Raw genomic sequence first — 57,671 nt, 5'->3', positions numbered from 1 at the left:
GAAATCGAGAGCTTCGGCGTATCCGTGATTCCTTACCCGATGGAAGAAGTGGATGAGGCGGCCCAGTTAAGACTGTTAGCACAGGCGGGGGAAGACCGGGTGAATGGTCTGGTCATCAAGCCGGTCAATAGTCCTGCCATCCAGCGGGCCATTGATAAACTGGTGGATGAGGGGATTTCGATTATCACCTGCACCTCGGATGTGGTGGATTCCAAACGGCTCTGTTTTGTGGGGCATAACCATCAGCATGAGGGGCGGATGCTGGGCAGTCTGCTGAGTAAGGTGGTGGGAGCGGAAGCCAGAATCGCCATCATTACCGGCTCGATGCATGTGCTGGGACACAAGAGAAAGACGGAAGGGTTCAGTTCCGCTTTGATGTCCCGCAGACCGGACGCAAAGATACTGGGCGTCTTTGAGACGAACCATAACATTGCCGTGGCGGTATCCATTGTGGAGGCGCTTTGCAAGGATGGCGCCGTGGATGCGCTCTGCGTGCAGTCCATGGATAAAAAGGGGCTTGAAAGTATCTGCAAGCTGTTCCCGGAAGGAGAGAAGCCGCTTATCTGCTCCTTCGGAACGGGGGAAGAGCTTTCCGATTTAATCGTGGGGGGACTGGTGGATTTTGCGATAGAGGAGAATCCTTATCAGCAGGGTTATTCTGCGATCAGGATGATGTTCGATGTGCTGTTTAATCAGTTGAAGCCGGAATTTTCCTTCTATGAGGTGGATGCCCACATTGTGATAGATGAGAGTTACACGCGGGGGTAAGCGGTTTATGGCCGGTAGAAAGGAGTTTTTGATGGGCAGACCCAATATTATCTTTTATTTTTCGGACCAGCAGAGGTTCGACACCTGCGGAGTGTATGGACAGCCGCTTCCGATTACACCGAATCTGGACGCCTTGGCGGCAGACGGAGTGGTCTTTGAGGAGGCGTACAGCCCGCAGCCGGTGTGCGGCCCCTGCCGGGCATTGTTTCAGACGGGACGGTATCCCACGGAAACCGGATGTTTCCGGAACAATATCGCGCTTCCTGACGGGTGTAAGACGCTGGCAGATTATTTTAACGAGGCAGGGTATGAGACCGCCTATATCGGGAAATGGCATTTGGCAAGTACCGGTAATCTGGAGGAAAAGCCGGAGGTGGATTATACCGTCACAGCGGTTCCACCGGAGCGCAGAGGCGGCTATAAGGGCTTTTGGAGAGCGGCGGATGTGCTGGAATTTACCAGCCACGGCTACGACGGATATGTGTTTGATGAAAATATGAACAAGTGCGGGTTTAAGGGGTACCGGGTAGACTGTATCACGGATTTTGCGCTGGAATATCTGGATGGGTATGGGGGAGAACGGCCGTTTTTTATGACGATTTCCCATATTGAACCGCATCATCAGAATGACCACAAGTGCTATGAGGGGCCTGTGGGCTCCAAAGAGCGTTTCTCTGATTATGTGCTGCCCGGGGATTTGGCGGCGCTTAAGGGAAATGCGGATGAGATGTACCCGGATTATCTGGGGTGTTGTAAGAGCCTGGATGACAATCTGGGGCGCCTGATAGAGAAATTGAAGGAAAAGGGGCTGTTTGAGAATACGGTGATTGTCTATGCCTCCGATCATGGAAGCCATTTCATGACGAGAAACCAGGATGAGCATTTGAACGGATATGATGATTATAAACGCACCTGCCACTCGGCGGCGCTGCATGTTCCGCTGGTGATAGCCGGCCCCGGATATGGCGGCGGCAAGCGGGTGAAGGAGCTGGTGAGCACGGCCAGCCTTCCAAAGACATTTCTGGCGATGGCAGGAGTGGATGTGGGAGATGCCATGATTGGAGAGAATCTTCACAAGGTGGCGGAGGGAGAAGTCCAGGGACGCGACAATGTGATATTTGCCCAGATCAGTGAGAGCCGTGTGGGGCGCTGCGTCAGAACGGAGCATTATCTGTACAGTGTCTATGCGCCAGGGATATCCGGCGGGGCGCAGGCGGACAGCGATGTCTATGTGGATGATTTTCTGTATGATGTGAAAAAAGACCCCTATGAGCTTCATAATCTGATTGGAGAGCCGGGATATGAGGAAGTGCGGGAGGAAATGGCGAAGCTGCTTGTAAAAGAGATGGAGAAGGCAGGGGAGAAGATTCCTGAGATTCGGAAGAGTTAAATTACTATCTGGAACAGATTGAGACTGCCCTTATGTAAAGGCAGTCTCAATTTTTTTCATGGGAAGTTATCTCACGGACTTTTTCCCCCACAATACTGTTGTTTGAGTCGTCTAAATACAAAACGCTGCATACAGTGGAATATACTTTACCTTCTCTCCCATGCCAAAATTTTTCAAAGAAAAGCGGATGCAGTATGCTGGTTCATAAGCTTGGGCAAACACATTTAAGCTTCTGGAGCGCACATGCTCTCCTGCTTTGACCTCGATTCCTATGACTTTGTTCCCTTTCTGCAGCACGAAATCCAGCTCTGCTTTGCCACCGCTTTCCCAGTAATACAAATCATAGCCCCGCGCCGCTAACTGCTGTGCCACATAATTTTCCGCAACCGCTCCCATAAACAGATTCCCGGCTCCCGTCAGGATTGTCTCCTGGGATATTCCGGACTTCATTGTGAGCAGGCCCACATCTCCCATGTAAAGCTTAAATGCCGACAAATCTGCATAAACCGCTATCGGTTCATATGCGTGTTGCAGCCGCTGGCATTTCAGCACAACGCCAGCCAGCCCAAGCCATTCAATGGATGTTCCAAAGATCGTCGCGCTTCCGCCTCTCTGCACCACCTTATACTGGAACTTTTTGTTCTCTTTGGCAAGCTGAGCTGGAATCGACTGATAGCAGGCGCGAATCTTGACACTGTCCGAGTTGGAAGCATATTTTGCCATATCCGCCGTATAATTATCAAGAATCTCACTCTGAATCAACGGCACATCCAGAAAACTCCTGGTTTTCAGAAAGGCATTGATACAGGCTGGCATTCCGCCAATAATGAGATATTCCCGATAAAGCTCCACAGCTTCTTCATGCAGAGCCTCCGGCAATGGCTCCATCTGTTCATATGCGGACCGAATCTCTTCACACAGCAGTACTTTCCCCCTTGCCCACAGGTATTCTTCAAAATCCAGTGGGTACATGGTTAATGTCTCCACTTTTCCCACTGGGAAAGAATATTGCTGTCGATTAATCGCTACCCCCAGCAGGCTTCCCGCCGCCGCAATATGGAATTCCGGCGTCTCCTCACAAAAATACTTTAGGGAAGTCAACGCCCGCTCGCAGGATTGAATTTCATCAAAAATAACCAGCGTTTCCCCGGCAATAATTTTCTCCCCCGCGGAGGTTTCCAGATAGCGCAGCAACTTTTCCGGTGAAATATTGCTGTTAAAAAAAGATGCCACTGCAAGGTTTGTCTCCAGATTGATATACACGACATTTTTAAAATGTTTCTCGCCAAACCGGCGCAGCAAATAGGTCTTTCCCACCTGTCTCGCACCGTTGACGATCAGTGGCATCCTGTCTGCCCGTTTCTCTTTCCACGCAATAAGATCAGTTTCGATTCTTCTTTTCATACACTTCAACTCACTTTCTATTACTGTCAGTATACTGTGCTTTTGACAGTTAAGTCAAGAAAAATCAAGAATTTCTGATTTTTCTTGACTTAACTGCCAAAATAACTATGGATTTTTAGATAAAAAAGCCTATTATAACGACTTTATGTATTCAGAAGAAGCAAAAAAATACCCTGCCTCTTACTCTTAAGGGGCAGGGTATTTGAATAGATGAAGGTTATTTTTTTGGGCTGAAAACAGCCGCACTATGACAAATCTGTCTTCGCTAAATTCTTCTGCGCCGTGGCCAGCATCAGTTTGATTCGGTTTAGCTGGTTTACTTCGCTGGCGCCGGGGTCGTAGTCTACGGCGATGACGTTGGAAGTGGGATAGGCATTCCGGATTTCCTTGATCACGCCTTTGCCCACGATGTGGTTGGGCAGGCAGCCGAAGGGCTGGGTGCAGACGATGTTGTTGACACCGCTATGTATCAGCTCCAGCATTTCCCCGGTGAGGAACCAGCCTTCGCCGGTCTGGTTGCCCAGGGATACGAAGTCCTCGGCCATGCTGGCTAAATCATGGATTCTGGCCGGCGGGGTGAAGTGGGTGCTGGCGGACAATTCTTTTCTGGCTACCTTTCGGAAGTATTCCAGTAAGGAGATGCCCATGTTGCACAGTCTGGCGGTGGAACTCTTGCCGCCTAAGTTATCCCGCTTGAAATTGCTGTTGTAGAAGCAGTACAGCAGGAAATCCATCAAGTCCGGCATTACCGCCTCGGCGCCCTCGGCTTCCAAAAGCTCCACGATGTTGTTGTTGGCCAGCGGGGAGAATTTCACCAGGATTTCTCCTACGATTCCCACTTTTGGCTTTTTGATATCCAGTCTTGGAAGGACGTCAAAGTCGTGGATGATGCCGCGGACATTCCGGTTGAATTCCAGCATGGACGGCGTCCGCTTGGAGAGGGATGCGATGCATCTGGCTTTCCATTTCCCGTGAAGGGCGTTGGCGGAGCCTGGCTCCTTCTCGTAGGGCCTTGTGGCGTAGAGAACCCGCATGAAAATGTCTCCGTATACCACGGCCTGCATGGCTTTGGTCAGCAGGGCCGGGGTGAAGGTGAAGCCCGGGTTGGTCTCCATGCCGTTGGCGTTGATGGAGATGACCGGAATCTGAGGCATGCCGGCTTTCTCCAGGGCACGGCGGATGAAGCCGATGTAGTTGGAGGCGCGGCAGCCGCCGCCGGTCTGGCTCATGAGAACGGCCGTGTGGTCTAAGTCATATTTGCCGGACAGCAGCGCATCCATAATCTGGCCGATGACGATGAGAGACGGGTAACAGGCGTCGTTGTTCACATACTGAAGTCCCACGTCGACGGCGTTGCGGTTGTGGTTCTGCAATACCTCGATGTTGTAACCGAAGGAGCGGATAGCCGGCTCCAGCAGATCAAAGTGGATGGGCGACATCTGCGGGCACAGCAGGGTGTAGTTCTTCTTCATTTCCTTGGTGAAGACCACCCGGTTGTAGGCGCTGGATACCACCCGGTTTTTGTGATGGTTCTTTTCACGCACCCGGAGGGCGGCGATGAGGGAGCGGACACGGATTCTGGCGGCTCCTAAGTTGTTGACCTCATCTATCTTTAATACGGTATAGATCTTGCCTGCGCTTGTCAGGATATCGTGAACCTGGTCCGTGGTGACGGCGTCAAGGCCGCAGCCGAAGGAATTTAGCTGAATCAAATCCAGGCAGTCGCTGGTCCTGACATAGGAGGCCGCCGCGTAGAGGCGGGAGTGGTACATCCACTGGTCGGTCACCACTAAAGGCCGCTCCACCTTTCCCAGATGGGAGATGGAGTCCTCCGTCAGTACGGCCAGGCCGTAGGAGGTAATCAACTCAGGAATCCCGTGGTGAATCTCCGGGTCCACATGGTAGGGGCGTCCGGCCAGCACGATGCCGTGTTTTCCGGTTGTCTTTAAGTACTGGAGGGTCTCCTCTCCCTTTTGTTCCATATCCCGGCGGGAAGCCAGCAGCTCCTCCCATGCCTTGTGAGCCGCCGCCTGTACCTCGGATGCGGGTATGTGAAACTCCTTCTGGAATTCCTGCACCAGCTGCCTGGTGAGAATGTCCTCGTTGGTAAATGCCATGAAGGGATTGAGGAAACGAATATGTTTCTCAGTCAGCTCCTCCACGTTGTTTTTGATATTCTCCGCGTAGGAAGTCACCATGGGGCAGTTGTAGTGGTTGCCGGATTCCGGTGACTCGTTGCGCTCGTAGGGAATGCAGGGGTAGAAAATGGTCTGGATTCCCTGGGCAATGAGCCAGGAGATATGTCCATGGACCAGCTTCGCCGGGTAACACTCGGATTCGCTGGGGATGGAGTCAATGCCAAGCTCATAGATGTTTTTGGTGGACTGGGGCGACAGCACGGTACGGAAGCCCAGCTCCTTGAAAAAGACTGCCCAGTACGGGTAGTTCTCGTACATGTTGAGAACCCTTGGAATTCCCACGGTTCCCCGCGGCGCCTGGTCCGGCGTCAGGGCCTCGTAGTCAAACATTCGGTGATATTTGTAATCAAACAGGTTCGGCACGTCGTGTTTGACCTTCTCTTTGCCAAGACCACGCTCACAGCGGTTGCCGCTGATAAACTGGCGGCCGCCCCCGAACCGGTTGACGGTCAGGACACAGTTGTTGGTACAGCCCTTGCAGCGGGTCATGCGGGTCTCGTATTTTAAGTTGATAATCTTGTCTAAGGGCAGCATGGTGGTGGTCTTGGTGCCGTCATACCGCTCTCTGGCGATTAAGGCGGCGCCGAAGGCGCCCATGATTCCGGCGATGTTGGGGCGCACGGCCTGACAGCCGGATATCTTCTCAAAGCTTCTCAGCACGGCATCGTTGTAGAAGGTGCCGCCCTGAACGACCACATGGCTGCCCAAGTCCGCCGGACTTGTAATCTTGATAACTTTGTATAGGGCGTTCTTGATGACGGAGTAGGCTAAGCCGGCGGAGATATCCGCCACGCTGGCGCCCTCTTTCTGGGCCTGCTTGACGTTGGAGTTCATAAATACGGTACAGCGGGTGCCCAGGTCCGTGGGATTCTTGGCAAACAGCGCCTCCTTTGCGAAATCCTCCACGGAATAGTTCAGGGATTTGGCAAAGGTCTCGATAAAGGAACCACAGCCGGAGGAGCAGGCCTCGTTCAACTGGACGCTGTCCACGGTGTTATCCTTGATTTTGATGCATTTCATATCCTGGCCGCCGATGTCCAGAATACAGTCCACGTCGGGCTCGAAAAAGGCCGCGGCGTAGTAGTGGGAGATGGTTTCCACCTCTCCCTCATCCAGCATCAGAGCCGCTTTCAAGAGGGCTTCCCCATAGCCGGTCGAGCAGGACCAGGCAATGTGAGCCTTCTCCGGCAGCAGCGCCCGAATCTCCCTCATGGAGCGGATGGTAGTTGCCAGGGGGCTTCCGTTGTTGTTGCTGTAAAAGTCGTAGAGCAGGGAGCCGTCCTCGCCCACCAGCGCAATCTTGGTGGTGGTGGAGCCGGCGTCGATGCCTAAAAAGCAGTTGCCCTCATATGCAGCCAGGTGGGAAGTCTTCACATGGTTGTTGCTGTGGCTGTCTAAAAAGGCCGCGTAATCGTCCTCATCCACAAACAGCGGTTCCATTCTCTTGACCTCAAAATCCATCTGAATGCCATGAGACAGTTTGTCAATCAGGGTCTCCAGGTCGATAGCTGTCTTCTCCTGACTGTTCATAGCGGCTCCCAAAGCGGCAAACAGATGGGAGTGGTCCGGGGCAATGATGGCGTCCCCGGTCAGATGGAGGGTGCGGATAAATGCCTGGCGAAGCTCCGACAAAAAGTGGAGCGGACCGCCCAGGAAGGCAACATTTCCACGAATGGGTTTGCCACAGGCCAGTCCGCTGATGGTCTGGTTCACAACCGCCTGGAAGATGGAGGCGGATAAATCTTCTTTGGTTGCCCCCTCGTTGATCAGCGGCTGGATGTCGGATTTGGCAAAGACGCCGCACCGGGCCGCGATGGGGTAAATCGCCTGATAGTTCTTGGCATATTCGTTTAAGCCGGTGGCATCCGTCTGAAGAAGGGTTGCCATCTGGTCGATAAACGAGCCGGTGCCTCCGGCACAGATACCGTTCATCCGCTGGTCAATACCGTTGGTGAAATAGATAATCTTTGCGTCCTCGCCGCCCAGCTCAATGGCCACGTCGGTCTGGGGCGCGTAGTCCTGAAGGGCTGTGGCCACCGCCACTACCTCCTGGACGAATGGTACTTCCAGATGTCTTGATAAGGTCAGTCCGCCGGAACCGGTAATCATGGGATGCACTTCCATGGGGCCCAGCTTCTCGAAGCCGCGTCGCAGAAGTTCTGCCAGCGTCTCCTGAATGTTGGCGAAATGTCTCTCGTAGTCTGAAAATATCATATTCTGACTGCCATCGGTGATGGCAATCTTCACGGTTGTAGAACCGATATCGATTCCTAAAGAGTAATAGTTGTTTGTATTATTCATAAATGCGGGGAAATCCCTGCCTCCTTTGTGTTCAAGATATGCATAAAACGTCAGAAATAGCATACCGCCCATAGTTTAACACAAAATATGAAAGAATACAATTGTTGAACGGTGTTAAAAAACCGTTAAGAGTGTAACGCTTTCTGGTGAAAATACCCATATGGAGCCTGGATAAACGGGGGGTTAAAACCGTGTAAAAATTGGAGTTTCTCTCCTGTTATGTTTGACAAACGGACTGTCAGAAACTATAATGTATAAGTCGAAGATTGCTTTGATGAAAAAGAAAGAGATGAGGAATATGACAATATGATTCAAATCTTTATGACAGAAGATGGTACCATCCATCAAAAAGAAGAGTCCGGGCAGGGCGCATGGATTGCGCTGACGAACCCGACGGCTACGGAGATTCTGGAAATTTCAGAGCGCTACGGCATTGACCCGGACCATTTGAAGGCGCCTCTGGATGAGGAGGAGCGCTCCCGTATTGAGGTGGAGGAGCATTATTCCTTAATTTTGGTGGATATTCCGGCTATTGAGGAGAGAAACGGGAAAGACTGGTATGTAACCATCCCTCTCGGCATCATTACCACGGACGAGGTGATGATAACCGTGTGTCTGGAGGAGACGCCGATTCTGGCGGCATTTATGGACGGGCGGGTGAAGGACTTCTATACGTATATGAAGACCCGGTTTATTCTGCAGATTCTTTACAAGAATGCGTCCCTGTTTTTGCAGTATCTGAGGATTATTGATAAGAAGAGCGATGTGGTGGAGCGGAAACTTCATGTGTCGCAGAAGAATCAGGAACTGATTGAGCTTTTGGAGCTGGAAAAGAGTCTGGTGTATTTTACCACGTCCCTGCGCTCCAACGAAGTGGTGTTTGAGAAGCTTTTGAAAAATGAGAAGATTAAGAAGTACCCGGAGGACACGGAGCTTCTGGAAGATGTCATCATTGAGAACAAGCAGGCGATTGAGATGGCCAACATTTACAGCGGCATCCTGAGCGGGACGATGGATGCGTTTGCGTCCGTTATTTCCAACAACTTAAATATCGTGATGAAATTCCTGGCGACAATCACCATTGTGCTGTCCATCCCGACGATGGTGGCCAGTTTTTATGGAATGAATGTGAACCCGGCGGGGATGCCATTTGCGGGAAGCGTCTATGGATTCTGGATTGTGCTGGCGTGCGCGGCGCTGATTTCACTGATTGTTGCGTTGATTTTTTCTAAGAAGGACTTGTTTTAGGCATTTAGCCGTAAGAAAAGGATGATGGAATGAAATTTTTTAATCGTTTAGAGACGAAGTACCGGAAGTATGCGATTCATAACCTGATGTACTATATTGTGATTCTGTATGCGGTAGGTTTGGTTATACAATTGCCCGGTATTGGGAATCCTATGTTTTACTGGAAGTATTTGAGTCTGGATGCGGGAGCGATTCTGCATGGACAGATTTGGCGGATTGTGACGTTTATTGTTTACCCGCCGTCCTTTGGATTGTTTCTGTTTGACAGCCTGTTTTTTGGTATTATTGCGCTGTTTATGTATTACAGCCTGGGGCGGACGCTGGAGAGTATCTGGGGGGCATTCCGGTTTAATGTGTTCTTCTTTGTGGGAATGTTCGGCCAGGTGGTGGCGTCGCTGGTCTGCTATCTGGTGTTCCATCAGTTTACCTTGATGACCACCGGATATTTGAATCTGTCGATTTTCCTGGCATTTGCCATGTGTTTTCCGGATGCGCAGTTCTATCTGTTCTTTGTGCTGCCGGTGAAGGCAAAATGGCTGGCAGTGGCAGAGGTGGCAGTCTGCGTTTACGGATTTATCGTTGGAAACTTAAGCAGCCGGGTAGAGATTGTGATTGCCCTTGCCAACATCATTTTCTTCTTTATGATGACGAGGAATGTGGCAAAGTTTAATCCGCAGCAGATGAAGCGGAAAAAAGAATTTAAGAAGCAGATGAAGATTATGCCTCAGGGGAAGAGCCGTCATAAATGCGCGGTCTGTGGAAGGACCGAGGAGGACGGCGCCAATTTGGAATTCCGGTATTGCTCCAAATGTGAGGGCAATTATGAGTACTGCCAGGATCATCTGTATACCCATCAGCATGTGACGGGGAATGGCGGCAGGCCAGAGGATAATAATTAGGAGGAATTATGAAAAAGACAAAGATTATATGTACAATGGGACCGAATACGGACAACCGGGAATTGATGACCGCGCTGGCGGTGAATGGCATGGATATTGCCAGATTTAACTTTTCCCACGGAGATTATGAGGAGCAGAGAAACCGTCTGAACCTTCTCAAAAGTGTGAGGGAAGAGGTGGGACTGCCGATTGCGGCTCTGCTTGACACCAAGGGGCCGGAGATTCGTACCGGGCTTTTGAAGGATGACAAGAAGGTGATTCTGGAGACGGGACAGACGTATACGCTGACCACCAGAGAGATTATTGGAGACGATACCATCGGCCATATCAATTACAGCGGACTCAATGAGGATGTATCTGCCGGGAACCGGATTCTGATTGATGACGGTTTGATTGAACTGCGGGTGGAAAAGGTGGACGACACGGATATCGTGTGCACCGTGGTAAATGGCGGCGAGCTGGGCGCGAGAAAAGGCGTCAATGTGCCGAATGTGAAGATTAAACTGCCGGCATTGACAGACAAGGACAAGGCGGATATCCAGTTTGGCATTGAGGAAGGCTTTGATTTTATCGCGGCTTCCTTTGTGAGAACCGCGGATGCCGTTCTTGAGATTAAGCAGATGCTTCATGACGCGGGCGCCAACATGAGCGTCATTGCCAAGATTGAGAATGCGGAAGGCATTGAGAATATTGACGCGATTATCGAGGCCAGCGACGGTATCATGGTTGCCCGTGGCGATATGGGCGTGGAGATTCCGGCGGAGCAGGTGCCTTATATTCAGAAAATGATTATCCGCAAGTGTAACGAGGCGTGCAAGCCGGTTATCACGGCCACCCAGATGCTGGATTCCATGATTCGCAATCCGAGACCTACCAGAGCGGAGGTGACGGATGTGGCCAACGCGGTGTATGACGGAACGGATGTTGTCATGCTGTCAGGTGAGACGGCCATGGGAAAATATCCGGTTGACGCTCTGAAGATGATGGCACAGATTGTGGAGGAGACGGAGTCTCATCTGGATTACTCGGCTTACCGGGAGAGAAAGGTGTCCGCGGCCAACGTACACAATATCTCCAACGCAGTGTGCTATTCTTCTGTTTCCACGGCACATGATTTGGGGGCACAGGTGATTGTAGCGCCAAGTATCAGCGGATTTACGACAAGGATGCTGTCAAAATGGAGACCGGCGGCCAACATTATCGGGCTGTCACCCAGCATCGCTTCTGTGAGACAGATGCAGATTTACTGGGGCGTGACACCGTTCCATGCAAGACGTGCGGAGTCCACCGACCTTTTGATTGAGTCCTCTCTGGAGCTGTTGAAGGAGAAGGGTGTTGTGAAGGAAGGGGATTTGGCGGTTGTGACGGCAGGAGTAGTCACCCATGCCAAACGCCATGAGCCGGCGGCCCATACCAACATTATGAGAGTTGTAACGATTTAAATCGTGTGATAGATTAGAAAAAACTGGACAAAGAAGTCCGCCTTAGAGTACAATGGTGCGTAACAGCCTTGTGCTCTTAGACGGGCTTTTTGCGTTTTTAAGATTTGTAGGAGAAAGGGGATTAAAGAACGTGGAGAAGAAGACATTTGTGACGCTGGAGCAGCTTTCGGAGATAACGAAGACGTATCCGACGCCATTTCATCTGTATGATGAGAAGGGGATTCGGGAAAATGCGAAGCGGCTGCAGGAAGCATTTTCGTGGAATCAAGGGTTTCGGGAATATTTCGCGGTGAAGGCGACGCCGAATCCGTTTCTGTTACAGATACTGAGAGAGTACGGGTGCGGGGCTGACTGTTCTTCCATGACGGAGCTGATGATGTCGGAGGCCAGCGGGTTTCATGGGGAGGAGATCATGTTCTCGTCCAATGATACGCCGATGGAGGAATTCCAGTACGCCCACAAGCTGGGGGCGATTATCAACCTGGATGACATTACCCATATTGCATGTCTGGAGGAAGCGATTGGGGAGATTCCGGAGACCATCAGCTGCCGGTATAATCCGGGTGGACTGTTTAAAATCAGCAATGATATCATGGACAATCCGGGGGATGCCAAGTACGGGATGACGACGGAGCAGCTGTTTGAGGCGTTCCGGATTTTGAAGGATAAAGGGGCGAAACGGTTTGGTATTCACGCGTTCCTGGCCAGCAATACGGTGACGAATGAGTATTATCCGATGCTTGCGAAGGTGCTGTTTGAGGTGGCGGTGAAGCTGAAGGAGGAGACCGGGGCGGATATTCGGTTTATCAATCTGTCAGGTGGAATCGGAATTCCTTACCGGCCGGACCAGGAGCCCAATGATATCCGGGTGATTGGGGAAGGCGTGAGACAGGTGTATGAGGAAGTGCTGGTGCCGGCTGGGCTGGGCGATGTAGCGCTCTACACGGAGCTGGGCCGGTTTATGATGGGCCCTTATGGGTGTCTGGTGACGAAGGCGATTCATGAGAAGCACACCCACAAAGAGTATGTGGGGGTGGACGCCTGTGCGGTGAATCTGATGCGGCCGGCCATGTATGGGGCTTACCATCATATCACAGTGATGGGGAAGGAGCAGCAGCCCTGTGACCATAAGTATGATGTGGTGGGCTCACTTTGTGAAAATAATGACAAATTCGCCATTGACCGGATGCTGCCGGAGATTGAGAAGGGCGATTTGCTGGTGATTCATGATACCGGGGCCCATGGATTTTCGATGGGGTATAATTATAATGGAAAGCTGAAGTCGGCGGAACTGCTGCTGAAGGAAGACGGCTCCGTGCAGATGATCCGGCGGGCGGAGACGGCGAAGGATTATTTTGCTACCTTTGATTTTTGTGATATGTTGAAGGAGTATGAGTGATAGGAGCCTGGAAGTCAGGAGTTTGAGAAAAAGATGAGGGAACCCGGATGGGCGGCCTCATCTTTTTTGGACTTGCAATTTTGGGCATTTCCATATATGGTTATAGCAGAGGTTGAATCGAACAGAAGAGGGAGGATTTTTTTTAACATGAGAGTGCGTAAAAATGTGAATATCACGGAACAGACGTTGAAGGAATATGAAGAATATCTCCGGGATGAGGAGCGGAGCGGGGCTACTGTGGAGAAATATGTGCGGGACGTGAGGAAGTTTTTGGCATTTCTTCCGGAGGATAAAGGGATTGAGAAGGAAATGGTCCGGGAATATAAGGAGTGGCTGCGGGAGCGGTATAAGATTACCAGCGCCAATTCCATGCTGGCGGCTGTCAATAACTTTTTTGTTTTTCTGGGGAGGGAGGAGCTTAAGGTGAAGCTGTATAAGATTCAGAGAATGACTTACAGCAGGCCAGAGCGGGAGATAACGGAGAAGGATTATGTGGGGCTTGTCAAGGCCGCGAGAGCGGACGGGGATGAGCGGATGAGTATGCTGCTTCAGACGATCGGGAGTACGGGGATTCGGATTAGTGAGTTGAAGTTCATCACGGTGGATGCGGTAAATGCGGGAAGAGCGGAGATTTATAATAAGGGAAAGTCGCGGGTGGTGCTGCTGCCGGCGGAACTGACACGGCTGTTGAAGACTTACTGCCGGAAGGCGGGAATTGGGACGGGGAGCATTTTTGTCACGAGAAACGGGAAGCCCATGGACAGGAGCAATATCAGCAAGCGGATGAAACAGCTGGGGATAGAAGCGGGAGTGGATGTGGCGAAGGTATTTCCCCATAATCTGCGGCATCTGTTTGCGAGAATCTTTTACAGCATTGAGAAGGATGTGGTGCGGTTGATGGATTTGCTGGGGCATTCGAATATCAGCACGACCAGGATATATACGGCGGCGACGGAGGAACAGCCGAGGCGGCAGATGGCGCGAATGCATTTGGTGCTTGGGTGATTGGGAAATTATCCGGAATAAAAAAATACCCCATAATGTTAATTATGCGGTAACGTAAATCATGATGTGAGGGTTTCTGCCCTCATGATATAGTCTATTATACCCATTTTCGTAAAATTTGCAAGGTTTGAGTTGGAAAAAAATGCAAGTTTCTGAAAATAATTCGCAGATTTATGCTGATGTGGGTGGGAAATCGGGCGGTTTGGCCTTTTGGGGCAAAATGGCCTGTTTGTTGTGCCATTTTATTTTTTTGAGAGTGTTAGATTCTATCGTATTTCTGAAACGGTTCGGACATGGAGGCCCAATATGGGGGGCGGATGGCCGGACGCGGTCTATTTTTTCTGTTGAAATTCCAATAGAACACTACGTAATTAACATTAGAGGGTAAAATCCGGAAGAGAGGTGCCAATCCGTGGAAATGGCTGAGATACGAGGAAAATCCCGCCGGCAGAAGCGGAAAGGGCAGAGGAAAAAAGAGAGCCGGGAGACTCATTTTCAGACGGCAGGATGGGGCGGATATGAGGAGAGCCAGATTATCTGCTATCTGTGGGAGATTGTGAAAGCGATTGAGACAGTGGGGAATGAGGCCGGGAAGGAAATTGGGCCTGGTGCGGCTGACAGGGATGAAGCGAAGAGCGGGCCGGAGACGGCTGACAGGGATGGAGCGAAAAAAGGGCCGGAGTTGCCTGGTGCGCTGGGGGCGCTGGATCGGCAGATGCGTAGACGGATACGGGTGGAGATGCGGCGGTATTTCTTGAGAAAAAGGCGCAGAAATATGAAGCTGGTGTTCGGGTCTGTTGTGACGGTGCTGTGTGTGGCGCTTCTGTTTGGATGTCTGATTGGAATCGACAGGGTGTCCGGCAGTTCCATGTATCCGTATTTGAATCACGGGGACTGGATTGTGTATGGGCGGCTGAACCGGGGGTATCAGAGGGATGAGGTTGTGGTGTTTGAGAAAGACGGAGAGAATCTGGTGAAGCGGATTGCGGGGATTCCCGGGGACACGGTGGAAATCAGTGCGGCCGGGGACCGGGTGATCATCAACGGGGTCCAGGTAAAAGAGGACTACGTGACATTGGCGGACACGGTGATGGAGGGACATGGAAGCCGGATGGGGAACCCGCTGACGGTGCTGGATGGACAGTATCTGGTGCTGGGGGATAACCGAAGCGTCTCCATAGACAGCCGGGACAGCCGGATTGGAACGGTGCCGGAGGAGCAGGTGCTGGGTAAGGTGCTGCTGGTGTTTCGGGTGAACGGATGAAGAAGTTACAGAATATGCGAAATAAGGATAAAACGTTGGAGGGATTGGAATGAGCCGTTTTATATTACATAAAAAGGGGAAGGAACAGGAGTGGCTGAAATATCTGGCACTGGGAATGGTCTGTGTCGTGATGGCGGCGGTGTCGGGTTTTCTGGTACACAGCATTGGGACGGCCGGGGCGAAGAGCAGGGAGATTGTGGAGATTCACACGCTGGAGGAACTGGAGCATTATCTGCTGGACCGGGAGAGTGAGGAGTATAACCTGAATGGGAGGTACCGGCTGGCGGAGGATTTGGATGGCAGTCTGCTGGAGGAATCCATTGGGAGGAATATGGAGCCATTTACCGGGGAGTTTGACGGGAATGGGTATGTGATAAGCGGCCTGGAGAGACCGCTGTTTGGAGTGATGGAAAGGGCGGAGGTGAGAAATCTGTTCCTGAGCGGGGCGGAGATTATTCATCCGTTTACCTATTATGATGGGGAACGATATGTGGATGGATATGGGGCGCTGGCGGCGTACACGGTTGACTCTGTGATCCGAAGCTGTGGAATGGGAGGGGAGATTCTCACGGCCAGCCCGGCGGAGGCGGAGTATCTGCTGGAGAAAGCCAGCCCGTCAGATGCGGATGAGGAACGGGGACCAGGAGTGGAAGGTCCGGGAAATGCGGGAGACCAGAAGTGGAAGGAAGAAAGCAGTGAGATAGAGGCTGGACCAGGGGGTGAGACGAAGGAACAGGAAGTGACGGAGACAGGCGGTCAGGCGGAGGAAAATGGGGAAGGAAGTTCTGCGGATGGAAATGTGACAGAAAGCCAGGAAGAGGAAGCCGGACCGGGAGTTAGCCAGGGGAGCGGTAGCTCGTCCGAGATGGACGGAGAAACTGGAGGAACGGCGCTGGAAAGCGGGACGCCTTCGGCCAGTGAGACGGCTGGGGGAAGTGTGGCGGAAACCGGAGGAACGGGAAGCAGCACGTCGAAGCCTGAAAGTGGAACGCCGGAGTCAGGGACCGGGAATAGTGGAAGTGGAACGTTAGAGACGGAGACAGGCAGCAATGGAAGTGGAATAGCGAAACCGGGAACGGGGAGCGGTGAAAGTGGAACATCGGAGCCGGGAACGGGGAGCGGTGAAAGTGGAACATCGGAGTCAGGAACGGGAAGCGGTGGAAGCGGAACATCGGAGTCAGGAACGGGGAACATTGAAAGCGGAGCGTTGGAGCCGGAGAACGGAAGCAATGGTGGCAGTGGAACGCCGGGGACGGAGGAAGGGAATCTGGAGAATGGCAGTCCGGAGCTGGCGGAGACGGTTGGTTATCGGGCGAATGACAGGCAGCAGTTGATGTTGAAGGTATCCGCGGTGGTGGATTCCGATGCGGAGTCGATACTGACGGCCAGCCCATCGGATGCGGAACCGGCGGATGCAGATGCATCGGAGGCGACACCATCCAACGCGGAGGAAGCCACGGAGCCGGGAAATCCTGGGACGGGTACTGGTGAAGGAGTATCCGGGGAGGGAGAACCGGAGGTGGAATATATCGGGAACCCGGACGGAGATATTTATATTCTGGTGACGGCACAGCAGGTGGCAGCAGGTGGACTTGTGGCCCAGACAGCAGGGAAGACTCTGATAGCAGACTGCTATGCACTGGCTACCATCGAATCGGCGTTGGAAACGGTTGACACCTATGCAGGAGGTCTGGCTGGCATTCTGGGAGAAGAGAGCAGGGCGGAGAACAGTTATGCTGTGGGTCTGGTGGACAGCGACGATGTGGCAGGCGGATTTTCTGCGGTCAATGAAGGACAGATTACGAACTGCTATTGTGCGATGACAATCGGGGAGGCGGGCCGGAGCCGGGGAGGTTTTACGGTTTTGGGCGAAGGAAGCCTGGAGGGATGTGTGTATGACAGACAGATGTCCTGCATCAGGGATGTAGAAGAGGAGGAATTGAAACCTGGGCTGACAGCGCTGAATACTAATCAGATGACAGGGACGGAAAGCGCGGCGCCGGGAAACTGGTATCTGGCGGAGCAGGCATACCCCCAGCTGGAAGCATTTGCACAGAGTGAACATGTGACGGTTATGTCCTACTCAAAAGCGTCCGCCATTGCGCTGGAACTGCCGGAAGGAACCATGCTCGCCGATATCGTGGGAGAGCAGGAAATCCTGCTTCCGTCCGCGATAGACGGGGAGGAAATTCAGTGGGATGCGGCGGGAGAAGCAGCAATTGATGAGAATAATCAGGTGAGAATCGGTCCCGGAGTGACATTTTCCAGTCGTGATGTTCCACGGGTGGAAATGGCGCTGGCGGGAGAGGATGCGGAGTCAGAAGCAGATGAGGAGCTAAAAGCAGATGTTACGAAGCCAGAAACCGATGAAATTGAGGTAGAAACCGATACTACTGAGGTAGAAACCGACGCCCCTGAGACAGAAAATGCTTTGGAAACAGAGAATAGGGAGGAGATACCGGAATCTGGCACAGATCGTATTGAAAATTCTAAAACCGTTCAATTGAAGGCAACCGTGGGACCAGCAACCAGGAATTTTGCACTTGGTGTCCGTGCTGTGACTTTGACGGATACACCACCTGAGAGCTGGGAGGATGTAGGGAAGGAACTGTATACTTCCGGATATACCATGACAGGTAATGGGTCTTCGTCAAACCCCTATCAGATTGGAACTGCGGAGGAATTTGCGATATATGCCTATATTATCAACTATGTGTCGGGAGGCGCCTGGGGAAAGTTGACAGCAGATATTGATTTGTTTGGAGCTTCTTATGTGAATGTACCGGAAGCGGAGGCCACGATAGAGAATATCGAAAATGCACTTCGATGGGCTCCGATAGGAAGAAATGGACATCAATTTACCGGAGCAACGTTTGATGGAACAGGGCATACGATACAGAATTTAAGAGTAGACGAAGTGGTAAATCCAAATGCAGGATGGGAAGGGGGCGGTTTATTTGGCTGGGTTCATTCAGGAACGATACGAAATTTGGGTGTTTCTACCGGTTTAATGCGTGGAAAAGGCCGTTGCGGAGGAATTGCGGGAAGAGCCGAACAGGCTGTGACAATATCTAATTGCTGGAATAATGCAACCGTAATTGGGGAGAGTACAGTAGGTGGGATTCTCGGTTATTCCCTATGGAAAAATACTTACATAATGAATTGTTATAATACTGGTTCAGTCACTGGTACAGGCCCGGTAGGCGGGATCCTTGGACAGAGATATTCGGGAAATGGTGGAAGCATAACAATTACGAATTGCTACAATTGGGGCGCGATTAGTGGAGGCAGCACAGGTGCTAGTATTGGAGGAATTGTAGGGAATCAGCAATTGTCAGGAGGAAGTGCGAATATTGCAAACTGTTACAATACGGGAGCTGTCACGGGTGGTAATACTTATGTAGGAGCTGTCTCCGGAAGCAATAATTCCACTCCAAAAAATTGCTACTATGACAAAGAAACATCCCTTGCATCAGATGCCGTCGCAAAACCCGTCAGCACCGCCGGAATGAAATCATGGGCGGCGGCCTATGCCTTGAACGGTTCAAAGGTGGGAACTCCATGGACCTATGATGTGAATGGGGTGGATTACCCCACCTTTGGGACATTGCCGGCGGCGGAGAGCTGGGAGGCAGTGGGGCAGGGATGTCTGTACGGACTGATTGGCAGTTCACTGACGGGAGACGGAGACGCCGATGTCCGGTACTGCATCGAATCGCCGGAACATCTGGCGGCATTTCAGGTGGAGGTCCAGTCAGGCAAGGGAAGCTCCGATGCTATCCTGCTCAGTGATATCGATTTGACTGGAACCTCCTACGGCGGGAGCAGCGGAGAACCGCTTCGCTGGCTGCCGATCGGAGATAAGACGAATGTTTATACCGGAGACTTTAACGGCAATGGAAACGTCATCAGCCATATGAGAGTTGCGGAGGATGGTTATGCCGGACTGTTTGGCTGTGCGGGCGGCGGTGCCCATATTCGGAAACTGGGGCTGGACGGGACATGCTCCGTCACGGCGAACAGCGCCGGAGGCGTGGCGGAGGAAGGCACGGCCGCCTTTGTGGGAGCCGTCGCATCTGTGGCGGGAGAAGATACCCAGATTATCATCGAGAGCTGCTACAACCGCGCCACAGTGACAGGAAAGGGCAGCGGGACAGGGGCATTTGTGGGAACGGATATGGGAACCATCCCTGGAAAACAGAGAATCACCGCCTGCTATAATGCGGGCAGTATCACCACGACAAGCGGCACCGCCAGAGTGATTGCGGGCAGCTTTGAAAATGGTACGGATACAACAGTGGGAGGAATCTACAACTGTTACTGGGATAGGGAAACCAGCGGCGCGGTGACGGTGGCTGGAGGGAGCCGGGTGCGGCTGAAGGACAATGAATCCTACACCACCTCGGAGATGCAGAGCGAGGCCATGGCGGGCAGAATGAATCTGGCTTCCGCCGCCAGTTTCTGGCAGTACGCGGCGGACATCAATCAGGGCTACCCCTCCTTCGGCGCCATGCCGGTGGAAAGCTGGGAGGACGTGGCGTTGACGGCCACGGCTCCGTTCCCGCAGAACACCGGCTCCATGGGCACTGCCGGGACCAGCGGCAACCCTTATCAGATCACGACACCCAGTGAGCTGGCCTGGTTCGCCTGGGTGACAAGCAGCTCCAAAGAGAAAGCGGGACTGTGTGCGGAGCTGAAAGCGGATATCAATCTGTTCGGCGGGGAGTATACGGGAAAATCCTACGATTCCGGTGATGCGGATATTCTCACCCAGGCCCTGGCCTGGAAGTCCATAGGAAGGGAGTATGACGGCTACCGGTATACCGGTACCTTCCGTGGAAATGGCAATACGGTCTCCTTTATGCGTGCGGACAGAAAAGGGGCGGCGGGCCTGTTTGGAACGCTGGGAACCGGCGCCGTCATTGAGAATGTCAAGCTGGCCGACAGTCTGGTGGAGGTGCAGGAAAGGGAGCGTCATGCTGGAGGAATCACTGGCAGTATTCTAGGAGATAACGTGGTGATTACCGGCTGCGAGAACAAGGGAACGCTCAGCAGTCCGGGCGCCTATGTGGGAGGAATGGCAGGATATATCGCCGGAACCGGCACGGAGATAAAGGGCTGTTGGAACAGCGGTACCGTCAAGGGAACGGCCGGAAATTATATTGGAGGCATGGTGGGAGCCGTTGCGGCCGATACCGTGATTGACGGCTGTTACAACCTGGCGGGAAGCGCGGTTACCGGAACCCTGGGAGCCAGCACGGGAGGCATTCTTGGAGGAGCTGTCACGGGAACACTGGCACTCAGAAACAGCTATAACCAGGGCGCGGTGTCAGGGGGAGCTGCCGTGGGAGGGATTGCAGGCACCTTATCCCTGCCCACGCAGACCGTCACCGGATGCTACAATGCCGGGGCGGTGACGGGAACCTTATCCGTGGGAGCAGTGGTTGGAACCGGCGGCAGCAGTGACAGTGTGACCTACTGTTTCTATGATAAAAATAAATCCCTGCCGGCGGTGGATGCTTATGCCAAGGGCGTGGAGTCGGCTGCATTTGCATCCTGGGGAGCGGCGTTTGGATTAAACGGGGAACGGATGGCCCAGGAATCGTCCAGTTACGTATCCTGGACTTATGTGGCCGGAAGCGGGGCAACTTATCCAGAGTACGGGACACTTCCGGATGCGGACAGCTGGGAGACCGTGGGAAGGGGACTTGCAGATGGATTTATCGCCATGCAGACGCCTTCAGGCAGTCCATTGGAACTGGGAACGGCAGAACAGCTGGCCTGGTTTGCGGAACAAATTAATGATGGAAAGATAACGGCGGGTACCAGCGCGGTTTTGACGGCCGACTTGGATTTGAGTGGAGGACGGTATGTATCAAGCGGGAAACTCCCGTGGATGCCCATCGGGAAGGACAGCGCCCACAGTTATCGCGGAACCTTTAACGGAAGCGGCTCACGGGTCGTGGAAGTGGGCGGTCTGTATATCAGCGCCGCCGACACGGCCGGATTGTTTGGAAATGTAGGCGCAGGCGGAAAGGTGACGGGAATTGGCGTCACAACTATTTCCATAACTGGTGATAAGGCCGGAGGAATCGCCGGAGCAGTCAGCGGGGGTGCGGAAATCTCCAGATGCTTTAACCGGGGCGGCGTGGTATCCGGCGCGTCATATGCCGGAGGAATTGCGGGACAGCTGGCGGGTAATGCGGTAGTGAAGAACTGCTATGCTCTGGAAGCAGCCGTGACGGGCACCGGGGGCTCGTCCTGTGCGGGTGGAATTGCCGGTGACGGAAGCGGCGGCGTGATCCGGAACAGCTATCAGGCGTGTCTGGGCACAAACCGCATCACGGCTGGGGGAACGGCCGGCTCTATCAGCGGAAAGACAGACGCCGGCGAGATCAGCCAGTGTTACAGCGATGTCAGTCTGGCGGACAGCGGGAAGATAACGTTGTTTGACACCAGCAGTGATGAAATGCGCCAGAAACAGACGGATGGGCTGAACACCTTTGACGGAACCGAGTACAAGGGGACGGACCGGGTGTGGTTTACCAGTCTGGCGGATGAGGACACGAAGGGAATGCCCACCCTGGATGCGCCGGAAATGATGACGGTGGAGGTAGACCTGGCGGGTGTGACAGAGTCAGGCGGGGTTCTGAGCGGGGCGGAAGGAAACTGGAGCGGTGGAGCTCTGCCGCCATCCCATGTTCTGTTCCGTGGAATCCACCAGGAGGCAGGGGAGAGTTCCCAACCGGCATTTTCGTTGACATCCAAGGGGGATGTCACGGCTGGTTTTCATACTTATGGAACGGACAATGCCCATCAGAATCTGGCGGTGGAAGCGGGAGGTATAGATTTGGCGGACTGTACTCGTTCGCTGACAGCGCCGGACAGGACGCTTGACAGTGTCAGCCCCTTGAAGCTGTACTGTGGCGCGTCGTACATTTATCCGTATCAACGTGCCCTTCTTCTGGATTTGGCAGTGAAAAACGGGGACGGAGCAGACCGAGTAATCAAGCGTTATGAGGTGAGGATAGAGATAAAAGAGATGGTGAGGAACACGCTGGATATCACAATAACAAATAATGCGGATATCGTGCTGAAGCCAGGCGTGGAACCGGCGAAAGCCTATTCGACGGGGATGACAATCAAGAATAATGAAACCGGGCCGATCCAGTTTGGCATCGCCAGCGTGAAAGGGAAGGAGGTGTCGGACAGCATTGATGTGAAGCTGACGCCGATTGACAGTTCCTATGTCATTGAGAACAATGTTCCCATTACGGCGGATGGACAGAAGGTGAAGCTGGGTATCAAGGGAACGTTTATAACCAGCGGGGGCTCCGGTGAACAGGAGATCTATTTCGACCCGGAAGCATTGCCATGGATGACCTGTCATGTGGGCTATGGGAAGAGTTTTCAATATAGCTATTTCATGGAATACAGCATGATTCACACGGGGCCGGAGAAGCGGTTTGGCTTTGATATTGTCTACCAGTTTGCATTGCCTAAGAAGGATGTGGGAGCTGTGGTGGAGCAGGCTGGCGGAGCTTAGGGCGAGAGAAGATGAGATGAAAGACAGGTAAAGGGGGTGGCTGAGAGAATGGGACGAAGGAGAGACCTGCGGGAAGGGGAAAGACGGCGGAGCAGGGTCAGGAGAGTTAGTTTGATTCTGGCTGTGACGGCGATGATGGCCGGCGGCGGGATTTCCTGTGTTCTCGTATTCGGACTGCCTGCCCCGGTGCAGGCCCGCGTGGATATTCTGCCGGACAGGAATGCGATGGACGGCAGTCTCCATGCGGCGGATGGGACAGCGCTGGAGGAAGGGCAGTACCGGGTGGTGGTGAACCAGCTGCCTACCATGAAGGAAGGCAGCCAGGAGTGCAATCTGGAGTTTGAGAATCCGCCGGAGAACCGGTACGGCTCCCGCATAAACCTGTATCTGAAATCCACCGGCGGCCGAATCGGAGGAACCCGTCTGGTGCCGCCGGGAAAATACGTGGAGATGATAACACTGAATCAGGCGCTGGAACCGGGGGAACATCCGGTGCTGGCAAAGTTAGAGCTGTTTGACGAAAGGAAGCCGGCGGGGGAAATGACGCTGGAACTTACGGTGAGAGTGATTCCGGAATAAGGGATGGGAAGATGAGAACGAGAAGAAATCATATCAATATGGCGGTCATCATACTGGCCCTGGTATTCTGTATGGCGGTGCTTGGCGGGGCAGGGTATTTTGTATACACCAACAAAGCGGTGGAGGTGCAGCTGCCCCAGCTGGAGCCGGAGGCCCGTGTCCAGAGCGGCACCCTGCATGACCCGGCGGGAAGACAGGCGGAGCTGGATGATATGGTCCGGGAGGGAATGCTGACATTTTCCATCAATGCCACACCGGTGATGGAGAATGGGAGGGCGGAAGCCAATCTTCTGATTGAGAATCCGCCGGACAATGGCAACCGGTTCACGGTTTCCATCAGCCGGGAGGACACGGGGGAGGAGCTTTATCAGTCCGGCTACCTGGACCCGGAGCAGTATATCGAGAGCGTCCCGCTGGACAGGGAACTGCCGGCAGGTGAGTATCCCTGTCTGGCCTATATTGATGCCTACCGCATCAGCGACAGCGCTTATATAGGAAGGGCCACAGCCAGAATCACGCTGTTTGTGCAGAACTGAACAGGCAGCTGACCGGGCATGGGAGTGACAGGATGCTGGCCACATCAGAATACAAGGATGGAAGAGAAGATGACAGGACAGGAAGAGCGGGAAGAGCGTGGCAGGAAAAAGGATAGACGTGGAAACAGGAAGGGCTTTGGAGTCTCCGTGCTGGTGCTTCCGGTTACGGCTCTGCTGGCGGCGGCCCTGACAGCCGGATTATTCTATCTGGGATACCGGCAGAGGGAGCCGGAGCAGGAGGGCCTGGTCTACGAAGGAAATATCGTGGCCGGGGACATTCCCGGAAAGAGCCGGGAGGAGCGGCAGAGGGAACTGGACGCCGTGGTGGAGGAGGGAATGCTGGCGATGACCATCAATGCCACCCCGTCAGGGAAAACCAGCGGTGAAGACAGAAGTGTGAACTGGCTGATAGAGAACCCTTCCAACCAGGAGAAACTGATCCGCGTGGAGGTGTGGCGGGATGACACCGGCGAAAAGATATACGAGACGGGAGCCATCCCTCCGGGTAATTACGTGGAAAATGCCCCGCTGCTTGCAGACCTGCCCGCCGGGGAGTACAGCTGCACGGCAAAATTCTTTGCCTACAAAGAGGATGAGACCTACATCGGCCAGGCGGCGGCCCGGATACGGCTGGTCCTGTATGAGTGAGAGGAGGAACACGGCATTGCGACAGAGAAGATACGGTTATATGAAAATGACCGCCGCCGTCATCCTGAGTCTGAGCATACAGGAACCCATGCTTAGCCGCGGGGAGACAGGGACGGTGGAGGAGACCAAAGTGGAGATATCCGTGATGGATGGAAGCCACTCCGTGGAGACAGAATTGCAGGGAACCATAGAGGTGTCGTTGATATCGGCGGCATTGCCATCGGATGTGGAGTTTGGCGTTGACCCGGAAGGGCGGTTTGATGCCACGGCCAATCCGGGAGGCCAGATACAGGGACCATCCCCCGCGGAATTCCGGATTAGGAATAACTCGGTGGTTCCGGTGCGTCTGGAGATAGCGGAGGTGGAGGAACTGCGGCAGGGAGACGTGGTCTTTTCGGAAGCATTTGCGGGAGGACCCGTGCAGAGCTTCCGGCTGGTGGACCGGATATCCGAGGTAAAGGAGTATGGGACCGCCATCCTGGTGCTGGGAACTGCCGGGAGGACGTACGGAAGTGACGCGGATTTTGAGCAGTACGCCATCTGTCCGGGGAAGAAGGGGATTCTGATAACGGACCTGGGGGCGGAGGAGGAGGCGGGGCTTCAGATATATGGGAAGGTGTCGGCCGACTTTTACGGGGCTTACCAGTTTACGATCAGACCGGTGCTAAAAATCAGCGCAGTACGGGCGGGATAGCCCTGCTGGTTTATATAAAGGCAGATTCAAAAAAGAAGGATAACAGGAGGAAGAACAATGAAGAAGAACAGGAAACAGATGGCTGCGGCCGCCCTGGCGATAGGGCTGGCGGTGGCAGGTACGACCGGGGCTTATGGAGCGCCGGATGCTGCGACAGCGGAGGTGATCACGGAGGAAAAGACAGGCGCCAATGCGGTGGAGACCACATTAAACGGAAGAATCAATGCGACGACCCTGAGCGTGTCCATTCCGCTGACGGCCGCATTTGACATTGACCCGACTAAGTTCGACGGGACAAGCCCGAATGCGAATGTTCAAGTGGGGGATAACCAGTCCAGTGGGTACAAGATAGTGAACAATTCGGCGGTGCCGGTGTACGTCTATGTGTCCGGTGTCTCGGTGCCGACAAGCGGTGTCAGTCTGGTGGACAATGTAGATGCTCTTGCCAGCAACAAAGCCTTGATGCTGGCTATCAGTGAGAAGGAGTCGGCCGCATCGTCAGATATCACTGATACGTCGTTCTGGCTGAAGACGACAATGAGCGGTAACTATTATATGGACAAAAATAGAGATAACAAGGGAAAACTGGATGCAAACGGCGGAACCATGAATCTGAAGATTTATGGAATGACGAAGCAGGGCTGGAGCGCATCGGATACATTTTCCATAAAACCAAGCTTTACGGTAGCGGTAACGGCGCCTTCCTAATCAGAGGCGCAATAAAATGATTTCCGGCCGGGCAGGTCCGGAAGAGGAGGAAGGAAGATATGGCAATGAGAATCCCATGTACCCCATTTGGAAAGAAAATGAAAATTGCAATGGTTGAGCAGGATATTCCGCAGCAGGAGCTGGCAAAACGCCTGGGCATCGCCAACTCCACGGTCAGTGATATTATCTATGGCCGCAACCAGTGTGAGAAAACGAAAGAGAGAATTGCAAAGACCCTTGGGATTAAGGGGCAGTAAGTTTAGTATTGTTTGATAGAGTTCCTGTGACGGGATAGTCGTGGGGACTCTATTTTTTATGGTTTTGTTTATACAACAATAATCATTGATGACAAAAAATGACAAAAAAATAAAAATATTTGTTGACATATTGGTGATTGTGGATATAATAAAGTTATACATGTATAAAAACAAAACGGTTGAACGTGATGGGGGAAATTAACATGAAACGGGAAGAGAAGGACAAAAACCTGCTGAATTCCATGGATATTTTTTCATTGGGATTTGCGGGGACAATTGGTTCCGGCATTTTTGTGATGCTGGGGCTGGGAATCGGTTATACGGGGAAATCTATTGTGCTGGCGATTTTGCTGGGATGTATGATTATGATGGGATGTTATTTTTATAATATCGCGCTGTCGTCTATGTTTGTATTTGACGGCGGTGACTATCAGATGAAGGCGCTGCTGTTTTCTACCGTGCCGGCGGGGGTCAGCGCGATGTTCAATTTCTTTGACGGGTTTGCCATGACGGCGTATGCGACTGCCATGGTGGACTATTTGTCGTCCATATTTCCGGGGATAGCGCCATTTAAGGACATCTCGGCAATTATTATTATCACGGTCTTTTTTGCCATCAGCATCAAGGGCTCCAAAATCGTGGCCCATGTGGAAAATGCCATGACCTATATTCTGCTGGCGGCGATTGCGCTATTTATCATTGTCGGGGTTCCGAAAATCCAGCCGGGCTACGTGTCGCCTGACTTTTTCACAAACGGCACCACGGGATTTTTCCTTGCCATCTCCATCATGGCCTACGCCTGTCAGGGGCCGACTATGGGGCCGGTGGCGGTGATGAATGTGACGAAGAACCCGAAGAAGGTGATTCCAAGGATGATATTTGTCAGTACGGCGGCGGTGGCGGTTGTGTACAGTCTGATGGCTTATGTGGCGGCCGGGGTGCTTCCTGTTGAGCAGGTGGCGGACCAGAACTTAAGCCTGGTTGCCAGCCACATTTTCCCGTATCCGATGTATGTGATTTTTATCATTGGAGGAGCTGTGTTTGCGATTGCCACGTCCCTGCTGGCGTGGATTGAGATGATGCGCCACCCGCTGTTGCGCTGCGCCAAGGACGGCTGGCTGCCGGCGCTGTTTAAGAAGACGACGAAGACCGGCTATCCCTGGGTGATTATGCTGTTTTTCTACCTGGTGACCATCATGCCGATTGTGTCAGGGTTCAGTCTGGAATCCATTGTGTCGCTGTACATGATTCCTTCTATGGTGTTGTGCGGGTACTGTAATTTTAAATGTATGCAGCTCCCGGAGAAATTTCCGAAGCAGTTTGAGTCCAGCATGTTCCATATGCCGGCGCCGCTGTTTAAGGCGCTTATGGGCTTCTGCACCTGCTGTAACGCGCTGATTACGGTCTATCTGATACTTTCCCTGGGGGAGGGGGAAGTGTTTTATGTCATGATGATGCTGTTGTTCTGTATCGTGGTGGTGTTAGTGCGAATTAAGCAGGGGGCGGTGTCTAAGGAGACATTTGCAGAGAAGCAGCGGGAGCTGATTGCACAGCTGGAGCTGGAGAGTGAGATGCGGAATGAATTGTGATTATGATTTAAATTAAGAAAATAGGGCATTTCCAACGTCGTTTTTGATGGTTTGGAGATGCTCTATTTTTATGGAAATGTTTGGAGGAAAAGAGCGGACAAAGGACGGACGGCGGGAAATGGAAAAAAGGGCAGAAAAATCCCCGTATCCCAGGGATACGGGGTTGTGACTTTTTCTTTAGGATTAGGATTTTCAAAAGGATAAAGGATAATAGTTCTTTGCATTTCTTATGTATGTAGTATAACACATCGTTTCTGGAAATGTTTGTATAATGTTTAAATAGATTATGAAGATTTTCTTAATATTCGATTTTTGCAACGTTGGAGAGGCTGGTGGAATATGTTAATAATAAAAAGGGTATAGGTATGAGACGTTGAATCAGGCAAAACAGATGATTCGTTGTGGAGCGGAATATGATTTGGGTGTTACGGGCCGCGGTGTTGGTGTGGCGGTGCTGGACACGGGAATCTTTCTCCATGAGGATTTTGAAGATAGAGTAGTTGTTTTTCGGGATATGCTGCAGCGGCGGAATGAGCCGTATGATGATAATGGACATGGGACTCACATCTCCGCCATTATCGGCGGGGCCGGGATTGCTTCGGAGGGGCGTTACTGCGGTGTGGCGCCGGGGTGCAACCTCATTTCCATCAAGGTTTTGGATAAGAAGGGAAATGGTTACGCCTCCGATGTGCTGGCGGGGATTCGGTGGATACGGGAGAATAAGGATCGATACGGAATCCGGATTGTCAATATTTCCGTGGGTTCCTATTCCAGAAAGAATATGAACGAGAATTCGGCCCTGGTGAAAGGGGTCAATGCCGCCTGGGATGACGGCCTTGTGGTGGTGGTGGCGGCGGGAAACCAGGGGCCTGGCCGGATGACCATCACCACGCCGGGCATCAGCCGCAAGGTGATTACGGTGGGCTGCTCGGATGACCACAAGGAGGTCAATGTGATGGGGAACCGGATGGTGGATTACTCCGGGCGGGGGCCAACCGGGGCCTGTATCTGCAAGCCGGATGTGGTGGCCCCCGGCTCCAGCATCATCAGCTGTGCCAACGCGCCGGGGCGGTATATGATTAAGAGCGGAACCAGCATGTCCACGCCGCTGGTGTCCGGCGCCATCGCCCTGCTTTTAGAGAAATATCCGGATATGAGCAACCGGGATGTGAAGCTGCGGCTTCGGGAGCGGTGCGTGGACTTGGGGCTGCCGAGGAACCAGCAGGGCTGGGGCGGTTTGGATGTGTGCAGGCTGCTGGAATGAGAGGGGGGGGACGAATTTCCTCCCCCTTTTCTGTGGAGGGATGGTGGATAGGGGATGCAGGTAGAAGTTTGACGGAACATGTTCCTGATGGTGGAGATGGGTTCACCGGCGGAAATTTGATTGAAAGAAAGTGTCAGGCGGGGGATAGTCAGTGGGGAGGGATTGTGATATACTCTGAGGTAGGAAAAAGAACACGGAAAGGGAAGGATGCTGTTATGAGACTAGGTGCATTGGAAGCAGGCGGAACGAAGATGGTGTGTGCGGTTGGAGATGAGAATGGAACGATTTTTGAGAGGACATCCATTCCGACGGAGACACCGGAGATTACCATGCCGAAGCTGATTGCTTATTTTAAGGAGAAAGAGGTGGAGGCGCTGGGGATTGGGTGCTTCGGGCCGATTGATTTGAACCGGAAATCAGAAACTTATGGATATATTACCACCACGCCGAAGCTGGCTTGGGCCAACTATAATATCGTGGGGGCTTTTAAGGAGGCTTTGGGGATTCCGGTGGGATTTGATACGGATGTAAATGGTTCGGCCCTTGGAGAGGCTACCTGGGGCTGTACAAAGGGGCTGGAGAACAGCATGTACATCACCATCGGGACCGGCGTCGGTGCCGGAATCATTTCCAACGGAAAGCTGCTTCACGGGATGCTGCACCCGGAGGCGGGACATGTGCTGTTGGAGAAACATCCGGATGATACTTATGAGGGGAAATGTCCTTACCACAAGACATGTCTGGAAGGGCTGGCGGCAGGACCGGCCATTGAGGCGCGATGGGGGAAGAAGGCTATCGAGCTGGCGGACAAAAAAGAGGTGTGGGAGCTGGAGGCCTTCTATATTGGACAGGCGCTGGTGGATTATATCATGATTCTATCGCCGGAGCGGATTATACTTGGCGGCGGGGTGACTCACCAGGAGCATATGATGCCGTTGGTTCGAAAGGAAGTGCAGCGGCAGCTGGCCGGGTATATCAAGACGAAGGAGCTGGAGGATATTGAAAATTATATCGTGCTTCCAAGTTTGAATGACAACCAGGGAATTATGGGAGCGTTAAAGCTGGCTCTGGATGAGTTGGAGTATGAGAGATAAGTGAGATGGATGAAATGCCGCTTAGCGTTTCACGGCGGCTATCTATCTTCCGGGCTCCCTGCCGACTACCGGATGTACATTGAGGAAATGCGGGAGAACTTTACAGATTTGGGTACGGCGCTGTCAGAAATCAACAGCATGTCCGAGGACGGGGAAGCCGATGCCTACCGGGTATAGACTATTTTTTATTCTCCGTTCTTCGGCGCGGACCAGCCCCGGATGAACGATGGCAATTACCGGGAATTTGCGGACTGCTTCGTGACTTATGAAGAACGGGAGGACGGGAATGGCATCCGCAGTTCTACCTGCGCTATTTTTCAAGCGGTGGAGGAAAACTGTGGGTGCATGATCGCTTAAAGGAAAAATGTTTTCAAAGTTATCTAAAAGATATTTGTGCAGGACGGCCAAAATGGTTGTCCTGTTTTTCTGTTTAAAAGGAAGTTTTGCGCAGATGTAGAAGAACTATGGCAAGGAGGGATGCTGCCCGATGCAGGCCAGTTCTGCCCTTTTGGTGGCGTATAGTATGCGTCATAGTGGCGTATGCAGTGAAGGGAACATCTGAAATACCTTAAAACAGAAAAGAAAAATAGCCTTGACTTTCTTTTTAACATATGTTATTGTTAACCTATGTTACGAAGAAAGGAGGCTTAAAATAAGTCAAACAAAGAATCAAATGAAGGATGGCGGCTCAACAGCCGTCAACACACTGACTCAACAAGCCGCTGTCTTTTTCAGCGGGCACCCGCATTGAAGCATTTATATTGATTCCCGTACAAACCATGGGGAATGCATGAATGTCAGGCGATTCCTCCTTCAAATCAAAGTTGACGCAGATATTATCATAGGTTACAATTAACACATGATAACAAACAGGAGGAATTAGTTATGACAATTGACTATGCAATTTTAGGACTGTTAAGCTGGAAACCGCTTACTGGATATGATGTGAAACGAGTGATGCAGGAATCCCCTTTCCTGTACTGGTCAGGGAACAACAATCAGATCTATAAAGCACTGGTAAAATTACTTGAAAACGGTTTTGCGACAAGCGAGGTTCAGTATCAGGAAAGCACTCCCAATAAGAAAATTTACTCCATTACGGAAGCGGGCGCGGCTGAATTAAGAAAATGGGTAATCAGTACAGAACCGGAGATTCCCGAATTTAAAAAGACATTTCTCATTCAACTTTCGTGGTCAGGATTATTAGAGCCAGAAGAAATTGACGAACTGCTCACAAAATATGAAAAAACCATGACGCAGCAATTAGCTATGCACAAGGAAGAAAAGCGGCGTGAAAAGGACTTCCCCAATCGATCTGAGCAGGAACATTTTGTATGGGAAATGATTTATCATAATTACTGCGTCACATGCGAAGCGGAATTGCAATGGATTCAGCAATTCCGTGAGGGGCTAAAAAAATACAGACAAGGAGAGTAGTTATGAATTTCAACATAAATAGTAATAATAACAAACGCTATCTGGATTGCACTCCCTTCGCAGGTGTGCTGTCCACCGAAAGCGACGCCATGGAACTGATATCCGCTTGTTTCAGCAATAACACTGAGAATTTGCTGCTTCATGAAAGGTCGGTAAGCATGTCAAGAGTCGGTTATGCGAATGGGATGAAAGGAGAATTAAAATGTCCATCAATATTCAAAATATACAATTGTTGCGGGAGCAAACCGGAGCTGGTTTGCTCGACTGCAAAAAGGCACTGATCGAGGCTGAAGATGACATCCAGCAAGCTGTTCGCCTTATTAAAGCAACCGGAGCGGAGCTTGCAGAAAAGAAAGCCGAGCGGCTTGCCGCAGATGGGATTGCCTATGCTGCGATAAAGAATGGAAAAGCCGTCTTACTCGAAATCAACACGGAAACAGATTTTGTTGCGAATAATTCCGAATTTCAAAAAGCAACAAGTGATATTGCTCAGACGATAGCGGACAACGAACCTAACAGCATGGAAGAATTATTGCAATGTACTTGTAAAGCACAGTCCTTATCGATTGCCTCTCTGCTTCAAAAAATGGTCATGACCTTTCGGGAGAACATCATACTCCGCCGCTTTGAACTGCTTTCCGGCACATATCCAGTTGCATATATGCACATGAATGGAAAATACGGGACGATACTCAACCTTGAAACAGGAGGAAGCAGTAACAAAGCGGTGCTGGAAGGTATTGGAAAGGATCTGGCCATGCAGATTGCATCCATGGCTCCGGAATATCTTTCGCAGGAGTATGTGCCGGAAGCCGTACTGCTGAATTTGCAGAAAGAAACCCGGCTTGACATTGCCAGTGATAAAAAACTCAGTGGCAAACCTGAAAAGGTGATTGAGCAGATCTATCAGGGTAGAATTAACAAGTTTATGAAAACACACTGTCTGTTAGATCAACCGTTCATTAAGGATGATTCCATTACCGTTGGTCAGTTTTTATCATCTCAAAGCCAGAAATATGGCATGGAAATCAGCGTGAGTGGTTACTGCAGATATGAAAAAGCGGAGGGCATTCAGCAATGAAACGCTCGACTTGGTGAGCGATGACGAATTGCTTCGGTATATGCGAAAAGCGTTTAATGGCGTATGCCGAGGCTTTCTTAATCGGCTTTCCGAACGGGAATTATTTTGTACAAATCGGGGAGCTTTTCAGAAAAATGTGGTTGTCTCCGGACAGCTTTTATGATATAGTAATCTTTGTAATCAGAAGGTCATTCGGCCTGGAAGTTCTGGCATATCGCCAAGATTTCAGTGATTTTGTTTGAAGTTTTTTTTGAGAAAGAAAGCGGGGGATGCCTATGGGGGATTGAGGCATGCTTTTGGCAAAAAAAATGTGGAAGGATTGGCTGCCGGAAGTGTGGAAATAAAGGTTGACATTTTGGAAGTTCTATATTATATTATAGGAATAGAACATTTGTTCGCATGGAGGATAACATGAATAAAGATGATAAGATGAAGGCACTGGATGCCGCGTTGACACAGATTGAGAAAGCATACGGAAAGGGCTCCGTGATGAAGCTGGGCGACTCCGGAGTGAATATGAATATTGAGACGGTACCTACCGGTTCCCTGAGTCTGGATATCGCACTGGGACTCGGCGGGATTCCCAAGGGACGTGTGATTGAGGTGTACGGTCCGGAGTCCAGTGGTAAGACGACAGTGGCATTACATATGGTAGCGGAAGTACAGAAGAGAGGCGGAATTGCCGGATTTATCGATGCGGAGCATGCGCTTGACCCGGTTTATGCCAAGAATATCGGTGTGGATATCGACAACCTGTATATCTCCCAGCCGGACAATGGGGAGCAGGCGCTGGAGATTACGGAGACCATGGTGCGCTCCGGAGCAGTGGATATCGTGATTGTGGACTCGGTGGCGGCGCTGGTTCCCAAGGCGGAGATTGACGGCGATATGGGAGATTCCCATGTGGGTCTCCAGGCGCGTCTGATGTCCCAGGGACTTAGAAAGCTGACCGGTCATATCAGCAAGTCCAACTGTACGGTGATTTTCATCAACCAGCTGCGTGAGAAGATAGGCGTCATGTTCGGCAACCCGGAGACCACTACCGGCGGCCGCGCGCTGAAGTTCTATGCTTCCGTTCGTCTGGATGTGAGAAAAATCGAGACACTGAAGCAGGGCGGTGAGATGATTGGAAACCGTGTCCGCATTAAGGTCGTAAAGAATAAGATTGCCCCTCCATTTAAAGAGGCGGAGTTCGATATCATGTTTGGCAAGGGTATCTCCAAGGAAGGCGACGTGCTGGATTTGGCGGCCAAGGAGGATATCGTGGAGAAGAGCGGCGCGTGGTATGCCTACGGCGGTGCTAAGATTGGACAGGGACGTGAGAATGCCAAGATTTATCTTCGTGACAACCCGGCGGTGTGCCAGGAGATTGAAGATAAGGTGAGGGAGCATTACGGACTGGGACATGCCGACGGTTCCGCACCGGCTCCGGCAGCGGAAGCAGCTTCGGAAGCGGGAGCAAAGACATTGAGGACGGGAAAGGCCGGAAAGGCGGCGAAGGCTTCGGAGGCAGAGGCGTCAGAAGAATCTGAGGCACCGGAAGCATCGGAAGAATAAAGGAATAGAGAGATAAAGGGGACAGCACACATGACTGTGACAGGGATTGTTCCTTTGGATAAACGAAGAAGCAAGGTCTTCCTGGAGGAGGACTTTGCCTTTGTTTTATATAAAGGAGAATTGAGACGCTATCATATAGAAGAAGGCGGAGAATTGTCGGAGGAAGCATACCGGGAGATTATGGCTCTGATTATCTGCAAGAGGGCCAGGGAGCGGGCGGTGAACATTTTGAAAAATTCCGACAAGACGGAGCTGGAATTGAGGCGGAAGCTGCGGGATGGATTTTACCCGGAGGAGGCCATTGATTCGGCCATCAGGATGCTGAAAGATTACCGGTATGTGGATGACGAGAATTATGCCACACGCTATGTGGAGACCCAGGGGAGTAAAAAGAGTAAGAGGCAGCTGAGTTTTGACCTGGAAAGAAAAGGAATTGACCGGGATACCATCACCAGACTTCTGGAGGACAATCCGGTGGATGAGGAGTCCCAGATACGTGATTTTTTGAGAAAAAAGCATTATGAGCCAGATAAGACGGAGCAGAAAGAGCGGGCTAAACTGGCCGCGGCCCTGGGCAGAAAGGGATTTTCCTTTGAGTCCATCAAAAGGGCCATGGCCGCAGATTTTGACGAGGAATCCTTCTAAGTGCATTTTGACCAAGTATGTGTAAGGCGGAGTGAAGATACTTGACATAATGTATAAAACAGTTTAAAATTGAAGTGTTGTATTGTTGTACAATGAAAACTAAATAAGGAGGTGCTCCTGTGTCAATATCAATGATAATAATCATATCTGTATTAGCGACATTGATTGTGGTAGCTCCTATTACCTGGGTATTGGCTATTGCCTACCGGAAAAATGCTTATGAGAGCAAAATCGGCAGTGCAGAAGAAAAGTCAAGAGAGATAATAGACGAAGCGCTAAAAACCGCAGAGACAAAGAAGCGTGAAGCTCTCCTGGAGGCGAAGGAAGAGTCGTTAAAGACTAAGAATGAGTTAGATAAAGAAACCAAGGAAAGAAGAGCAGAGCTTCAGCGTTATGAACGACGTGTATTGAGCAAAGAAGAAAATCTGGACAAGAAGTCCGAAGCAATGGAACGAAAAGAAGCAGGGTTAGCTGCCCGTGAGGAAGCCTTAAACAAGAAGCACAACGAAGTGGACGAACTTCGTGAAAAAGGACTGCAGGAACTGGAACGTATTTCCGGCCTAACCTCCGAACAAGCAAAAGAATATTTACTGAAATCTGTTGAAGATGATGTAAAACATGATACTGCCAAGATGATTAAAGAGATGGAAAGCAGGGCCAAGGAAGAAGCTGACAAGAAAGCCAAGGAATATGTGGTGACAGCGATTCAGAGATGTGCTGCTGACCATGTTGCTGAGACTACGGTATCCGTGGTACAGCTCCCCAACGATGAGATGAAGGGCCGCATTATCGGTAGAGAAGGCCGCAACATCCGCACACTTGAGACATTGACCGGAGTCGAGTTAATTATCGACGATACTCCGGAAGCAGTTGTTTTATCAGGGTTTGACCCGGTTAGAAGGGAAGTTGCAAGAATTGCACTGGAACGTCTGATTGTGGACGGACGTATTCATCCGGCCAGAATCGAAGAGATGGTAGAGAAGGCGCAGAAGGAAGTAGAGACCAACATGCGGGAAGATGGAGAGGCAGCCACACTGGAGGTTGGTATCCATGGAATTCACCCGGAGTTAGTGAAACTTCTCGGCAAGATGAAATTCAGAACAAGTTATGGACAGAACGCATTGAAACATTCTATCGAAGTTGCCCAGCTGGCAGGACTGCTGGCAGGGGAGATTGGTGTTGATGTCCGCCTGGCCAAGCGTGCCGGTTTATTACATGATATTGGTAAATCCATTGACCATGAAGTGGAAGGTTCTCACGTACAGTTAGGTTCCGAGCTTTGTAGAAAGTACAAGGAATCGGCTGTTGTTATCAATTCCGTAGAATCTCATCATGGCGATGTTGAGCCAGAGAGTTTGATTGCCTGCATCGTACAGGCTGCCGATACCATATCAGCAGCAAGACCTGGTGCAAGAAGAGAGACTCTGGAGACATATACGAATAGACTGAAACAACTGGAAGATATTTCAGATTCCTTCAAAGGAGTAGACAAGTCTTTTGCTATTCAGGCAGGACGTGAAGTCCGTGTCATGGTAGTGCCGGACCAGATTAATGATGACAGTATGGTGCTCCTGGCCAGAGATATTTCCAAGAAGATTGAAGAATCCATGGAATATCCGGGACAGATCAAGGTCAATGTCATCCGGGAATCCAGGGTGACGGACTACGCGAAGTAATTGTTCGGAGTGAAATGATAAATGCTCCACCTACGTATGAATATAAGATTCATGCGTGGGTGGGGCATTTTTTGTTTTAAACAAAACCATAGTAAAAAAGCATGAATATATATTTATTATAGGTATTTGATGTTGATGGCCACTGGTATTACAATGGGGATAAAGAAAGCGATAATGGTTATGAAAGGTAGCATGATATATGAAACGATTGAAGAAGCATATATTTGTGTGGGTGATGCTGGCCGTCGTGGCTGCGGTGTCAGCCTGCGGTGGACAGAATACACAGCCTGCCGAAATCACAGGGGGTACAGAAGGTGTACTGGAACCGGAACATGATAGAGAACCGGGAGAGGACGGAGCAATGAAGATGAATGTACAGATAGGAAACAGTACATTTACAGCAATGTTGGAGGATAATCCGGCGGTAGACTCCCTGGTTCAGATGATGGAAGACGCTCCGGTGGTGATTGAGATGAGCGATTACTCCGGGTTTGAAAAGGTAGGTTCTCTTGGAACTAATCTGCCCGCCAGCAACAGTCAGACCACGACACAGTCAGGGGATATTGTTTTATATAATGGAAACCAGATTGTCATATTTTATGGCTCTAATTCCTGGAGCTATACGAGACTGGGTAAGATAGATGATTTATCCGGATGGGAGGAAGCCCTTGGAAGTGGTGACGTGACTGTGACATTTTCTATGGAATAGATAGGTATACCTTGGTTGTGAGGCAGCCTGTCCTTACTTAAATAGCGGGAAACAGCCGGAGTGTTCCGGCCGCCGCCGGATAGAGATTATATACTGCTATGGAAAGCATACTGCACATTTTTCAGGAAGCGGTCAGCCGCCCTGGAAAATACCTGGTATTTTTTCCAGACAATATCAAGATGGGCCTCCATTTTTGGTTTCAGCGGCCTGAAACACAGGCGGCGGCTTTCTGACGTGTTCACCAGTTTGTCCAGGCACAGGGCGTATCCCAGCCCTTCCTCCACCATGAGGGAGGCATTGTATACCAGGTTATAGGTAGCCACGATATTCAGTTTCTCATAATCTCTTTTCAGCCATCCGGAAAATTCATTGCTGACCGTGGTCTGGCGGGAGGTGATAAGGGGCAGCTCCCAGATATCCTCCGGCCGGATAAAATCGTGGGTGGCCAGCGGACAGTCCTTCGGCATTAAAAGCCCCCAGGTATCAGTGGCAGGAAGCCGGATGTAATCATATTTTTTCATATCTGCAGGTTCTATGAGGATTCCAAAGTCCAGAAGCCCCTTGTCCAGCCGTTCCATCACATCATCCGCATTTCCACTGAATAAGTGGTAACGGATATCGGGACAGCTCTTTTGTAAATCCGTGGCGATTCTGGCAATCAGGCGCATGGCGTCTGTCTCCCCGCCCCCGATGTAAATATCCCCGCTCACGGCTTCGTCCGGTGCGCTAAGCTCTGCCTCTGTTTTATCTACCAAATCCAGGATTTCTGCCGCCCGCTTGCGCAAGAGCATTCCCTCCTCAGTCAGCGTGATTCTGCGACTTCCTCGGATTAACAGTTTTTTCCCAATCTCATCTTCCAAATCCATCAACTGACGTGATAACGTTGGCTGCGTCATATGAAGGGACTCTGCGGCCCCGGATATGCTTTCTTCTCTGGTGACAGCCATAAAGTATCTTAATACGCGAATATCCAATCTGATTCCTCCCTTCCTGTGCAATTCCGCCTGGCACTCTGCTTCTTCTACGTCTATTATATATAAAATTTATTATGCTCGTCAAGCATGAAATTGTATTTAATATAAGTATTTGATATGAGCATGCTTTTGGATTACAATGAAGACATATTGGGATATGGTTATATGGAAAAGAGAAACGAAATACGATTGCAGCTATGGCGGAAATTGAAACAGAATCGAAGCAGGAAAGGATAGTGTGGAGTTTTGACTGGTATAAAAAAGTCATTGCAAGCAACGGGGAAAGTTTGGATTAGAGGTGATAGAGCAATATGGCAAACTATATGGAAAGCCCTGATTCCGTGATTCAAAATCTGGAGGACGCCGGATGCGATTCGGAGACGGTGGCACAGTTTATGGAGTTAGGCATGGAGGGGAACAGGCAGAATCAGTTAAAGCTGCTGGAACAGCATAGAAAACGCCTGTTGAAAAAGGTACACAAGAATGAGAAGCGGATTGACTGCCTGGACTATCTGGTGTTTCAGATGAATAAAGAGGAGAAGGACAAATAGCAGGAGTGCAGGAAGATGAAACAAGAAGAGCGTTATAAAAACATGGAAAAAATGTTTAGGATAGGAGATAGAGAGAACATGAAAAATATAAACCAGAAGTTTTTAACAGGAGAACGTGCATTATTCCAGGGAAAGGATTTGAAAATCTATGATACGACCTTTGCTGATGGGGAATCCCCGTTGAAGGAAAGCAGCAACATTGAACTTTATCGCAGCATGTTCAAATGGAAATATCCGCTGTGGTACAGCCGTGATATCAAACTGGAGGACTGCGTGGTGTTTGAGATGGGGCGGGCCGGAATCTGGTATACGGAGAATATTTCCATGAAAAACTGCATCGTGGAAGCGCCCAAAAACTTCCGCCGCACCAACGGAATCGAGCTGGAGCGCGTCACCATGCCGAATGCTGCGGAGACCTTGTGGAACTGTGACCAGATTCGGATGAATCAGGTATCCGCGAAGGGGGATTATTTTGCGATGAACAGCAGCAATCTCTATATCGACGGTTTCGAGCTGGTAGGAAATTACTCCTTTGACGGGGTGAAACATGGGGAAATCCATCACGCAAGACTGCTGTCCAAGGATGCGTTCTGGAACAGTGAAAATGTAACCGTTTATGATTCCTTTATCTCCGGCGAATATTTAGGATGGAATGCGAAAAACCTGACGTTCATCAACTGTACCATTGAGAGCAATCAGGGCATGTGTTACATTGACAATCTGGTGATGAAAAACTGCCGGCTTTTAAATACAACCCTTGCTTTTGAATACTCCACGGTGGATGTAGAGGTAACCAATACCATCGACAGTGTTTTAAATCCGAAAAGCGGTATAATCCGGGCTGAAAAGATTGAGGAGCTGATTATGGATGCCTCAAAGGTTGATGTGACGAAAACGCTTATACAGCCGAAAGAATTAAAGGAGGCCGTATAGGATGCCTTACAATTTTGATAAGTTAACCGAGCGGAGGGGAACTGGCTCCATGAAATGGGATGTCCCGGAGGGGGAGCTTCCCATGTGGGTGGCGGATATGGATTTTGAGACAGCCCCGGAAATCAGGGAAGCGCTGATAAAACGGGCGTCCCACGGTATCTTTGGCTATACGGTAGTTCCGGATGCGTGGAGAGACGCAGTCGCTGGCTGGTGGGAACGGCGTCACGGCTTTGTGATGGAAAAAGACTGGCTGGTGTTTACTACCGGGGTGGTTCCGGCCATTTCCAGTGCAGTCAGAAAGCTGACGACGGTTGGGGAAAATGTGCTGGTTCAGACGCCGGTCTACAATATCTTTTTTCATTCTATCCGAAACAATGGCCGTAACATTATCGAGAACCAGTTACTCTATGATGGAGCGAATTACCGGATTGACTGGAAAGATTTAGAGAAGAAGCTGTCAGAGCCCCAAACGACACTGATGATTCTCTGTAATCCACACAATCCCACCGGTATGATTTGGAGCAGGGAGGAGCTGGGGAGGATTGGGGAACTCTGCGCGGCCAATCATGTGAGGGTACTGACAGATGAAATCCACTGCGATTTGACAGAGCCGGGATACAGCTATATTCCGTTTGCATCGGTGTCGGAGAAATGTGCGCAGAACAGTGTCACCTGCCTGGCTCCCACAAAAGCCTTCAATCTGGCGGGGCTGCAGACCGCGGCGGTCATGGTGCCAAACAAAGAACTGCGCCATAGGATGGAGCGGGCCCTGAATACGGATGAGGTGGCGGAACCCAATGCCTTTGCCATTGATGCGGCCATTGCAGCGTTTACAAAAGGAGATAGCTGGCTGGATGCTCTCAGGAAGTATCTGGCACAAAACCGGGAAACGGTCCGCAAATTCCTGAAAGCTGAAATACCGGAGGTGTCTCTGGTACCGGCCCATGCCACTTACTTACTCTGGCTGGACTGCAGTGGAATCATTGAAGACGCGTCAGAATTGTGCCGGTACCTCCGGGCGGAGACAGGACTTTATCTGTCGGCCGGCATGGTATATGGTGGAAACGGAAGAGCGTTTCTGCGGATGAATACGGCATGTCCGAGAGAGCGGCTTCTGGATGGACTGGAACGTTTGAGACGGGGCATTAAAGTTTACACATAATCTATTGCGGGATGAGGCTGCTGTAAAAGTGGCCTGCCCTTTTTTTATAACAGGTTAGAACCTTACAAGAAAGTATAAATGCACACAAATAATATAATAGCCAGCAGAATAAGGACCAGAAAAATGAAACCGACCAATTTTACAATCTTTTTTGCCTGGGCGGAACCCTGTTCCATCAAGGTGTTTAAGTTCCGCTCCAATTCATCCGCAGTCTGCTGGCCAAATTCCTCGGCAATCCAGTTTGGATTGTATTTGTCGTTATTCTTGCCATAGGTATAGCTTGTAGTTATTTCAACGGAGTTCTTGGTGAATTCCCCGCTGTTATTATATTTCCGATAGTCATAATAAACGGTGAAGAATGATAGAATTGGGACGATGGATTCATATTCATCCTTTATGTGAAGAAAATAGGAATCCAGGTTGTCTATAACTGTAAGGGGCTTCGTGATTTGCGCAATCTGTTTATCGCCGTCATAGATGGACACATAATTGTTTTTCCTTATCAAGGCTGTATCCCAGAAAAACCTTTCCCATGCACTCGATACAGAATTTACTGTCAAACATGCCATTCTGCATGACATAGAAGGACCCTTCGGTACCATTTCCGCTGATGATTTCAAATTGTCCGAAACGCTGTTCCTTTGTCAGCAGATATTTAAATGGAATCGACTCCTCCACAAGGTTGTCGATGAATTTATAACGTGTCGTATAAATAGGCTCCCATGCAGAATTGGAGAAGGTGAGTTCACGTAGATTTTCTGCCTTAAACGGCAAAGAAATGTTCATCCAGGGGGCTTTCGCCTGAAATAATAGTTGGCCGTTGGAGGAAACTTCATACAGATTTTCAGAATTTGCTTTTGTTTGTTGTATTGTAACCAGCATAGGTGGTATCCTTTCTGCGCGGAAATGATAGATAGAAATATTCTAACGCGCAATCATATCATCATTTTCTTAAAAGTATATCATATAAGCCCTGTCTTCACAATAATGGCACAAATTAGTTGACTCCCCAACTAATTTGTGCTATATTAATTTGGTTGAATATCCAACTAAATTATGGGAGATGATGATGAAGCAGATTACGACAATGAGCCACATATCCATGATATACCGGCAGGTGCATCGGTTTTATGACAGGAAACTGGTGGAGTATGGGATTGGCAGCGGGCAGCTGTCTTTTTTGGTGTGTATCCATGAGCATGAGGGAATCAGTATGTATGGGGTGGCGCAGCTGGGGCATTTTGACAAGGGGACGGTGACGAAGGGGATTCAGAAGCTGGAGGAGCAGGGATATATCCGGGTGGAGATGGATGAGACGGATAAGCGCTCCAGATGTTTATATACGACGGAGAAGGCGGTTGCCATCATTGAACAGCTCTATGATATCAGGCAGGCGTGGAATGAGATTTTGGTGGACGGTCTGACACCCGAGGAGTGTGCACAGGCAGAACAGTTACTGAAAAGAATGGCAGAAAATGCATGGAAGTACATGAATGAAAGGAGTTAGACAACTATGAGTGAAGTTACAACAATACAGAAAGAAAATCCGCTGGGTACGGAGCCGGTCGGCAAGTTACTGCTGGCCTTCTCCGTACCTTCGATTATTGCGTGTCTGGTCAATTCGGTGTACAACATCGTGGACCAGATTTTTATTGGACAGGGAGTGGGGTATCTGGGAAATGCCGCCACTACGGTTTCGTTTCCGATGATGACCATTGTCATGGCCTTTGCGACGCTGGCCGGTTCCGGTGGCGGGGCCTATGCGGCTATCAAGCTGGGGGAGCGGAATGAGCATGAGGCGAATGTGACGCTGAACAACCTGTTTACGATATCCCTTATCATCGGGATTGCCATATCCGGGCTGGGGCTGCTGTTTCTGGACCCGCTGCTTCGGATGTTTGGCGCTACGGAGACGATTATGCCATATGCCAGGGATTACGCTTCCATTGTTCTGATGGGAGTGCCTTTCAGTGTGCTGGGGGTTACGATGTCCAACATGGCGAGGACGGATGGGAATCCGCGGCTTTCCATGTATGGAATTTTGATTGGCGCGGCTCTGAATACGATTCTGGACCCGCTGTATATTTTTGTGTTCCATTGGGGAGTGAAAGGGGCAGCGATCGCCACGATTACGTCCCAGATATTGTCGGCCGGCATTTTATGCCACTATTTCTGGAAACGGGGGAATATGCGTTTTCAGTTGAAACTGATGAAACTGGTGCCGGGAGTCTGCAAGGGGTTCCTGGTGATGGGGGCTTCCTCTGGCATTTCCCAGCTGGTGGCCTGTGTGATGCAGGTGGTGATGAACAATTCGCTGGTGCATTACGGGAACCAGAGCGAGGTGACCGGGGATGTGGCGCTGAGCGCCATGGGAATTGTGATGAAGATTGTGATGATTCTTGGCTCCTTCTGTATCGGCATCGGGGTGGGCTCCCAGCCTATTCTGGGGTACAACTACGGGGCGGGGAATTATAAGCGAATCCGGTCTACCTATGGCAAGGCCATTATCTATGCTACAGTTTCGGTGTCGGTGGGATGGCTGATCTGTCAGACGGTGCCGCACCTGATACTAAGTCTGTTTGGAAGTGGAAATGCACAGTTTACGCAGTTTGCTGTCAAATGTATGAGGATTTACCTGGGCGGCCTGTTCTGCTCTGGGTTCCAGATTGTGTCGACCAACTATTTTCAGGCGACGGGGCAGCCGCTTAAGGCGTCGATTCTGTCCATGATGCGGCAGTTGATTCTTCTGATTCCGCTGCTGTTGATTCTGCCGCTGTTTTTCGGTCTGGACGGAATTCTTTATGCCGGGCCGGTGGCGGATATTGGTTCTGCCATTGTGGTGGCCTGTTTTGTGATTCCCTCGATGAAAAAGCTGAATCGGCAGATTCAGGAGAAAGAGGAGATGGAGAAGACGCAGGGGTGTCCGGTGGGCGCTTCGGTGTGAAGCGGATTGGAAGTTATGGAGTGAGTGTGCGGCTGGGGAAATGAGCGCTGTCTGGTATGAAGCATGTCTGGGATGGGCATATTAAGGGTAAGAATATCTTGATATGTGAGGGCAGACGAAATGTTAGAAGAGCATGTGTTAGTATCGTTTTTACAGAAATTTGACCAGTATCCGTTCTGTGTGAAAATCAATGGGAAGGAATACCGGATTGGGGAGGGGGAGCCGGAGTTTACGGTGAATGTTAAGAAGCCGATTCCGCTGGCTTCCCTGATGACAAGCACTTCGCTGGCGCTGGGTGAGGCGTATATGGACGGGGATTTGGAGATTGAAGGAAATCTTTACTATGCTCTGGATCATTTTCTGGGGCAGATGGATAAGTTTTCCACGGACGAGTCGACGCTTAAGAAGCTGATGCACCCGCCTACCACAAAGCACAACCAGCAGAAGGAAGTGCAGAGCCATTATGATATCGGAAATGATTTCTATAAGCTGTGGCTGGATGAGACGATGAGTTATTCCTGCGGGTATTTCCTGCATCCGGATGACACGCTTTTCCAGGCGCAGGTGAATAAGGTGGATTACATTTTACAGAAATTGTATTTGAAGAAGGGGATGTCCCTGCTGGATATTGGCTGTGGGTGGGGATTTCTGCTCATTGAGGCGGCGAAAAAATATGGTGTGCAGGGAATGGGCATTACGCTGAGTGAGGAGCAGTATCGGGAAGTCAAGCGGCGGATTGCGGCGGAGCATCTGGAGGAGCTTGTCACGGTGGAGTTGATGGATTACCGGGATTTGCCCAAATGCGGACGAAAATTCGACCGTATTGTGAGTGTTGGGATGGTGGAGCATGTGGGACGGGACCATTATCAGCTGTTTATGGACTGCGGAAAGAAGGTGCTGAAGCCGGGCGGGCTGTTTTTGCTGCATTTTATCAGCGGCCTGAAGGAGCACGCCGGGGACCCGTGGATTAAGAAATACATTTTCCAGGGAGGAATGGTTCCCAGTCTCAGGGAAATGCTTGCCTGCGCGGCGGAAGACGGATTCCATACTTTGGATGTAGAGAATCTCCGACCTCATTATAATCGGACGCTGTTGTGCTGGGAGAGGAATTACCGGGAGCATTTAAACGAGGTACGCAGTATGTTTGATGAGCGGTTTGTGAGGATGTGGGATTTGTATTTGTCGGCCTGCGCGGCGACATTTCACAATGGGATTATCGATTTGCACCAGATTTTGTTTTCGGAGGGAATTAATAATCAGCTGCCGTTGGTGAGATGGTATTAGAGTGGGGATAGGTAACAGCGGGAGCAGGGAAACTTGCTCCCGTTCGTTTTAAGAAACAAAAGAATATCAAAATTATGGAATTAGCAGCCTTTGATATTACGTTAAAATTTTCTTAAGAATTTTAAAGATAAAGTCCGTGATATTGACTTCATATATTACATGTGTAATAATTAGGGATGATTGGCATGGAATTTGAGTTTTGTCATTTGGAAGGAGTTAAACATGAGGCGCAGAAGAAAATCAAGGGCTGTTTTGGTGATACCGGCGGTTTTGGCAGTGATATTGATGGTAGTTGGTGGCTGTGTGTTCTGGTTTGTGTCACATAGAGCGGTGGAACCGGAAAAGAAACGGCCGGATACATTATTGATGGAATATATGCAGTATATTGCAGATGGAAACTATGAGGCGATGTATGGAATGCTGGACGGGCAGAGCCATTTAAACATCAGTCTGGAGGATTTTGTTGACAGGAATAAAAAAATTTATGAGGGAATCGAGGCTTCCAATATCCGAATTGAGATAATCGAGACGGAGCAGAGGGAGGACGGGACGGAAGCGGTGAATTACCAGACCACTATGGATACCATGGCGGGGGAAGTCAGCTTTTTTAACCAGGTGGATTTCCATGAGGAAGAGATTGTTCCGGTAACTGATGGGACGGAGAGTGGGAAAGAAAGTAAGAAAAGAAATAAAAAAGTGGACACCGAATATAAAATGTCCTGGAGCGACTGGGTGATATTCCCACAGCTGACGCGGACAGACAAGGTGCGGGTACATACGGACAAGGCGTCGAGAGGACGGGTGCTGGACAGAGACGGGAATCTTCTGGCCGGGGAGGGAACCGCCTCCCTGGTGGGACTTGTGCCGGGAAAGATGAACCGGGATGAGCAGTCGGAGCATGGCTATCTGGAGGAAGACATCCAGCATCTTTCCGTTCTGCTTGGAGTCTCCGAAGAGTCCATCATCAAGAAACTTTCCGCCGGCTGGGTCAAGGATGATTCCTTGGTGCCTCTGAAAACATTAAAAAAGGTAAATGAACTTGACTTAAAATCGGAATCGCCGGACGAAGGGAATCTTCAAAACCGGGCGGTGCAGGATGAGTTGTTGACGATTCCTGGAATCATGATTACGGATACCACTGTGAGGGGATATCCTTTAGAGGAGAAGGCTGCCCATCTGGTGGGCTATGTCCAGAATGTGACTGCGGAGGATTTGGAAAAGCATCAGGGAGAAGGTTACCTGACGGACAGTGTGATTGGCCGAAACGGTATGGAAGGATTGTATGAGACGGAGTTAAAAGGGCAGAACGGCACCAGAATTACGATTGTCACAGCCGATGGCACGGAGAAACTGGTTCTGGCCTCCACCGTGAGGAGTGACGGCCAGGATATCCGGCTGACCATAGACAGCCAGCTGCAGTCCCTGATTTACGATACCTTCAAGGACCGCAAAAGCTGTACGGTTGCCATGAATCCGCTGACGGGAGAGGTACTGGCGCTGGTGAACACCCCAAGCTATGACAACAATGATTTTATTCTCGGTCTGTCGGAAGAGAAGTGGGCGTCGCTCAACGAGGACGAGAGAAATCCCATGTTAAACCGGTTCCGACAGCGTTTCGCCCCAGGCTCCTCCTTTAAACCGATTACGGGAGCCATCGGCCTGACGTCCGGCGCCCTGAGTCCCAGTGAGAGCTTCGGCGAGACGGTGGCGCCTATGAGCTGGCAGAAGGACGCCAGCTGGGGCAGGTATGAGGTGACGACGCTGCACAGTTACAGCCCGGTGAACCTGGAAAATGCCTATATTTATTCCGATAACATTTACTTTGCGAGGGCCGCCTTAAAGATTGGCGCCAATGACTTTATGGCCGGACTTGACAGACTGGGATTCAACCAGGATATCCCGTTTGAGATTACCCTGGCGAAGGGCCAGTATTCCAACACGGACAACATCGAGACAGAGATTCAGCTGGCGGACAGCGGCTACGGACAGGGAGAGGTTCTGATTAACCCCGTCCACCTGGCATCCCTATACACCATGTTCCCCAACCGTGGCACCGTTTTAAAGCCATCTCTCCTCTACAAAGAGAATCCGTCCCCGGAGCCATGGATTCAACAGGCATGCTCCCCCGAGGCAGCAGAGATCGTGGAGCAGGATTTAATCCAGGTGGTCAGCTCCGAGCACGGAACCGGCCACAAAGCCATGAGAAGCGACATCACGCTGGCAGGAAAGACCGGAACCGCCGAGATAAAAGCCTCCAAGGATGACACAAGCGGCACGGAGCTGGGCTGGTTTGCCGTCTACACCGCCGACAGCAGTATCCGGACTCCCATCCTCATGGTGAGCATGGTGGAGGACGTAAAGAACGAGGGCGGCAGCGGACTGGTGGTGGAGCGGGCCAAGCGGATTCTGGACAGCTATCTGCGGTAAGCCGGACGTCTAATGGGTAGGACTAAAAATTGTTAAAAGAGTGTGCGTTGGATTTTTAAAACTGAATTGTTTTCATATTTTGATATTGATATCAATTTGATAATGTGATATCATATTACTGGCATTTATTTAATGAACTAATAAAAGGAGCTAAAAATATGAAATTCAATCGAAAAGGGCTGGTTCTGCTGACAGCCGCAATGACACTCACTGCCTGTAAAGATTTCCAGCAGTCTGACCAGCCGTCCTCCTCTGTGGCGCCGCCGGTCGAGATATCCACAGAGATACCCTCAGAACCAAGTTTAGATAAGCAGGAACTTGAGAACCGTGCCGCCGCTTATGTGGAGTTATTCCGTCAGGGGCAGTTTGACAGTTTCTATCAGGAGGCGGGGACGCTTTTGCAAAATGAGATTACCCAGGAACAGTTAAAACAGGAGTGGAGTGGACTCATGACGGCTGCCCGTGTATACGGCGGCAGTGAATCAATACAGACCACGCAGGCGGAAGGAAAAACCAACGTGCAGGTGACTTCGGTTCACTCACGCTATCATGTACTTACAAGTTTTACTTTTTCAGATGATGGGACTGTTGAGGCGCTTTCCATGGATTTGGGCCCCCTGGCCGTGGTGCCGGAATCAGGGGAAAACTGGGAGGAAATTCCGATTCAGCTGGGGTATGATGCGCAGAAACAATTGAACGGAATGCTGACACTGCCTAAAAAGGTGGAGAATCCTCCGGTGGTGATTCTGGTGCACGGTTCAGGGGCTCAGGGGATGGATTGCCGGATTGGCGCGGCAGACAACAGGCCGTTTGCCGACCTTGCGCAGGGACTGGCGGACAATGGGATTGCCTCCATCCGCTATGATAAGCGCTCCTATGTTTATCCGGAGGATGTGATAGATGTCCAGACTGAGTATTTGTATGATGTCCAGGATGCGGTGCGTTTTGCACTGGAGGAACCGCGGGTGGATGGCAGTCAGTTATACCTGATTGGCCATAGTCAGGGCGGAATGCTCTCACCTAAATTCGCACTGGATAATCCGGAAATCAAGGGAATCGTTTCCCTGGGAGGGACACTCCGCCGGATTGAAGATATTATTCTGGAACAAAACAAGACCATGATGGAGCAGAATACCACACTGTCTGAAGAAGAAAAGGCCGCTCATATTGCCAAAATCCAGAGTGAACTGGACAGGGTTCACGGGCTTACTCCGGAAAGCACGGATGCCCAGGATGAAATGCTTCTGGGTTATCCGGTGAGTTACTGGGTCAGTCTGAATGCCATTGACCAGAAAGCGATTGCGCAGGAATTAACCATCCCCATGCTGATCCTGCAGGGCGACAATGATTTTCAGGTGCGGTATGATACGGACTTTAAATTGTGGCAGGAGGTTCTGGGAGGCCGTGAAAATGTTACATTCCGGCATTATGCTGGGCTGAGTCATGTGTTTATGCCCGGCAGTCTGGAGCGCTTTGACAGTTCATCCTATGATGCGCCTGCTAAGATGGATACCCAGGTAATTCAGGATATCTCCGGGTGGATTCACAGCCAGACGGAGGAGGAATCCTGAAAAATGACGATGGATACAGGGGATTCTTCTTGACAAAACTCCTGCACTTAGATATCATTATTATATATTGATATCATGACAAGGTGAAAAAATGGAAGAAAATAAGAATGCAGAATATGAGATATACAAGGAACTTCGCCGCAAGATTTTACTTGGGGAGATAAAAGAAGGAGAGCGGCTTGTGGAGACGACTCTGGCCGCTGATTTTCATGCCAGCCGGCTTCACATCAAAAGCGCCCTGCGCCTGTTGGAGCAGGAAAATCTGGCGCAGCATATTCCCCAGTGTGGTTTTGTGGCCAAAGGGGTTACGGAGGAGGCCATCGAGGAGATAGTAGAACTGCGGATTGCGCTGGAGCGGGTTGTCTTTAAGCGTCTGGTTCAGGTGATTACGGATGAGGAGATTGCACAGCTTCGAAAAACGACCCAGCGTGTGGTGGTGTTTCTGCAGAATGATATGGTGGAAGACGCGATGGAAGAGGTTGACCACTTTTACAGTTTTGTCTATGAGAAGAGCCACTTGGAGCGAATCACTTCGATACTGGATACTTATACCGACTATCTGAAGATTATCCGACGCAGGTCAGCTTCCGATATTGACCGTAACCAGGCTTCTATGCAGCTGCTTCAGGATATCATGGGGGCAATCGAAAAAAGAGATACGGAAACACTTCTGCGCCATATTGAGCGAAGGAGAATTACGGCAGATTAAACCAGAACAGAGTGCGGCCGCCGCTTGAGCGGCCATAAGAAAATCCGGCAGATTCCAAAGAATCCGCCGGATTTTTTTGCGCGTCATCCTTTTTTAGAGTGACGCCCCTTTCCGGTAGTAGCGCTCCATCTCTTCTTTTGGAACCATGCTGCCGCCGGTCGCCCAGACGAGCTGAGTTCCCTGAGACACAGCGGGAAGCAGATGTTCTATCTCTAAATATTCCCTGAAAGCAGGCGTTTTCACAAGCTGTACCGGTCCATACATGCCGGCCAGGGCGCTTGGCTCCAGGTACAGGTTTTCCGTATCGGCCAGCTTCGCCAGCATATGATACATCCGTTCATCGGAGAGAGAGTAGCACCCGCTCATGAAGGGACGCATAAGCCCGCCTACAAAACCGGAGGCCCGTCCCACGGCCAGTCCGTCGGCAACCGTCCGGTTGTCGATTCCAAAATCCTGTACGCTGATTCGGCTGTTCTCCCCTGTCGCCATGCCTAGCATCATGCAGCAGGAGTGGGTGGGTTCCGCGAAGAAACAGTGTACAGCGTCCCCAAACACAAGTTTTAAGCCAAAGGCAACGCCGCCCGGTCCGCCGCCGACCCCACACGGAAGATAGACAAACAGGGGATGTTCCTGGTCAACCGGAATCTTTTGCTGTTCCAGCTGGTTTTTCAGGCGTAAAGCCGCAACAGAATACCCTAAAAACAGTGTTTTGGAGTTTTCATCATCGACGAAATGGCAGTATGGGTCATGTTCCGCTGATTTTCTTCCCTTCTCCACAGCAATACTGTAATCGGAAGCATATTCCATGACGGTTACGCCCTTGCTGCGCAGCATATCCTTCTTCCACTGGCGGGCATCTGCCGACATGTGAACGGTGACACGAAATCCCAGTCTGGCGCTGATGATGCCGATGGACAGTCCTAAATTGCCGGTGGACCCCACGCAGATAGCATAGCGGGAAAATAACTCCTGAAACGGCGGGGATGCCAAAATACTGTAATCATCGCTTTCTTTCAGCATACCGGCTTGGAAAGCGATATCCTCAGCGGTTTTTAGAACCTCGTAAATGCCGCCCCTGGCCTTGATGGAGCCGGAGATGGGCAGGTGGCTGTCCAGCTTGATCATAAGTGTCCCTGGCAGTGTGATTTCTTCCTCCTGTTCCAGGGCCTTCTGCATGTTGGGAATCGCCTGCAGTGGGGATTCCAGGATGCCCTGCATCGGGACCGTCTCAGGGAAAGCAGCCATAAAAAAGGCGGCGAAGCGTTCCAGTCTTCTGCTGGCGTCCTCCACATCTACCAGACTTAAGGGGCACTGGGAGAAGGCTTTTGAGAAGGTCTCTTTTTGAGGGTTGCGCCAGCAGGTTTCACGCAGAGCGCAGATATCTTCAATAATCGGGAATTCCTGCTTCCAGGCGTCTGCGGTTTTTCCAAGAATCAATGTATCATTCATACGGTCTGATTTCCTTTCATGATATGGTCTTTTTGTTTTTTCTGACTATGGTTCCGGCGTGCTGACGGGTGATGGTTCCATGGTCCAGCACAAGTTGACCGGCCACGAATACCAGATTAATTCCCTCGTTCTCCGCATAAGGATTCTGATAATCTCCATGGTCAATGACGCGCTCCGGGTCTACCACTACCAAATCAGCGTCCATCCCTTCCAGAATCCGACCCTTCGTCTCCATACCGAAGATATCCGCAGGCATGGAACTCATCTTGCGGATGGCCTCCTCAAACGATACCAGATGTTTCTCACGGACAAAACGGCCCAGAATCCTGGGATAGGTGGAATATCCTCTTGGGTGTGTCGGCATCCCGGCTCCAAACAGCAGGGAATCGGTGCAGACAGATACCAGCGGGCTTCTGGAAAATGTTTTCAACATCGGCATCCGTCATGAAGTGCAGCAGGCAGTTCACTTGGCCGTCATTTTCCTTTAACAGGCGGAAGATGACTTCCACCGGCTCAATATTCCACTCCACAGCCAGCTGGGCCAGACTCTTTTCATGGCATTCCGGATGATTCTTCGTGTGCAAAACTGTCATACCGTCAAATCCGGTGCTGTCCAGCGGGTTCTGCCAGGTTCCGTCATTGTGCAAAATAGCATCGGCAATCTCTTTTTTCAGGGCCGGGTCTTCCAGCCTTTCCAACAGTTTGGCGTTTCCGCCGTCCAGATAGCGGTAAGGGATGGTGGTATTTAATGTGGTTTCCCCCGCGCTGTATGGGTACTGGTCTAAGTGGATGGAGAGCCCCTCGGCGCGGGCTTCCTTCACCAGGCGGTGGATTTCCTTGATATGAGGGGCATTGGCGATACCGGTCACTTTGTGGTGGGATATCAGTAGATGAACCCCGGTGCGGCGGGCCACCTCAATGGAATCCAGTACGGATTGAACGACATGGTCACCCTCATCTTTCATGTGGGTTGCGTAAACGCCTCCATACCGGCTGACAATTCTGCATAAGTCAACGATTTCCTCCATGTCGGCATAGGTGCCGGGAGCATAGACGAAACCGGTGCTCATGCCGACTGCGCCGGCTTCCATGGCTTCTGTCAGAAGTTCATGTACTTTTTTACATTCCCCGTCGGTCAGGGGAGTGGAATCATATCCCTTCACAGCGATGCGGAGCGCTCCGTGTGCCACATAGAAGGCGGTATTGATTTCCGTGTGTAAGGCTTCTACCTCATCTAAGAATCTGCCGAACGTCGTCATGGCGCTCCAGTGCGCCGGGAAGTCCAGACCGACAGCGACGCCCTCGAAGTTATCCTTCAGTTCGGCGAGATAGGCCGGGTTGACAGGCGCAAAACCGATTCCGCAGTTTCCGCTGACTTCCGTGGTAACACCCTGTTTCAGCTTTGGCGTCACGCACTGGTCATGGAACAGATAGCATTCGGAATGTCCGTGCGAATCAATGAATCCGGGGCAGAGGACTTCCTGCGGGGCCAGCTTTAAGATTTTCTGCCCAGGTTCGGCGGGCTCTTGACCGATATAAGTTATTTTTCCGTCTTTGATACCGACGTTTGCAGTATAAATCGGTTTTCCGGTTCCATCTGCAATCTGTGTCTGTTCGATGAATAAATCAAACATGTTCGTACCTCCCTTTGTGAGATTTTTTAACTGTACTTCTCGAATTCGATGATATCATTAAATAATATTGATATCAATATACAAAATTGACAACATTTAAGTCATATTTTTGTTTGTTAGTGATAGTGTGCCAAAAAATCGACAAGATTGTTGTGCATTTTACATATTGATATCAATCAATCAAAATGATAACATTTCGCTGTGAGAGCAATCCAGCCTCGATTCCTTGTCAGCGGACAGGGAACAAGAACCTGCCGATGGGCAGAAAAAACAGAATGGAGGAGAGTATAAAAGTGAAAGTACTTATTTCAGCAGATGCAGAAGGCATCACAGGAATCTTCAAAAAATCGCAGGTGACTCCAGGCAGGCCTGACTACGGCCAGCTTCGCAGCCTGATGGCTCACGATGTGAACGCGGCAATCCGCGGTGCATTTGCAGGGGGAGCTACGGAAGTGGTGGTTAATGACAGCCATAATTATGATGATAACATCCTGCTTGTAGATTTGGACCCGCGGGCCAGCCTGATGTCCGGTACCGATAAGCCGCTCATCATGGCTGAGGGACTGGCGGAGCAGGTGGACGCATTGATGCTGGTGGGATATCATTCCCGCAAAGGGGCAAAAGGCGTCATCAGTCATACTTATTATTACCCCATCGTTGTGGATGCCGCTGTCAATGGCGTTCCATTTGGGGAAGCGGAGTTTGTGTCACATGTGGCCGGTTATTATGGGGTACCGACAGTGTTGCTCACCGGGGATGACTGCGTTACGGCATCCGCAGAGAAACAGATTCCGGGGATTCATACGGCAGTGGTAAAAAAAGTGATTGGCAATGGAAGCGCCCAGCTGTATCATCCGGAGAAGACAGGGAAACTCATCGAGGAAGCGGCAAAAGCAGCTGTGAGTGAATACCGGACCATAGCGCCTGTAAAGCTGGAGGGTCCCATGACACTTACGATTACATTTGCGGCTGCGACTCAGGCCGTCCACGCCTGCAAGGTACCGGGATTTACATTATCTAAGGAGCAGGACAATGTGGTAAGCTATACATGCGATGATTATTTGGAACTTTATAAAGCGTTTTTGGATGCACTCTGGCAGGCAGCCGCTTTTAATGACCAGTGTTAATTTACAAAAAATAAAAAACAGGAGATATCATTATGAATGTAGTCAGCATTGCTGTAATATTAGGATATTTAACACTCATTATCGGAACCATTCTTTACAATGGGCGAAAATCAAAGTCCAGCTTTAAGGACTACGCATTAGCGGGCGGTAAGCTGCCCTGGTTCGTCATCTGCGGCACCATTGTGGCAAGTACCATCGGTGGAGGAAGTCTGATGGGCTTTGTGGGCTCCTTCTATGAATACGGAACGATGTATTTCTGGATGGTGCTGGGCTCCTTCGCCTCCTACCTGATTTTGATTTTCTTTTTATCGGCGCGGATTAACCGGCTGAAGGTTTATACCATTGCGGATATTTTTGAAATGCGTTACGGAAAAGGCGCACAGCTTGTCTCCGGGTTTATCAATATGTTTGTGGGGGTAGCGGTTGGATTCGCCATGTTGTCTTCCTTTGCCTCCCTGTTAAGCAGCTATATTGGAATTGACATGAACTTAGCCAGAATTATTGGCGGTCTGCTGTTTGCGATTACCGTTACGATGGGCGGACTTGCAGGTGCGGCCGTTACTGGAACGATTCAGGCAGTGGTTGTCATCGGTGGGGCGCTCATTATATCGGCCACCGCATTTTCACATGCAGGCGGTGTGCAGGGAATCTCCCAGCTTCCGGCCAATCTTTTGGACATGGGCGCCCAGAACATTCCCCCATTCCTCTTCTGGGGCATGGTGCTGTCCTCGTTCTTCGGCAATTTTGCCGACCAGGCGGCGCTGTTCCAGAGGATTAACGCGGCGCGCACGCCCAAGGACGCGAAGAAGGCTCTCTTCTTAAGTTCTATCATGATTACGGTCTGCATGGGTCTGGTTATGGTCATGGGACTCAGCGCCAAGGTGATTCTAGGCGGAGGCATCGGGGGAAATGATGTCATTGCCGAGCTGTTAAAGACCATGAATCCGGTAATCAGCGGTGTCTATGTGGCAGCCATCATTGCGGCGGTTATTATGACGGCCAATGCCATGTATCTTTCTGCAAGCATGACATTTTCCAAGGATTTACTGAAGCAGTTTAAACCGGATATCTCCGATAAGACTATGGTTTTTTCCAGCCGTGCCTTTGTGTGGGTGATGGTGGCGGTTGGCTATGTGGTCATCACCTTCCAGCCAAGCATCATGAAATGGATTCTGATTGGTTATGCCAGCATCAGCTGTCTGGTTCTGCCGCTTTACGGCGGTCTGGTGACGAAAAAAGCGACTCCGGCTTCCGGAAAATGGTCCCTGGCCCTGTCTATTGCAGGCGTGATTATCTGGGAGGTCCTTGGCTCTCCGTGGGATATCAACTCCCTGTTTATCGCTCTGCTTCTCGGCCTTGTAGGGTTTGTGGCGGGCTTTGCCAACAAGAAGGGCGTGACGCAGGAACAGCTGGAGCTGGTGGATCGGTTCAAGAGTAAGGTGACCGACGCCGACAGTGAAATTCAAGTGGAATAGAAGGAGTACTTACATGAAAATCAGTTCCAAACAAGCGATGCTGCTTATGAGTCTATGTGCGTTTATGTGGAGTATCGGGGGCCTGTTTATCAAGATTCTGCCGTGGCATCCGATGGTCATCAGCGGATTCCGCTCCCTGATTGCCGCGGTGGTGATTGTCATTTACATGCGCTTTAAAGGTTACCGGTTTGTCTTTTCGCCCTGTGTCCTGCTTGCGGGACTGGGGCTGAGTGGGACGATGCTGTTCTTCGTGATAGCCAGCAAACTGACGACCAGTGCCAATGCAATTATCCTCCAATCCACCAATCCGGTTCACATTATGATTATGAGCGCTGTTTTTTTCATGTGCGCTATAAAAAGAGCGAACTGATAGCGGTGGTTGTGACGCTTGCCGGAATCGGCCTGTTTTTTGTGGACCAGCTGTCACCGGGAAATATGCTGGGAAATTTGATTGCGCTGTTAAGTGGTGTTACTATGGGCGTGATGTATTTGTTCAGCCACAAGCTGCCGGATGAAGAGAGTTCCATGAGTTCGGTGCTGCTGGGACAGACGGTGGCGGCGGTGATTGGAGTTTCGTTTACATTCTTCCATCCGACTCCGGTCACTTTGGATACGGTGGGGGCGATTCTTGTGCTGGGAGTGGTGCAGCTGGGAGTTCCCTATGTCCTGTATGCGATTGCGGTGAGAAACTGTCCGGCGCTTTCCTGCTCGCTGATTGGGATGATAGAACCGCTGTTGAATCCGGTCTGGGTATTTCTTTTTGTGGGGGAGAAACCGGGATTTTTCGCTCTGCTGGGAGGGGCGGTTGTGCTGGTTACGGTGGCAGTCTGGTCGGTTATGAGCGCACGCGGCGCAGCGTCCCAGAGTGCGGCCTGACAGAAGATGAAGAGGATGAAGGAGTAAGGTGTATGAATACGTTAAACGCAATTGTAATACCGGTTTATCTGCTTATCATCACAGCTATGATTGTATATTATGGGCGTAAGGCCAAGACATTTAAAGATTATGCGCTGGCAGGTGGAAATCTGCCGTGGCCGGTCATCTGTGGAACTATCATTGCCACCTCCATAGGCGGTGGCAGCATGATGGGGTATGTGGGTTCATTTTACCAGTATGGAGTCATGTATTTCCGGATGGTATTGGGGTCACTGGCATCACAGCTGATTTTAATTTTCTTTTTGTCTGAGCGGATTAAGAGGCTCAATATCTATACCATCGCAGACATCTTCGAGATGCGCTATGGCAAAAAGGCACAGCTGATCGCTGGCGTGATTAATATGTTTGTTGGGGTAGCGGTGGGGGTTGCAATGCTGTCCTCCCTGATATCCCTGCTCAGCAATTATGTGGGCATCAGCGAGAATTTGGCAGGGATCATCGGTGTGCTTCTGCTCTCCATAACCGTTACGATGGGCGGGCTTACGGGGGCGGCCATCACGGACACGATTCAGTCCGCGGTAATTATCGGTGGCGCGCTTACCGTATCCGTGACTGCATTTGTGAAGGCTGGCGGGATACAGGGCTTTTCACAGCTGCCCGCACAGATGACTCACATGGGGGCTCAAAATATCCCGCCCATGCTTTTCTGGGGGATGGTCGCGTCAGCATTTTTCGTCAATTTTGCGGACCAGGCATCCATGTTCCAGCGGATTAACGCAGCCCGCACTCCGAAAGATGCAAAGAAAGCGCTTCTGGCGGGAGCCATTTTTGTGGCGGTCTGTATGGGGCTCGTTATGGTTATGGGACTGAGCGCCAAACTTGTGCTGGGAGACGGAATTGCGGAGAATCAGGTCATCACGGAGCTTTTAAAGCATGTGCATCCTGTGGTTGGAGTGCTCTATGCTTCAGCCATCATCGCAGCTGTGATAACCACGGCCAATGCCATGTACCTCTCCGCAAGCATGACATTTTCCAGGGACTTGGTAAAGCAGTTTGTCCCGGCTCTCACGGACCGGCAGATGATTCGGATCAGCCGTGTGTTTGTCTGGGTTACTGCCGTACTTTCTTTTATCGTTGTGCATTACCAGCCCAGTATCATGAAGTGGATTTTGATTGGATACACCAGCATTACCTGTCTGGTTCTGCCACTCTATGGC

Annotated in this window: 49 protein-coding genes (2 of these 49 only partly in view); 41 read left to right on the top strand and 8 right to left on the bottom strand. The window is 50.8% G+C overall.

The window, feature by feature from the left end:
- Together HMPREF9473_RS24890 and HMPREF9473_RS24885 are read left to right on the top strand one after the other, a co-directional pair.
- Positions 1-768, top strand: partial view of a LacI family DNA-binding transcriptional regulator gene (locus HMPREF9473_RS24890; protein WP_006783003.1) — the 3' portion only. 270 nt of this gene lie to the left of the window's left edge; 768 of the gene's 1,038 nt are visible here — the last part of the coding sequence; its start codon lies beyond the left edge, outside the window; the stop codon is at positions 766-768.
- A gap of 31 nt (positions 769-799) precedes the next feature.
- Positions 800-2,158: a sulfatase-like hydrolase/transferase gene (locus HMPREF9473_RS24885; protein WP_006783002.1), complete on the top strand. Its 1,359-nt coding sequence runs from the start codon at positions 800-802 to the stop codon at positions 2,156-2,158.
- 111 nt (positions 2,159-2,269) lie between these two features.
- Here the strand turns inward: HMPREF9473_RS24885 and HMPREF9473_RS24880 are convergent, their stop codons facing one another.
- Positions 2,270-3,562 (bottom strand): ATP-binding protein, encoded by a 1,293-nt coding sequence (locus tag HMPREF9473_RS24880; RefSeq protein ID WP_006783001.1) that lies wholly within the window; start codon positions 3,560-3,562, stop codon positions 2,270-2,272.
- Positions 3,563-3,807: 245 nt separating this feature from the next.
- On the bottom strand, positions 3,808-8,061 hold the full coding sequence (locus HMPREF9473_RS24875; RefSeq protein WP_006783000.1) for a 2-hydroxyacyl-CoA dehydratase: 4,254 nt from the start codon (positions 8,059-8,061) through the stop codon (positions 3,808-3,810).
- A 306-nt stretch (positions 8,062-8,367) separates the two neighbouring features.
- Between HMPREF9473_RS24875 and HMPREF9473_RS24870 the strand changes: the two genes are divergently transcribed.
- From HMPREF9473_RS24870 to HMPREF9473_RS24760, 25 genes are all read left to right on the top strand, one after another.
- Positions 8,368-9,309, top strand: a complete 942-nt coding sequence (locus HMPREF9473_RS24870; RefSeq protein ID WP_006782999.1) for a magnesium transporter CorA family protein — start codon at positions 8,368-8,370, stop codon at positions 9,307-9,309.
- Positions 9,310-9,338: 29 nt separating this feature from the next.
- Positions 9,339-10,208, top strand: a complete 870-nt coding sequence (locus HMPREF9473_RS24865) for a hypothetical protein (protein WP_006782998.1) — start codon at positions 9,339-9,341, stop codon at positions 10,206-10,208.
- A gap of 8 nt (positions 10,209-10,216) precedes the next feature.
- Complete coding sequence (pyk, locus tag HMPREF9473_RS24860; RefSeq protein ID WP_006782997.1) at positions 10,217-11,650, top strand: pyruvate kinase; 1,434 nt, start codon at positions 10,217-10,219, stop codon at positions 11,648-11,650.
- A 130-nt stretch (positions 11,651-11,780) separates the two neighbouring features.
- Positions 11,781-13,049, top strand: a complete 1,269-nt coding sequence (locus tag HMPREF9473_RS24855) for a diaminopimelate decarboxylase (protein WP_034860173.1) — start codon at positions 11,781-11,783, stop codon at positions 13,047-13,049.
- Positions 13,050-13,196: 147 nt separating this feature from the next.
- On the top strand, positions 13,197-14,054 hold the full coding sequence (locus HMPREF9473_RS24850; protein WP_006782995.1) for a tyrosine-type recombinase/integrase: 858 nt from the start codon (positions 13,197-13,199) through the stop codon (positions 14,052-14,054).
- A gap of 412 nt (positions 14,055-14,466) precedes the next feature.
- Positions 14,467-15,318 carry a signal peptidase I gene (gene lepB / locus HMPREF9473_RS26615; protein WP_006782994.1) on the top strand — a complete coding sequence of 284 codons (852 nt, stop codon included), beginning with the start codon at positions 14,467-14,469 and terminating at the stop codon, positions 15,316-15,318.
- Positions 15,319-15,367: 49 nt separating this feature from the next.
- Positions 15,368-22,864: a hypothetical protein gene (locus HMPREF9473_RS24840; protein ID WP_006782993.1), complete on the top strand. Its 7,497-nt coding sequence runs from the start codon at positions 15,368-15,370 to the stop codon at positions 22,862-22,864.
- Between the two features lie 48 nt (positions 22,865-22,912).
- The gene (locus HMPREF9473_RS24835; RefSeq protein ID WP_006782992.1) at positions 22,913-23,443 is read left to right on the top strand and encodes a hypothetical protein; all 531 of its coding nucleotides are present in this window, start codon (positions 22,913-22,915) and stop codon (positions 23,441-23,443) included.
- Between the two features lie 11 nt (positions 23,444-23,454).
- Positions 23,455-23,979 (top strand): hypothetical protein, encoded by a 525-nt coding sequence (locus HMPREF9473_RS24830; protein WP_006782991.1) that lies wholly within the window; start codon positions 23,455-23,457, stop codon positions 23,977-23,979.
- Positions 23,980-24,048: 69 nt separating this feature from the next.
- Positions 24,049-24,627: a hypothetical protein gene (locus HMPREF9473_RS26610; protein ID WP_006782990.1), complete on the top strand. Its 579-nt coding sequence runs from the start codon at positions 24,049-24,051 to the stop codon at positions 24,625-24,627.
- A 16-nt stretch (positions 24,628-24,643) separates the two neighbouring features.
- Complete coding sequence (locus HMPREF9473_RS24820) at positions 24,644-25,321, top strand: hypothetical protein (protein ID WP_006782989.1); 678 nt, start codon at positions 24,644-24,646, stop codon at positions 25,319-25,321.
- A gap of 57 nt (positions 25,322-25,378) precedes the next feature.
- Entirely contained in the window at positions 25,379-26,029 is a 651-nt protein-coding gene (locus HMPREF9473_RS24815; RefSeq protein ID WP_006782988.1) for a hypothetical protein, read from the top strand.
- A 59-nt stretch (positions 26,030-26,088) separates the two neighbouring features.
- Complete coding sequence (locus HMPREF9473_RS24810) at positions 26,089-26,286, top strand: helix-turn-helix domain-containing protein (RefSeq protein ID WP_006782987.1); 198 nt, start codon at positions 26,089-26,091, stop codon at positions 26,284-26,286.
- A 203-nt stretch (positions 26,287-26,489) separates the two neighbouring features.
- Positions 26,490-27,875, top strand: a complete 1,386-nt coding sequence (locus tag HMPREF9473_RS24805) for an APC family permease (RefSeq protein ID WP_006782986.1) — start codon at positions 26,490-26,492, stop codon at positions 27,873-27,875.
- Positions 27,876-28,248: 373 nt separating this feature from the next.
- Complete coding sequence (locus tag HMPREF9473_RS24800; protein ID WP_034860137.1) at positions 28,249-29,139, top strand: S8 family peptidase; 891 nt, start codon at positions 28,249-28,251, stop codon at positions 29,137-29,139.
- Between the two features lie 215 nt (positions 29,140-29,354).
- On the top strand, positions 29,355-30,233 hold the full coding sequence (locus HMPREF9473_RS24795) for an ROK family protein (RefSeq protein WP_006782984.1): 879 nt from the start codon (positions 29,355-29,357) through the stop codon (positions 30,231-30,233).
- 9 nt (positions 30,234-30,242) lie between these two features.
- On the top strand, positions 30,243-30,410 hold the full coding sequence (locus tag HMPREF9473_RS28330) for a hypothetical protein (RefSeq protein ID WP_242830899.1): 168 nt from the start codon (positions 30,243-30,245) through the stop codon (positions 30,408-30,410).
- A gap of 42 nt (positions 30,411-30,452) precedes the next feature.
- A complete protein-coding gene (locus tag HMPREF9473_RS28325; RefSeq protein WP_242830898.1) occupies positions 30,453-30,590 on the top strand; it encodes a hypothetical protein in 138 nt (45 codons plus the stop codon).
- Positions 30,591-31,118: 528 nt separating this feature from the next.
- The gene (locus tag HMPREF9473_RS24790) at positions 31,119-31,670 is read left to right on the top strand and encodes a PadR family transcriptional regulator (protein ID WP_006782983.1); all 552 of its coding nucleotides are present in this window, start codon (positions 31,119-31,121) and stop codon (positions 31,668-31,670) included.
- A 202-nt stretch (positions 31,671-31,872) separates the two neighbouring features.
- Positions 31,873-32,751 (top strand): translation elongation factor Ts, encoded by an 879-nt coding sequence (gene tsf, locus HMPREF9473_RS24785; protein ID WP_034860135.1) that lies wholly within the window; start codon positions 31,873-31,875, stop codon positions 32,749-32,751.
- Entirely contained in the window at positions 32,723-32,914 is a 192-nt protein-coding gene (locus tag HMPREF9473_RS28630) for a DUF6323 family protein (RefSeq protein WP_347509659.1), read from the top strand. The genes tsf and HMPREF9473_RS28630 overlap by 29 nt, the downstream gene beginning before the upstream one ends.
- Positions 32,915-33,162: 248 nt before the next feature.
- Positions 33,163-34,308, top strand: coding sequence for a recombinase RecA (gene recA, locus HMPREF9473_RS24775; RefSeq protein WP_006782980.1), 1,146 nt, complete (start codon positions 33,163-33,165; stop codon positions 34,306-34,308).
- A gap of 54 nt (positions 34,309-34,362) precedes the next feature.
- Entirely contained in the window at positions 34,363-34,953 is a 591-nt protein-coding gene (locus HMPREF9473_RS24770; protein ID WP_242830897.1) for a regulatory protein RecX, read from the top strand.
- Positions 34,954-35,084: 131 nt separating this feature from the next.
- Positions 35,085-36,629 (top strand): ribonuclease Y, encoded by a 1,545-nt coding sequence (rny, locus tag HMPREF9473_RS24765; protein WP_034860131.1) that lies wholly within the window; start codon positions 35,085-35,087, stop codon positions 36,627-36,629.
- A gap of 199 nt (positions 36,630-36,828) precedes the next feature.
- Positions 36,829-37,338, top strand: a complete 510-nt coding sequence (locus tag HMPREF9473_RS24760) for a cyclophilin-like fold protein (RefSeq protein WP_006782977.1) — start codon at positions 36,829-36,831, stop codon at positions 37,336-37,338.
- A gap of 86 nt (positions 37,339-37,424) precedes the next feature.
- Here HMPREF9473_RS24760 and HMPREF9473_RS24755 read toward each other — a convergent pair whose 3' ends face one another.
- The gene (locus HMPREF9473_RS24755) at positions 37,425-38,312 is read right to left on the bottom strand and encodes a LysR family transcriptional regulator (RefSeq protein ID WP_006782976.1); all 888 of its coding nucleotides are present in this window, start codon (positions 38,310-38,312) and stop codon (positions 37,425-37,427) included.
- A gap of 311 nt (positions 38,313-38,623) precedes the next feature.
- On the opposite strand from HMPREF9473_RS24755, the gene HMPREF9473_RS24750 reads away from it, so the two are divergent.
- From HMPREF9473_RS24750 to HMPREF9473_RS24740, 3 genes are all read left to right on the top strand, one after another.
- The gene (locus HMPREF9473_RS24750; RefSeq protein WP_006782975.1) at positions 38,624-38,863 is read left to right on the top strand and encodes a hypothetical protein; all 240 of its coding nucleotides are present in this window, start codon (positions 38,624-38,626) and stop codon (positions 38,861-38,863) included.
- Positions 38,864-38,941: 78 nt separating this feature from the next.
- Positions 38,942-39,796 carry a DUF3737 family protein gene (locus HMPREF9473_RS24745; protein WP_034860169.1) on the top strand — a complete coding sequence of 285 codons (855 nt, stop codon included), beginning with the start codon at positions 38,942-38,944 and terminating at the stop codon, positions 39,794-39,796.
- 1 nt (position 39,797) lies between these two features.
- Positions 39,798-40,958: a MalY/PatB family protein gene (locus tag HMPREF9473_RS24740; protein WP_006782973.1), complete on the top strand. Its 1,161-nt coding sequence runs from the start codon at positions 39,798-39,800 to the stop codon at positions 40,956-40,958.
- A 62-nt stretch (positions 40,959-41,020) separates the two neighbouring features.
- Here the strand turns inward: HMPREF9473_RS24740 and HMPREF9473_RS28315 are convergent, their stop codons facing one another.
- Positions 41,021-41,464 carry a hypothetical protein gene (locus HMPREF9473_RS28315; RefSeq protein WP_242830896.1) on the bottom strand — a complete coding sequence of 148 codons (444 nt, stop codon included), beginning with the start codon at positions 41,462-41,464 and terminating at the stop codon, positions 41,021-41,023.
- Positions 41,430-41,840, bottom strand: a complete 411-nt coding sequence (locus HMPREF9473_RS28310; RefSeq protein WP_006782971.1) for a hypothetical protein — start codon at positions 41,838-41,840, stop codon at positions 41,430-41,432. Before HMPREF9473_RS28310 ends, HMPREF9473_RS28315 begins: the two co-directional genes overlap by 35 nt.
- 187 nt (positions 41,841-42,027) lie before the next feature.
- On the opposite strand from HMPREF9473_RS28310, the gene HMPREF9473_RS24725 reads away from it, so the two are divergent.
- From HMPREF9473_RS24725 to HMPREF9473_RS24700, 6 genes are all read left to right on the top strand, one after another.
- Complete coding sequence (locus tag HMPREF9473_RS24725; RefSeq protein WP_006782970.1) at positions 42,028-42,465, top strand: MarR family winged helix-turn-helix transcriptional regulator; 438 nt, start codon at positions 42,028-42,030, stop codon at positions 42,463-42,465.
- A 6-nt stretch (positions 42,466-42,471) separates the two neighbouring features.
- Positions 42,472-43,902: an MATE family efflux transporter gene (locus HMPREF9473_RS24720; protein WP_006782969.1), complete on the top strand. Its 1,431-nt coding sequence runs from the start codon at positions 42,472-42,474 to the stop codon at positions 43,900-43,902.
- Between the two features lie 120 nt (positions 43,903-44,022).
- Complete coding sequence (locus tag HMPREF9473_RS24715; RefSeq protein ID WP_006782968.1) at positions 44,023-45,186, top strand: SAM-dependent methyltransferase; 1,164 nt, start codon at positions 44,023-44,025, stop codon at positions 45,184-45,186.
- A 222-nt stretch (positions 45,187-45,408) separates the two neighbouring features.
- A complete protein-coding gene (locus HMPREF9473_RS24710) occupies positions 45,409-47,613 on the top strand; it encodes a penicillin-binding transpeptidase domain-containing protein (RefSeq protein ID WP_006782967.1) in 2,205 nt (734 codons plus the stop codon).
- 158 nt (positions 47,614-47,771) lie between these two features.
- Positions 47,772-49,184 carry an alpha/beta hydrolase gene (locus HMPREF9473_RS24705; protein ID WP_006782966.1) on the top strand — a complete coding sequence of 471 codons (1,413 nt, stop codon included), beginning with the start codon at positions 47,772-47,774 and terminating at the stop codon, positions 49,182-49,184.
- A 91-nt stretch (positions 49,185-49,275) separates the two neighbouring features.
- The gene (locus HMPREF9473_RS24700) at positions 49,276-49,893 is read left to right on the top strand and encodes a GntR family transcriptional regulator (protein WP_006782965.1); all 618 of its coding nucleotides are present in this window, start codon (positions 49,276-49,278) and stop codon (positions 49,891-49,893) included.
- Positions 49,894-49,986: 93 nt separating this feature from the next.
- Here HMPREF9473_RS24700 and HMPREF9473_RS24695 read toward each other — a convergent pair whose 3' ends face one another.
- Genes HMPREF9473_RS24695 through HMPREF9473_RS27520 form a run of 3 tightly spaced genes read right to left on the bottom strand, consistent with a single transcriptional unit; the run spans position 49,987 to position 52,976 of the window.
- Entirely contained in the window at positions 49,987-51,342 is a 1,356-nt protein-coding gene (locus HMPREF9473_RS24695; RefSeq protein WP_006782964.1) for a D-serine ammonia-lyase, read from the bottom strand.
- 16 nt (positions 51,343-51,358) lie between these two features.
- Positions 51,359-51,706, bottom strand: coding sequence for an amidohydrolase family protein (locus HMPREF9473_RS27085; protein ID WP_006782963.1), 348 nt, complete (start codon positions 51,704-51,706; stop codon positions 51,359-51,361).
- Complete coding sequence (locus tag HMPREF9473_RS27520; protein ID WP_006782962.1) at positions 51,645-52,976, bottom strand: N-acyl-D-amino-acid deacylase family protein; 1,332 nt, start codon at positions 52,974-52,976, stop codon at positions 51,645-51,647. The genes HMPREF9473_RS27085 and HMPREF9473_RS27520 overlap by 62 nt, the downstream gene beginning before the upstream one ends.
- A 293-nt stretch (positions 52,977-53,269) precedes the next feature.
- On the opposite strand from HMPREF9473_RS27520, the gene HMPREF9473_RS24680 reads away from it, so the two are divergent.
- The 5 genes in view from HMPREF9473_RS24680 to HMPREF9473_RS24665 are tightly spaced (at most 32 nt apart) and all read left to right on the top strand, a layout consistent with a single transcriptional unit that may run on beyond the window.
- Positions 53,270-54,103, top strand: a complete 834-nt coding sequence (locus HMPREF9473_RS24680) for a M55 family metallopeptidase (RefSeq protein ID WP_006782961.1) — start codon at positions 53,270-53,272, stop codon at positions 54,101-54,103.
- Positions 54,104-54,135: 32 nt separating this feature from the next.
- Positions 54,136-55,578 carry a sodium:solute symporter family protein gene (locus HMPREF9473_RS24675; RefSeq protein WP_006782960.1) on the top strand — a complete coding sequence of 481 codons (1,443 nt, stop codon included), beginning with the start codon at positions 54,136-54,138 and terminating at the stop codon, positions 55,576-55,578.
- Positions 55,579-55,591: 13 nt separating this feature from the next.
- On the top strand, positions 55,592-55,948 hold the full coding sequence (locus HMPREF9473_RS26600; protein WP_006782959.1) for an EamA family transporter: 357 nt from the start codon (positions 55,592-55,594) through the stop codon (positions 55,946-55,948).
- Entirely contained in the window at positions 55,924-56,454 is a 531-nt protein-coding gene (locus tag HMPREF9473_RS26595) for a DMT family transporter (RefSeq protein ID WP_006782958.1), read from the top strand. Before HMPREF9473_RS26600 ends, HMPREF9473_RS26595 begins: the two co-directional genes overlap by 25 nt.
- Positions 56,455-56,486: 32 nt before the next feature.
- Positions 56,487-57,671, top strand: the 5' portion of a protein-coding gene (locus HMPREF9473_RS24665; RefSeq protein ID WP_006782957.1) for a sodium:solute symporter family protein. Its footprint extends 240 nt past the window's final position; 1,185 of the gene's 1,425 nt are visible here — the first part of the coding sequence; it begins with the start codon at positions 56,487-56,489; its stop codon lies beyond the right edge, outside the window.

Origin of the sequence: Hungatella hathewayi WAL-18680 (genome assembly GCF_000235505.1) — a bacterium.
GTDB classification, from domain to species: domain Bacteria; phylum Bacillota; class Clostridia; order Lachnospirales; family Lachnospiraceae; genus Hungatella_A; species Hungatella_A hathewayi_A.
Note: the sequence above shows the minus strand (reverse complement) of the source record. Positions and strands in the feature narration are given on the sequence as shown.

Excerpts from the sequence above, each read along its gene's own strand:
- HMPREF9473_RS24885 (WP_006783002.1), top strand. The coding sequence starts at position 800 with ATGGGCAGACCCAATATTATCTTTTATTTTTCGGACCAGCAGAGGTTC.
- HMPREF9473_RS24880 (WP_006783001.1), bottom strand. The coding sequence starts at position 3,562 with ATGAAAAGAAGAATCGAAACTGATCTTATTGCGTGGAAAGAGAAACGG.
- HMPREF9473_RS24875 (WP_006783000.1), bottom strand. The coding sequence starts at position 8,061 with ATGAATAATACAAACAACTATTACTCTTTAGGAATCGATATCGGTTCT.
- HMPREF9473_RS24870 (WP_006782999.1), top strand. The coding sequence starts at position 8,368 with ATGATTCAAATCTTTATGACAGAAGATGGTACCATCCATCAAAAAGAA.
- HMPREF9473_RS24865 (WP_006782998.1), top strand. The coding sequence starts at position 9,339 with ATGAAATTTTTTAATCGTTTAGAGACGAAGTACCGGAAGTATGCGATT.
- pyk (WP_006782997.1), top strand. The coding sequence starts at position 10,217 with ATGAAAAAGACAAAGATTATATGTACAATGGGACCGAATACGGACAAC.
- HMPREF9473_RS24850 (WP_006782995.1), top strand. The coding sequence starts at position 13,197 with ATGAGAGTGCGTAAAAATGTGAATATCACGGAACAGACGTTGAAGGAA.
- HMPREF9473_RS24840 (WP_006782993.1), top strand. The coding sequence starts at position 15,368 with ATGAGCCGTTTTATATTACATAAAAAGGGGAAGGAACAGGAGTGGCTG.
- HMPREF9473_RS24835 (WP_006782992.1), top strand. The coding sequence starts at position 22,913 with ATGGGACGAAGGAGAGACCTGCGGGAAGGGGAAAGACGGCGGAGCAGG.
- HMPREF9473_RS24830 (WP_006782991.1), top strand. The coding sequence starts at position 23,455 with ATGAGAACGAGAAGAAATCATATCAATATGGCGGTCATCATACTGGCC.
- HMPREF9473_RS26610 (WP_006782990.1), top strand. The coding sequence starts at position 24,049 with ATGACAGGACAGGAAGAGCGGGAAGAGCGTGGCAGGAAAAAGGATAGA.
- HMPREF9473_RS24815 (WP_006782988.1), top strand. The coding sequence starts at position 25,379 with ATGAAGAAGAACAGGAAACAGATGGCTGCGGCCGCCCTGGCGATAGGG.
- HMPREF9473_RS24810 (WP_006782987.1), top strand. The coding sequence starts at position 26,089 with ATGGCAATGAGAATCCCATGTACCCCATTTGGAAAGAAAATGAAAATT.
- HMPREF9473_RS24805 (WP_006782986.1), top strand. The coding sequence starts at position 26,490 with ATGAAACGGGAAGAGAAGGACAAAAACCTGCTGAATTCCATGGATATT.
- HMPREF9473_RS24795 (WP_006782984.1), top strand. The coding sequence starts at position 29,355 with ATGAGACTAGGTGCATTGGAAGCAGGCGGAACGAAGATGGTGTGTGCG.
- HMPREF9473_RS28330 (WP_242830899.1), top strand. The coding sequence starts at position 30,243 with ATGAAATGCCGCTTAGCGTTTCACGGCGGCTATCTATCTTCCGGGCTC.
- HMPREF9473_RS28325 (WP_242830898.1), top strand. The coding sequence starts at position 30,453 with ATGAACGATGGCAATTACCGGGAATTTGCGGACTGCTTCGTGACTTAT.
- HMPREF9473_RS24790 (WP_006782983.1), top strand. The coding sequence starts at position 31,119 with ATGACAATTGACTATGCAATTTTAGGACTGTTAAGCTGGAAACCGCTT.
- tsf (WP_034860135.1), top strand. The coding sequence starts at position 31,873 with ATGTCCATCAATATTCAAAATATACAATTGTTGCGGGAGCAAACCGGA.
- HMPREF9473_RS28630 (WP_347509659.1), top strand. The coding sequence starts at position 32,723 with ATGAAAAAGCGGAGGGCATTCAGCAATGAAACGCTCGACTTGGTGAGC.
- recA (WP_006782980.1), top strand. The coding sequence starts at position 33,163 with ATGAATAAAGATGATAAGATGAAGGCACTGGATGCCGCGTTGACACAG.
- rny (WP_034860131.1), top strand. The coding sequence starts at position 35,085 with ATGATAATAATCATATCTGTATTAGCGACATTGATTGTGGTAGCTCCT.
- HMPREF9473_RS24760 (WP_006782977.1), top strand. The coding sequence starts at position 36,829 with ATGAAACGATTGAAGAAGCATATATTTGTGTGGGTGATGCTGGCCGTC.
- HMPREF9473_RS24750 (WP_006782975.1), top strand. The coding sequence starts at position 38,624 with ATGGCAAACTATATGGAAAGCCCTGATTCCGTGATTCAAAATCTGGAG.
- HMPREF9473_RS24745 (WP_034860169.1), top strand. The coding sequence starts at position 38,942 with ATGAAAAATATAAACCAGAAGTTTTTAACAGGAGAACGTGCATTATTC.
- HMPREF9473_RS24740 (WP_006782973.1), top strand. The coding sequence starts at position 39,798 with ATGCCTTACAATTTTGATAAGTTAACCGAGCGGAGGGGAACTGGCTCC.
- HMPREF9473_RS28310 (WP_006782971.1), bottom strand. The coding sequence starts at position 41,840 with ATGCTGGTTACAATACAACAAACAAAAGCAAATTCTGAAAATCTGTAT.
- HMPREF9473_RS24725 (WP_006782970.1), top strand. The coding sequence starts at position 42,028 with ATGAAGCAGATTACGACAATGAGCCACATATCCATGATATACCGGCAG.
- HMPREF9473_RS24720 (WP_006782969.1), top strand. The coding sequence starts at position 42,472 with ATGAGTGAAGTTACAACAATACAGAAAGAAAATCCGCTGGGTACGGAG.
- HMPREF9473_RS24715 (WP_006782968.1), top strand. The coding sequence starts at position 44,023 with ATGTTAGAAGAGCATGTGTTAGTATCGTTTTTACAGAAATTTGACCAG.
- HMPREF9473_RS24710 (WP_006782967.1), top strand. The coding sequence starts at position 45,409 with ATGAGGCGCAGAAGAAAATCAAGGGCTGTTTTGGTGATACCGGCGGTT.
- HMPREF9473_RS24705 (WP_006782966.1), top strand. The coding sequence starts at position 47,772 with ATGAAATTCAATCGAAAAGGGCTGGTTCTGCTGACAGCCGCAATGACA.
- HMPREF9473_RS24700 (WP_006782965.1), top strand. The coding sequence starts at position 49,276 with ATGGAAGAAAATAAGAATGCAGAATATGAGATATACAAGGAACTTCGC.
- HMPREF9473_RS24695 (WP_006782964.1), bottom strand. The coding sequence starts at position 51,342 with ATGAATGATACATTGATTCTTGGAAAAACCGCAGACGCCTGGAAGCAG.
- HMPREF9473_RS27085 (WP_006782963.1), bottom strand. The coding sequence starts at position 51,706 with ATGCCGACACACCCAAGAGGATATTCCACCTATCCCAGGATTCTGGGC.
- HMPREF9473_RS27520 (WP_006782962.1), bottom strand. The coding sequence starts at position 52,976 with ATGTTTGATTTATTCATCGAACAGACACAGATTGCAGATGGAACCGGA.
- HMPREF9473_RS24675 (WP_006782960.1), top strand. The coding sequence starts at position 54,136 with ATGAATGTAGTCAGCATTGCTGTAATATTAGGATATTTAACACTCATT.
- HMPREF9473_RS26600 (WP_006782959.1), top strand. The coding sequence starts at position 55,592 with ATGAAAATCAGTTCCAAACAAGCGATGCTGCTTATGAGTCTATGTGCG.